The 56428-nt window shown below is 70.9% G+C and carries 52 protein-coding genes and 7 pseudogenes (1 of these 59 cut by a window edge); 25 read left to right on the top strand and 34 right to left on the bottom strand.

Annotated elements, in window-relative coordinates; genetic code table 11:
• The 11 genes and pseudogenes from tkt to I8N67_RS04010 form a co-directional block, all read left to right on the top strand.
• Window positions 1-1100, top strand: the 3' portion of a protein-coding gene (tkt, locus tag I8N67_RS04055; protein WP_200301168.1) for a transketolase. The gene continues 952 nt to the left of window position 1, outside the view; the window shows 1100 of its 2052 coding nt (coding positions 953-2052); the start codon falls outside the window, past its left edge; the stop codon is at window positions 1098-1100.
• A 19-nt stretch (window positions 1101-1119) separates the two neighbouring features.
• Window positions 1120-2277 carry a transaldolase gene (tal, locus tag I8N67_RS04050; protein WP_200301167.1) on the top strand — a complete coding sequence of 386 codons (1158 nt, stop codon included), beginning with the start codon at window positions 1120-1122 and terminating at the stop codon, window positions 2275-2277.
• Window positions 2274-3863, top strand: a complete 1590-nt coding sequence (gene zwf, locus I8N67_RS04045) for a glucose-6-phosphate dehydrogenase (RefSeq protein ID WP_200301166.1) — start codon at window positions 2274-2276, stop codon at window positions 3861-3863. The genes tal and zwf overlap by 4 nt, the downstream gene beginning before the upstream one ends.
• Complete coding sequence (opcA, locus tag I8N67_RS04040) at window positions 3860-4825, top strand: glucose-6-phosphate dehydrogenase assembly protein OpcA (protein ID WP_200301165.1); 966 nt, start codon at window positions 3860-3862, stop codon at window positions 4823-4825. The genes zwf and opcA overlap by 4 nt, the downstream gene beginning before the upstream one ends.
• A gap of 10 nt (window positions 4826-4835) precedes the next feature.
• Window positions 4836-5714: a phosphogluconate dehydrogenase (NAD(+)-dependent, decarboxylating) gene (gene gnd / locus I8N67_RS04035; RefSeq protein WP_200301258.1), complete on the top strand. Its 879-nt coding sequence runs from the start codon at window positions 4836-4838 to the stop codon at window positions 5712-5714.
• A 267-nt stretch (window positions 5715-5981) separates the two neighbouring features.
• Window positions 5982-6944, top strand: a complete 963-nt coding sequence (locus I8N67_RS44495; protein WP_372443626.1) for a catalase family protein — start codon at window positions 5982-5984, stop codon at window positions 6942-6944.
• On the top strand, window positions 6917-7153 hold the full coding sequence (locus tag I8N67_RS42250) for a hypothetical protein (RefSeq protein ID WP_234045010.1): 237 nt from the start codon (window positions 6917-6919) through the stop codon (window positions 7151-7153). The genes I8N67_RS44495 and I8N67_RS42250 overlap by 28 nt, the downstream gene beginning before the upstream one ends.
• Before the next feature lie 102 nt (window positions 7154-7255).
• The gene (locus I8N67_RS42245; protein ID WP_234045009.1) at window positions 7256-7477 is read left to right on the top strand and encodes a hypothetical protein; all 222 of its coding nucleotides are present in this window, start codon (window positions 7256-7258) and stop codon (window positions 7475-7477) included.
• A 41-nt stretch (window positions 7478-7518) separates the two neighbouring features.
• Complete coding sequence (locus I8N67_RS04020; RefSeq protein ID WP_200301164.1) at window positions 7519-8979, top strand: pentapeptide repeat-containing protein; 1461 nt, start codon at window positions 7519-7521, stop codon at window positions 8977-8979.
• Window positions 8980-9115: 136 nt separating this feature from the next.
• Window positions 9116-9463 (top strand): annotated as a pseudogene (locus I8N67_RS04015) (MFS transporter); the annotation flags it as partial.
• A gap of 25 nt (window positions 9464-9488) precedes the next feature.
• Complete coding sequence (locus tag I8N67_RS04010) at window positions 9489-10715, top strand: serine hydrolase domain-containing protein (protein WP_200301163.1); 1227 nt, start codon at window positions 9489-9491, stop codon at window positions 10713-10715.
• 6 nt (window positions 10716-10721) lie between these two features.
• Here I8N67_RS04010 and I8N67_RS04005 read toward each other — a convergent pair whose 3' ends face one another.
• The 4 genes from I8N67_RS04005 to ribA form a co-directional block, all read right to left on the bottom strand.
• Window positions 10722-11873 carry a saccharopine dehydrogenase family protein gene (locus I8N67_RS04005; RefSeq protein ID WP_200301162.1) on the bottom strand — a complete coding sequence of 384 codons (1152 nt, stop codon included), beginning with the start codon at window positions 11871-11873 and terminating at the stop codon, window positions 10722-10724.
• On the bottom strand, window positions 11866-12921 hold the full coding sequence (locus tag I8N67_RS04000) for a saccharopine dehydrogenase (RefSeq protein ID WP_200301161.1): 1056 nt from the start codon (window positions 12919-12921) through the stop codon (window positions 11866-11868). Before I8N67_RS04000 ends, I8N67_RS04005 begins: the two co-directional genes overlap by 8 nt.
• Window positions 12918-14063, bottom strand: coding sequence for an NAD(P)/FAD-dependent oxidoreductase (locus tag I8N67_RS03995; RefSeq protein WP_200301160.1), 1146 nt, complete (start codon window positions 14061-14063; stop codon window positions 12918-12920). The genes I8N67_RS04000 and I8N67_RS03995 overlap by 4 nt, the downstream gene beginning before the upstream one ends.
• A gap of 197 nt (window positions 14064-14260) precedes the next feature.
• Window positions 14261-14920, bottom strand: coding sequence for a GTP cyclohydrolase II (ribA, locus tag I8N67_RS03990; RefSeq protein ID WP_200301159.1), 660 nt, complete (start codon window positions 14918-14920; stop codon window positions 14261-14263).
• Between the two features lie 78 nt (window positions 14921-14998).
• Here ribA and I8N67_RS03985 point away from each other — a divergent pair, with 78 nt between their 5' ends.
• Window positions 14999-15754, top strand: coding sequence for a creatininase family protein (locus I8N67_RS03985; RefSeq protein WP_200301158.1), 756 nt, complete (start codon window positions 14999-15001; stop codon window positions 15752-15754).
• Between the two features lie 116 nt (window positions 15755-15870).
• Here the strand turns inward: I8N67_RS03985 and I8N67_RS42240 are convergent.
• The 5 genes and pseudogenes from I8N67_RS42240 to I8N67_RS03965 all read right to left on the bottom strand — a co-directional run.
• A pseudogene (locus I8N67_RS42240) lies at window positions 15871-16965 on the bottom strand (lysylphosphatidylglycerol synthase transmembrane domain-containing protein); the annotation flags it as partial.
• A gap of 161 nt (window positions 16966-17126) precedes the next feature.
• Window positions 17127-18065, bottom strand: coding sequence for a methyltransferase domain-containing protein (locus I8N67_RS03980; RefSeq protein WP_200301157.1), 939 nt, complete (start codon window positions 18063-18065; stop codon window positions 17127-17129).
• Window positions 18062-19285: a glycosyltransferase family 4 protein gene (locus I8N67_RS03975; RefSeq protein WP_200301156.1), complete on the bottom strand. Its 1224-nt coding sequence runs from the start codon at window positions 19283-19285 to the stop codon at window positions 18062-18064. Before I8N67_RS03975 ends, I8N67_RS03980 begins: the two co-directional genes overlap by 4 nt.
• The gene (locus I8N67_RS03970) at window positions 19282-19680 is read right to left on the bottom strand and encodes a 6-pyruvoyl trahydropterin synthase family protein (RefSeq protein ID WP_200301155.1); all 399 of its coding nucleotides are present in this window, start codon (window positions 19678-19680) and stop codon (window positions 19282-19284) included. Before I8N67_RS03970 ends, I8N67_RS03975 begins: the two co-directional genes overlap by 4 nt.
• Before the next feature lie 167 nt (window positions 19681-19847).
• Window positions 19848-20828: a zinc-dependent alcohol dehydrogenase gene (locus tag I8N67_RS03965; protein WP_200301154.1), complete on the bottom strand. Its 981-nt coding sequence runs from the start codon at window positions 20826-20828 to the stop codon at window positions 19848-19850.
• A gap of 111 nt (window positions 20829-20939) precedes the next feature.
• On the opposite strand from I8N67_RS03965, the gene I8N67_RS03960 reads away from it, so the two are divergent.
• A complete protein-coding gene (locus tag I8N67_RS03960; RefSeq protein ID WP_200301153.1) occupies window positions 20940-21803 on the top strand; it encodes a CDP-alcohol phosphatidyltransferase family protein in 864 nt (287 codons plus the stop codon).
• 94 nt (window positions 21804-21897) lie between these two features.
• Here the strand turns inward: I8N67_RS03960 and I8N67_RS03955 are convergent.
• Window positions 21898-22590, bottom strand: a pseudogene (locus I8N67_RS03955) (NADP-dependent oxidoreductase); the annotation flags it as partial.
• On the opposite strand from I8N67_RS03955, the gene I8N67_RS44975 reads away from it, so the two are divergent.
• Window positions 22480-22746 (top strand): helix-turn-helix domain-containing protein, encoded by a 267-nt coding sequence (locus I8N67_RS44975; protein ID WP_504740362.1) that lies wholly within the window; start codon window positions 22480-22482, stop codon window positions 22744-22746. The pseudogene I8N67_RS03955 and the gene I8N67_RS44975 sit on opposite strands and share 111 nt — an antisense overlap.
• A 134-nt stretch (window positions 22747-22880) precedes the next feature.
• Here the strand turns inward: I8N67_RS44975 and I8N67_RS03945 are convergent, their stop codons facing one another.
• Window positions 22881-23933 (bottom strand): LacI family DNA-binding transcriptional regulator, encoded by a 1053-nt coding sequence (locus I8N67_RS03945; protein WP_200301152.1) that lies wholly within the window; start codon window positions 23931-23933, stop codon window positions 22881-22883.
• Window positions 23934-24209: 276 nt separating this feature from the next.
• Between I8N67_RS03945 and I8N67_RS03940 the strand changes: the two genes are divergently transcribed.
• Window positions 24210-24971: an SDR family oxidoreductase gene (locus tag I8N67_RS03940; RefSeq protein ID WP_200301151.1), complete on the top strand. Its 762-nt coding sequence runs from the start codon at window positions 24210-24212 to the stop codon at window positions 24969-24971.
• Window positions 24972-25075: 104 nt separating this feature from the next.
• Entirely contained in the window at window positions 25076-26086 is a 1011-nt protein-coding gene (locus I8N67_RS03935; RefSeq protein ID WP_200301150.1) for a Gfo/Idh/MocA family protein, read from the top strand.
• Here the strand turns inward: I8N67_RS03935 and I8N67_RS03930 are convergent.
• Window positions 26083-26295 (bottom strand): hypothetical protein, encoded by a 213-nt coding sequence (locus I8N67_RS03930; protein WP_200301149.1) that lies wholly within the window; start codon window positions 26293-26295, stop codon window positions 26083-26085. The two genes, I8N67_RS03935 and I8N67_RS03930, sit on opposite strands and share 4 nt — an antisense overlap.
• A gap of 484 nt (window positions 26296-26779) precedes the next feature.
• On the opposite strand from I8N67_RS03930, the gene I8N67_RS42235 reads away from it, so the two are divergent.
• The gene (locus I8N67_RS42235; RefSeq protein ID WP_234045005.1) at window positions 26780-27091 is read left to right on the top strand and encodes a type I restriction enzyme HsdR N-terminal domain-containing protein; all 312 of its coding nucleotides are present in this window, start codon (window positions 26780-26782) and stop codon (window positions 27089-27091) included.
• Between the two features lies 1 nt (window position 27092).
• On the opposite strand, the gene I8N67_RS03920 is transcribed toward I8N67_RS42235, so the two are convergent.
• The 5 genes and pseudogenes from I8N67_RS03920 to I8N67_RS03905 form a co-directional block, all read right to left on the bottom strand.
• Complete coding sequence (locus I8N67_RS03920; protein WP_200301148.1) at window positions 27093-27242, bottom strand: hypothetical protein; 150 nt, start codon at window positions 27240-27242, stop codon at window positions 27093-27095.
• 46 nt (window positions 27243-27288) lie between these two features.
• A complete protein-coding gene (locus tag I8N67_RS03915) occupies window positions 27289-28449 on the bottom strand; it encodes an IS4 family transposase (protein ID WP_200301147.1) in 1161 nt (386 codons plus the stop codon).
• A gap of 29 nt (window positions 28450-28478) precedes the next feature.
• On the bottom strand, window positions 28479-28691 hold the full coding sequence (locus tag I8N67_RS03910) for a Scr1 family TA system antitoxin-like transcriptional regulator (RefSeq protein WP_200301146.1): 213 nt from the start codon (window positions 28689-28691) through the stop codon (window positions 28479-28481).
• 134 nt (window positions 28692-28825) lie between these two features.
• Window positions 28826-28951 (bottom strand): annotated as a pseudogene (locus I8N67_RS44490) (helix-turn-helix domain-containing protein); the annotation flags it as partial.
• Window positions 28948-29727: a helix-turn-helix domain-containing protein gene (locus tag I8N67_RS03905; protein WP_200301145.1), complete on the bottom strand. Its 780-nt coding sequence runs from the start codon at window positions 29725-29727 to the stop codon at window positions 28948-28950. The gene I8N67_RS03905 and the pseudogene I8N67_RS44490, both read right to left, overlap by 4 nt.
• A gap of 197 nt (window positions 29728-29924) precedes the next feature.
• On the opposite strand from I8N67_RS03905, the gene I8N67_RS03900 reads away from it, so the two are divergent.
• From I8N67_RS03900 to I8N67_RS44970, 3 genes are all read left to right on the top strand, one after another.
• Entirely contained in the window at window positions 29925-30428 is a 504-nt protein-coding gene (locus tag I8N67_RS03900) for a glycine-rich domain-containing protein (protein WP_234045004.1), read from the top strand.
• 74 nt (window positions 30429-30502) lie between these two features.
• Window positions 30503-31132: a class I SAM-dependent methyltransferase gene (locus I8N67_RS03895; RefSeq protein WP_200301144.1), complete on the top strand. Its 630-nt coding sequence runs from the start codon at window positions 30503-30505 to the stop codon at window positions 31130-31132.
• A 94-nt stretch (window positions 31133-31226) separates the two neighbouring features.
• The gene (locus tag I8N67_RS44970) at window positions 31227-31724 is read left to right on the top strand and encodes a hypothetical protein (protein WP_504740361.1); all 498 of its coding nucleotides are present in this window, start codon (window positions 31227-31229) and stop codon (window positions 31722-31724) included.
• Here I8N67_RS44970 and I8N67_RS03890 read toward each other — a convergent pair.
• Window positions 31620-31892 carry a GntR family transcriptional regulator gene (locus I8N67_RS03890; protein WP_234045003.1) on the bottom strand — a complete coding sequence of 91 codons (273 nt, stop codon included), beginning with the start codon at window positions 31890-31892 and terminating at the stop codon, window positions 31620-31622. The genes I8N67_RS44970 and I8N67_RS03890 overlap by 105 nt on opposite strands.
• Window positions 31893-32047: 155 nt before the next feature.
• Here I8N67_RS03890 and I8N67_RS03885 point away from each other — a divergent pair, with 155 nt between their 5' ends.
• The gene (locus I8N67_RS03885; protein WP_200301142.1) at window positions 32048-32395 is read left to right on the top strand and encodes a hypothetical protein; all 348 of its coding nucleotides are present in this window, start codon (window positions 32048-32050) and stop codon (window positions 32393-32395) included.
• On the top strand, window positions 32392-32619 hold the full coding sequence (locus I8N67_RS03880; RefSeq protein WP_200301272.1) for a hypothetical protein: 228 nt from the start codon (window positions 32392-32394) through the stop codon (window positions 32617-32619). Before I8N67_RS03885 ends, I8N67_RS03880 begins: the two co-directional genes overlap by 4 nt.
• Window positions 32620-32958: 339 nt before the next feature.
• Here I8N67_RS03880 and I8N67_RS03875 read toward each other — a convergent pair whose 3' ends face one another.
• Genes I8N67_RS03875 through I8N67_RS03865 form a run of 3 tightly spaced genes read right to left on the bottom strand, consistent with a single transcriptional unit; the run spans window position 32959 to window position 34561 of the window.
• Window positions 32959-33813: a DUF5753 domain-containing protein gene (locus I8N67_RS03875; RefSeq protein WP_200301141.1), complete on the bottom strand. Its 855-nt coding sequence runs from the start codon at window positions 33811-33813 to the stop codon at window positions 32959-32961.
• 6 nt (window positions 33814-33819) lie between these two features.
• Window positions 33820-34335, bottom strand: a complete 516-nt coding sequence (locus I8N67_RS03870) for a DUF6879 family protein (RefSeq protein ID WP_200301140.1) — start codon at window positions 34333-34335, stop codon at window positions 33820-33822.
• A complete protein-coding gene (locus I8N67_RS03865) occupies window positions 34310-34561 on the bottom strand; it encodes a hypothetical protein (protein ID WP_200301139.1) in 252 nt (83 codons plus the stop codon). The genes I8N67_RS03870 and I8N67_RS03865 overlap by 26 nt, the downstream gene beginning before the upstream one ends.
• A 355-nt stretch (window positions 34562-34916) precedes the next feature.
• On the opposite strand from I8N67_RS03865, the pseudogene I8N67_RS42230 reads away from it, so the two are divergent.
• Together I8N67_RS42230 and I8N67_RS03855 are read left to right on the top strand one after the other, a co-directional pair.
• A pseudogene (locus I8N67_RS42230) lies at window positions 34917-35414 on the top strand (glycine-rich domain-containing protein); the annotation flags it as partial.
• An 80-nt stretch (window positions 35415-35494) separates the two neighbouring features.
• Window positions 35495-36148 (top strand): class I SAM-dependent methyltransferase, encoded by a 654-nt coding sequence (locus I8N67_RS03855; protein ID WP_200301137.1) that lies wholly within the window; start codon window positions 35495-35497, stop codon window positions 36146-36148.
• A gap of 123 nt (window positions 36149-36271) precedes the next feature.
• Here the strand turns inward: I8N67_RS03855 and I8N67_RS03850 are convergent, their stop codons facing one another.
• From I8N67_RS03850 to I8N67_RS03795, 13 genes and pseudogenes are all read right to left on the bottom strand, one after another.
• Window positions 36272-37633, bottom strand: coding sequence for an endonuclease domain-containing protein (locus I8N67_RS03850; RefSeq protein ID WP_200301136.1), 1362 nt, complete (start codon window positions 37631-37633; stop codon window positions 36272-36274).
• A 253-nt stretch (window positions 37634-37886) separates the two neighbouring features.
• Window positions 37887-38393 (bottom strand): hypothetical protein, encoded by a 507-nt coding sequence (locus tag I8N67_RS03845; protein WP_200301135.1) that lies wholly within the window; start codon window positions 38391-38393, stop codon window positions 37887-37889.
• Window positions 38394-38861: 468 nt separating this feature from the next.
• On the bottom strand, window positions 38862-39173 hold the full coding sequence (locus I8N67_RS03840) for a hypothetical protein (RefSeq protein WP_200301134.1): 312 nt from the start codon (window positions 39171-39173) through the stop codon (window positions 38862-38864).
• Window positions 39174-39200: 27 nt separating this feature from the next.
• Window positions 39201-39806: a hypothetical protein gene (locus tag I8N67_RS03835; RefSeq protein WP_200301133.1), complete on the bottom strand. Its 606-nt coding sequence runs from the start codon at window positions 39804-39806 to the stop codon at window positions 39201-39203.
• Window positions 39807-39958: 152 nt separating this feature from the next.
• The gene (locus I8N67_RS03830) at window positions 39959-41287 is read right to left on the bottom strand and encodes a TIGR02679 family protein (protein WP_200301132.1); all 1329 of its coding nucleotides are present in this window, start codon (window positions 41285-41287) and stop codon (window positions 39959-39961) included.
• Window positions 41284-45411 (bottom strand): TIGR02680 family protein, encoded by a 4128-nt coding sequence (locus I8N67_RS03825; RefSeq protein WP_200301131.1) that lies wholly within the window; start codon window positions 45409-45411, stop codon window positions 41284-41286. The genes I8N67_RS03830 and I8N67_RS03825 overlap by 4 nt, the downstream gene beginning before the upstream one ends.
• Window positions 45408-46679, bottom strand: coding sequence for a TIGR02678 family protein (locus I8N67_RS03820; RefSeq protein WP_200301130.1), 1272 nt, complete (start codon window positions 46677-46679; stop codon window positions 45408-45410). Before I8N67_RS03820 ends, I8N67_RS03825 begins: the two co-directional genes overlap by 4 nt.
• The gene (locus I8N67_RS03815) at window positions 46676-48268 is read right to left on the bottom strand and encodes a TIGR02677 family protein (RefSeq protein ID WP_200301129.1); all 1593 of its coding nucleotides are present in this window, start codon (window positions 48266-48268) and stop codon (window positions 46676-46678) included. The genes I8N67_RS03820 and I8N67_RS03815 overlap by 4 nt, the downstream gene beginning before the upstream one ends.
• A gap of 226 nt (window positions 48269-48494) precedes the next feature.
• Complete coding sequence (locus I8N67_RS03810; protein ID WP_200301128.1) at window positions 48495-49376, bottom strand: NlpC/P60 family protein; 882 nt, start codon at window positions 49374-49376, stop codon at window positions 48495-48497.
• Window positions 49377-49651: 275 nt separating this feature from the next.
• Window positions 49652-52541, bottom strand: a pseudogene (locus tag I8N67_RS44485) (nSTAND1 domain-containing NTPase).
• Between the two features lie 123 nt (window positions 52542-52664).
• Window positions 52665-53099, bottom strand: a pseudogene (locus I8N67_RS44875) (helix-turn-helix domain-containing protein); the annotation flags it as partial.
• Between the two features lie 118 nt (window positions 53100-53217).
• Complete coding sequence (locus I8N67_RS03800) at window positions 53218-53667, bottom strand: peptidase inhibitor family I36 protein (protein ID WP_200301127.1); 450 nt, start codon at window positions 53665-53667, stop codon at window positions 53218-53220.
• A 104-nt stretch (window positions 53668-53771) separates the two neighbouring features.
• Window positions 53772-54695, bottom strand: coding sequence for a DUF2169 family type VI secretion system accessory protein (locus I8N67_RS03795; RefSeq protein ID WP_234045002.1), 924 nt, complete (start codon window positions 54693-54695; stop codon window positions 53772-53774).
• Window positions 54696-55031: 336 nt separating this feature from the next.
• Between I8N67_RS03795 and I8N67_RS03790 the strand changes: the two genes are divergently transcribed.
• Window positions 55032-56402, top strand: coding sequence for a glycoside hydrolase family 43 protein (locus tag I8N67_RS03790; RefSeq protein WP_200301126.1), 1371 nt, complete (start codon window positions 55032-55034; stop codon window positions 56400-56402).
• Window positions 56403-56428 lie beyond the last annotated feature (26 nt).

The raw sequence follows: 56428 nt of genomic DNA, 5'->3' as shown, positions 1-56428 counted from the left end.
CCTGGGACAAGCGGATCGACGAGTGGCGCGGCGCCTCCCCCGAACGGGCCCGGCTCTTCGACCGGGTGGTCGCGGGCCGGCTGCCCGAGGGCTGGGAGCAGGCGCTCCCCGCCTTCGAGGAGGGCACATCGGTGGCGACCCGTGCCGCGTCCGGCAAGGTGCTCCAGTCGCTCGGCGCGGTCATCCCCGAGCTGTGGGGCGGCTCGGCCGACCTGGCCGGCTCGAACAATACGACCATCGACAGCACCAGCTCGTTCCTCCCGGCCGACAACCCGCTCCCGGAGGCCGACCCGTACGGCCGCACCATCCACTTCGGCATCCGCGAGCACTCCATGGCCGCCGCGATGAACGGCATCGCGCTGCACGGCAACACCCGTATCTACGGCGGCACGTTCCTCGTGTTCTCCGACTACATGCGCAACGCCGTACGCCTCTCCGCGCTGATGCAGCTCCCGGTGACGTACGTGTGGACGCACGACTCCATCGGCCTCGGGGAGGACGGGCCGACCCACCAGCCGGTCGAACACCTGGCGTCCCTCCGGGCGATTCCGGGCCTGAACATCGTCCGCCCGGCCGACGCCAACGAGACGGCGATCGCCTGGGCCGAAATCCTCGAGCGGCACGCCACGAGCCCGGCCCCGCACGGACTGGCGCTCACCCGCCAGGGCGTGCCGACGTACGCGCCGAACCCCGCCGCCGCGAAGGGCGGTTACGTCCTTCGGGAGTCCTCGACCGGCACTCCGGACGTCATCCTGATCGCCACCGGCTCCGAGGTGGCGCTCGCCGTCGCCGCGCGGGAGCGGCTGGAGGCGGAGGGGGTCGGGACACGGGTGGTGTCGATGCCGTCGGTGGAGTGGTTCGAAGAGCAGCCGCGCGCGTACCGCGAACGCGTGCTTCCGCCGTCCGTGCGGGCCCGCGTGGCGGTCGAGGCCGGGATCGGTCTGACCTGGTACCGGTACGTCGGTGACCACGGCCGCATCGTCTCCCTGGAGCACTTCGGCGCCTCGGCGGACGGGCGGACCCTGTTCGCCGAGTACGGCTTCACCCCCGAGAACGTCGTCACCGCCGCGCGGGAATCACTCCGCTCCGTCCGCGGTTGATGCGAGCGCCTGAAGGAAGATGATCACTGTGACCACCGAAGCAACCGTGACGGCCACCGTCGCGGACCCCCTGCGGCGCCTCTGCGACCTGGGCGTCTCCATCTGGCTCGACGACCTCTCCCGCGAGCGCATCACCTCCGGCAGCCTCGCGAAACTCATCGAGAGCCGGCATGTCGTCGGCGTGACCACCAACCCGTCCATCTTCCAGGCCGCCATCGGCTCCACAGTGGGCTACGAGGAGCAGCTCGCCGACCTCGCCGTGCGCGGCGTGACGGTCGACGAGGCCGTACGGATGATGACGACGGCCGACGTACGCGCCGCCGCCGATCTCCTGCGTCCGGTGTACGACGCCACAGCGGGCCGGGACGGCCGGGTCTCCATCGAGGTGGACCCCCGGCTGGCCCACGACACGGCGGCGACCGTCGCCGAGGCCAAGCAGCTCGCCTGGCTCGTGGACCGCCCGAACGTGCTGATCAAGATCCCGGCGACGAAGGCCGGTCTCCCGGCGATCACCGAGGTCGTCGGCCTCGGCATCAGCGTCAACGTCACGCTGATCTTCTCCCTGGAGCGCTACGGCGACGTCATGCACGCCTACCTGGCGGGCCTGGAGAAGGCGCAGGCAGCGGGCCTCGACCTCGCCGCCGTCCACTCCGTCGCCTCCTTCTTCGTCTCCCGCGTCGACGCCGAGATCGACAAGCGGCTGACCCGCCTGGGCACGCCCGAGGCCCTCGCCCTCAAGGGCCGCGCCGCGCTCGCCAACGCCCGGCTCGCCCACGAGGCGTACGAGGAGGTCTTCACGGACAGCCGCTGGACCGCCCTCGCCGGGGCCCGGGCCAACAAGCAGCGCCCGCTGTGGGCGTCGACCGGCGTGAAGGACCCGGCGTACAAGGACACTTTGTATGTGGACGAGCTGGTCGCGCCCGGCACGGTCAACACGATGCCGGAGGCCACGCTCGACGCCGTCGCGGACCACGGCGCCGTCCGGGGCGACACGGTGACCGGCGGCTACGCGCAGGCCCGCGCCGACCTCGCGGCCGTGGAGGCGCTCGGTGTCTCCTACGACGAGGTCGTGCGGCTGCTGGAGGACGAGGGCGTCGCCAAGTTCGAGGCGGCGTGGCAGGACCTGCTGGACACGGTGACGAAGTCCTTGAACGGCAAGGGAGTTGATGGGGAATGACCACCGAGTCGCCTGCGGAGTCGGTCTCCGATCCGGCCTCCGAGTCGGCCGCCGAGCCGACCGCCGAGTGGACCAACCCGCTGCGTGAGGCGGGTGACCGCCGGCTCCCCCGGATCGCGGGCCCGTCCGGGCTCGTCATCTTCGGGGTGACCGGTGACCTGTCCCGCAAGAAGCTGATGCCGGCCGTGTACGACCTGGCCAACCGGGGTCTGCTGCCGCCGGGCTTCTCCCTCGTCGGCTTCGCGCGCCGGGACTGGGAGGACGAGGACTTCGCGCAGATCGTGCACGACGCGGTCCGCGAGCACGCGCGCACCGAGTTCCGTGAGGAGGTGTGGCAGCAGCTCGCCGAGGGGATGCGGTTCATCCCCGGTGACTTCGGCGACGACGAGGCGTTCGAGCGGCTCCGCGAGGCCGTCGAGGAGCTGGACTCCTCCCGTGGCACCGGCGGCAACTTCGCGTTCTATCTCTCCGTGCCGCCCAAGTTCTTCCCGAAGGTCGTCAAGCAGCTGAAGAAGCACGGGCTGGCCGCGCCGCCCGAGGGCTCCTGGCGGCGCGCGGTCATCGAGAAGCCGTTCGGGCACGATCTGGCCAGCGCCCGGGAGCTGAACGCGGTCGTGCACGAGGTGTTCGACCCGGAGCAGGTCTTCCGTATCGACCACTACCTGGGCAAGGAGACCGTCCAGAACATTCTGGCGCTGCGCTTCGCCAACCAGATGTACGAGCCCATCTGGAACCGGAGTTACGTCGACCATGTGCAGATCACCATGGCCGAGGACATCGGCATCGGCGGGCGCGCGGGGTACTACGACGGCATCGGTTCGGCCCGTGACGTCATCCAGAACCACCTCCTGCAGCTGATGGCGCTGACCGCCATGGAGGAGCCGGCGGCCTTCGACGCGGAGTCGCTGCTGACCGAGAAGCTCAAAGCCCTGAAGTCCGTGCGGCTGCCGGAGGATCTGGGCAGGCACACCGTGCGCGGCCAGTACGCGGCCGGCTGGCAGGGCGGCGAGCGGGTGCCGGGCTATCTGGAGGAGGAAGGCATCGATGGTTCCTCGGCCACGGACACCTACGCGGCGATCAAGCTGGGCATCGACAACCGCCGTTGGGCGGGTGTGCCGTTCTATCTGCGCACCGGCAAGCGGCTCGGCCGGCGGGTCACGGAGATCGCGGTCGTGTTCCAGCGCGCCCCGCACTCGCCGTTCGACTCCACGGCCACGGAGGAGCTGGGGCAGAACGCGATCGTCTTCCGGGTGCAGCCGGACGAGGGGATGACCGTGCGCTTCGGTTCGAAGGTGCCGGGTACCTCGATGGAGATCCGGGACGTCACGATGGACTTCGCGTACGGCGAGTCGTTCACCGAGTCCAGCCCGGAGGCGTACGAACGGCTGATCCTGGATGTGCTGCTCGGCGACGCCAACCTCTTCCCCCGCCATCAGGAGGTGGAGGAGTCCTGGAGGATCCTGGACCCGGTCGAGGAGTACTGGGCCGCGCACGGCCGGCCCGCACAGTACTCCTCGGGCAGCTGGGGTCCCGAGGAAGCCGACGAGATGCTCGCACGAGACGGACGGAGCTGGCGCAGGCCATGAAATTCGACCTGACTGACACCACGGCAAGCAAGATCAACAAGGCCCTGGTGCAGGGCCGCCGGGCCATCGGCACGCCGGCCGTGGGCATGGTCCTCACGATGGTGATCGTGACGGACGAGGAGAACGCCTACGACTCGATCAAGGCGGCCGAGGAGGCTTCGCACGAGCACCCCTCGCGCACCCTGGTCGTCATCAAGCGGCACGCCCGCACCCCGAAGGACCGCACCAAGTCGCATCTCGACGCGGAGGTGCGGGTCGGCGCCGACGCGGGCACCGGCGAGACGGTCGTGCTGCGGACGTACGGCGAGGTGTCCGACCACGCCGACTCCGTGGTCCTGCCGCTGCTGCTGCCGGACGCGCCGGTCGTCGTGTGGTGGCCGGTGGACTCGCCGGAGGTGCCCGCCAAGGACCCGCTGGGGGCCCTCGCGCAGCGCCGGATCACCGACATGTACGCCGTGGAGACGCCGCTCGCCGCCCTTGAGCAGCGCCGGGCCTCCTACACGCCCGGGGACACCGACCTCGCCTGGACCCGGCTGACGCCGTGGCGCTCGATGCTCGCGGCCGCCCTCGACCAGGCCAAGGAGACGATCACTTCGGCCGCCGTGGAGAGCGAGGCCGACAACCCGAGCGCCGAACTGCTGGCCCGCTGGCTGGAGGCGCGCCTCGGTGTTTCCGTCGAGCGTGTCCTGACCGCCGGGCCGGTCGTGACGGGGGTGCGCCTCGGCACCGAGAAGGGCGAGATCGTCATCGACCGCCCCGAGGGCCCGCTCGCCACGCTCACCCTGCCGGGCCAGCCCTCCCGCACCCTCGCCCTGAAGGTGCGCGCCACCTCCGAGCTGATCGCCGAGGAGCTGCGCCGCCTCGACGCCGACGAGATGTACGCCATCGCCCTGCGCGGCGGCGAGAGCAACGGCGCGCAAACCCTTCGAAACGTTCATGACGCCCGGAAAGAAGTGAACTGACATGACCGCGATGCAGCTGGGCCTGATCGGTCTCGGCAAGATGGGTGGCAACATGCGCGAGCGGATCCGCCGCGCCGGCCACACCGTCATCGGCTACGACCGCAACCCGGACGTCTCCGATGTGGGCAGCCTGGCCGAACTGGTCGAGCGCCTCGACGGGCCGCGCACGATCTGGGTGATGGTCCCCGCCGGCGGCGCCACCCAGTCCGTCGTCGACGAGCTGGCGGAGCTGCTCTCGCCCGGCGACACGGTCGTCGACGGCGGCAACTCCCGCTGGACGGACGACGAGAAGCACGCCGCCGAGCTGGGCGCGAAGGGCATCGGCTTCGTCGACGCGGGCGTCTCCGGTGGTGTGTGGGGCCTCCAGAACGGCTACGCCCTGATGGTCGGCGGCGACAAGGAACACGTCGAGCGGCTCCAGCCGATCTTCGAGGCCCTCAAGCCGGAGGGGCCGTACGGCTACGTCCACGCCGGGAAGGTCGGCGCCGGGCACTTCTCCAAGATGGTCCACAACGGCATCGAGTACGCCATGATGCAGGCGTACGCCGAGGGGTGGGAGCTGCTGGAGACCGTGGACTCCGTCACGGACGTCCGCGAGGTCTTCCGCTCCTGGCAGGACGGGACCGTCATCCGCTCCTGGCTGCTCGACCTCGCCGTCAACGCGCTCGACGAGGACGAACATCTGCGCCAGCTGCGCGGCTACGCCGAGGACTCGGGCGAGGGCCGGTGGACGGTCGAGGCCGCGATCGACCACGCGGTGCCGCTGCCGGCCATCACCGCGTCGCTGTTCTCCCGTTTCGCCTCCCGCCAGGACGACTCGCCCCAGATGAAGATGATCGCCGCGCTCCGCAATCAGTTCGGAGGGCATGCGGTCGAGTCCAAGAAGTAGGTTCTGACGGCCGGTCGAACATGTGCCGGAGCGTCGTGGCCGGTCGCGGTTCCCCGCGTCCCTTCTTTCAGGGGCGCGGGGAACCGCGCGAGCAACCACAGACCGCCCGCACCCGGCGACGCTCCTGAACCCCCCGACTGTTGGACCGACCGTTCGGACACTCGGCGTGAACTGTCGCGGTGGCCGAACCGCGTCGCCGGTAGCGTGCGGCATCTGTCCCGTATGCATCAATGCATCGCATACGCGTCCGCACGGGGGGAAACGCCGATGGCCGAGTCCGGGCAGCACGATCAACGGTACGAGCGGTACGACGGCGGCAGCCCCGAGGCGGAACAGCTCGTCTTCGAGCGGTTGGCGCGGGAGCTGATGGCCGTCCAGGTCAAGAACCGGCGGGCCGGCGGCGGGGAAATCGCGCGGGCGTTCCACGCGAAGGCCCCGCTGGGGGTGGAGAACGCGCGGCTGCGCTTCCACGACGACCTGCCGGTGGCGCTGCGGGTCGGTTTCGCACAGCCGGGCGCGGATTATCCGGCCGTGGTGCGGCTGTCCAACGCGAGCGGTATCCGGCAGGGCGACGGCTCGCCCGATCTGCGGGGCGCGGCGGTACGCGTACAGGTGTCGGACGGCGAGAGCCATGACCTGCTGGCCACCAGCTATCCGGTGTCGCACGCGAGCGACGCACGGGAGTTCGTGGCGTTCGCCAAGGCCATGGCGGGGGCCCGGAGTCCGCTGCGGAAGGCGTTCGGGCTGTTCGTGAAGCTGCCGCCGGCGGTGGGGCTGGGGACGGCCGCACGGATGCGGCGCAATGTGCAGGCGGCCACCCGACGGACCGTCAACTCGCTTGCCAATGAGATCTATTGGCACCACCCACCCTGGGCTCGGCGACCTCTTCCGGCGCCCGCTGCTGCGGACCGTGTGGCGGCGACGTACGCACCGGGTGAGCCGGGGGGCCCGGGTGTCCGCCGGGACCATGACCTACACGTCGCGCAACGCGGTGCAGCCCCTCTCCGAGCTGGAGGAGGCGGTGCTGACCCGGACAACGGCACGCCCATCATGTCCAAGCCCAACCTGACGATGGCGGGCCGCACCGCCGGGAGCCCGGACAACGCGCAGGACACCCACTTCTTCCTCGTCAACGACTCCGGCACTACTTCCTGCGCAGGCTGCCGCCGGCGCCGTACGAGCCGTTCGACGAAGAGACCCTGGTGTCGCGGGCCCGCGAGTCGAAGGTGAAGATCCTGGACCACCGCCTCGACGTCGCGCCGGGCAGGCGGGACTTCCCGGCGTACCCCGACTCCAACCGCTTCCTGTCCAACCTGCCCGGGACGACCCTGCTGTTCCCGGTGGTCGACCTCTCCCACCAGTACGTCAACGCCCTGATGTACCTGCTCACACAGCCGGACGGGGCCCGCCCCACCCTGGTGGACGACCGCAACTTCTAGCGCCCCGCCGGCGTCTACACCGACCGGGACGTCTTCGCCCGGATCTACCGGGAGGACTACGGGCAGCGCTATCTCACCGAGGCCAGTGAGTACGAGCAGCGGGTGATCGACTGCGCCCGCGACATCTGCGAGTACATCCTCCGCACGCACGGCCGCTTCCCCGCGCACACGGACGCGATCCATGTCCCCGGTGTGTGGCTCCAGGTCCATCACGTGGAGAACGAGTACTACGAGAAGTTCTTCACCAACGGGCTCACGGACGCGCACCGGGTGCACGCCGAACATGGGGTCACTGAGGGTCGGCGGGCCCGTTCCGATGGTTGATGGTTGACAGGTACAAGCGCTTCGGGTGAGAGTCCCGAGTGATGATGATCAACGATCTGACGGCGGCCGAGCGGCGGGTGTGGGAGGCCTTCCCGTCGGGCGTGGCCGTGGACTTCGGGACCGCCGACGACGAGGACGCCGCGAACGGCACCGAGTGGGGCCCGCAGCGGACCGTACGGGCCCGGGTGCTGCGGGCGTTACTGCTCACCGCTCCCCAGGAGGAGGGCGAGGTGGCCGCCCTCAAGATCGCGGGCGCCCGGATCACCGGCGGACTGGATCTGAAGTACGCGACCGTCGACAGCGTCGTACGGCTGAGCGACTGCCACTTCGACGAGGTGCCCGACTTCTCGGGCGCGCGGTTCACCTACCTCAATCTGACCAAGTCCGCCCTTCCCGGCCTGCGTTCGGCGCGAGTCCGGGTCGACGGCGGGCTGCGGCTGACGGAGTGCCGGTTCCGAGGGCCGGTGAAGCTCACCGGGGCGCAGATCTCCGGGACCCTGTTCATGGAACGCGCCGAGTTCACCGCGCCGGACGGCGAGCCGGCGCTGCGGCTCAACCAGGCGGAGATCGGGGAGGAGTTGTGCGCTCCCGGGCTGCGCGCGAACGGCGAGGTCCGGCTCGGCGGTGCCCATGTCGCCGGGTCCGTCGATCTGCGGCGGTCACGGTTGCACCGTCCCGGCGGCACCGCGCTCAGCGCGGAGACACTCGCCACCGAGTCCGATGTGGTGCTGCGGCACTCGGACGTACGCGGCCGGGTCGAGCTGCGCGGTGTCCGGGTGGGCGGTCAGTTGGACCTGGCGTACGCGCGGCTGTCGAATCCCGGCGGTATGGCGCTGCGGGTGAGCAGTTCCGTCATCAGCGAGCTGTGGCTGCGCGACGGACCTCCCTTGGAGGGCGTGCTCAATATGCGTCGCGCCCAGATAGAGGTGCTGGTCCTGGAGCCGGACATGCTGCCCGAGAAGGTCCTCCTGAACAGCCTGACCTACACCTCGCTCATCCCGCACGAGCCCGCCGAGCGGCGGCTGCCCATGCTGGAGCGGGACGGCGAGGCGTATCTGCCGTACTCCTACGAGCAGTTGACCGCCGCGTACCGCAGGATCGGCGACGACGACGCGGCCCGGCGGGTCCAGCTCGCCAAGCAGCGCCGCCATCGCGCCACCCTCGGCCTGCCCGGGCGGCTCTGGGGCTACGCCCAGGACGCCACCGTGGGCTACGGCTTCCGTCCGCTGCGCGCGGGCGTCTGGCTGCTGTCGCTGATGGCGGTGGGCTCGGTCACGTACGCGGTACGGCCGCCGAGCCCGCTCAAGGCGGACGAGGCCCCGGAGTTCAACCCGGTCTTCTACACCCTCGACCTGCTGCTCCCGATCATCGACTTCGGGCAGGAGCGGGCGTTCGCGCCCGAGGGCGTCGGGCAGTGGCTGTCGTACGTCCTCGTCATCACCGGCTGGATCCTGGCGACGACGGTCGTCACGGGTGTGACGCGTACGGTCAGCCGCCAGTGATTCCAACTCATCTTGGCGTGCGCGACGTTGGACGTGCTGGGCAGCGAGCCGCACGGGCGTTCCAGGCGCCGTAGCCCCGGTAACCGGCTCCCCGCTGGACGAGTTCGAAGAAGACGCGCCCGACGATCTGTGCCCCGGGTCGTCGACGGTGGCGATCGGCGGCGGGTTCCTGCTGGTGGGGGCCGGTTTCGGCGCGCTGATGGTCACCGCGACCGCCGTCGTCGTACGGCACGCTCCGCCGGAGTCGGCGGGGGTGGCGGGCGGGCTCCAGCAGACCGCGATGAACGTCGGTCCGGCGCTGGGGGTGGCGGCCGCGACCACGCTCATGCCCCTCGGCACGGGACCCGCGTTGCTGCTCCTGGCCGCCGTGGCCGCGCTGGGTGCGCCCCTTGCCGTACGAATGCCCCGACCCGCCCGCCCCGCGAGGGATGGAACGCCATCGGTACGGAACGATGAAGACAGCAAGGTTGAACGCGAGCCGTGACCCGGGCCACCGGAGGAGAACCACCATGGAACCACTGCGCCAAGAGATCGAGCCGCGCGAGGCCGGCCTCGACCCGAAGACCCTGGCCCGCCTGGACGAGTACCTCGCCCTCCAGGTCGACGACGGCCGTCTGCCCGGCTACCTGCTGTCCCTCGCCCGTCACGGCCGCGTCGCCCACCTCACCACGTACGGTCGGCGCGACCGCGAGGCCGGGCTGCCGGTGGAGACCGACACGCTGTGGCGGGTCTACTCCATGACGAAGCCCGTCACGTCGATCGCCGCGCTGATACTGATCGAGGAGGGGCGGCTGTCGCTGAGGGACCCGGTCGCGCGCCACCTCCCGGAGTTCGCCGAGCCTCGTGTGTACGTGTCCGGCGAGGGTGCGGACACCCTGACCCGGCCGGCCGAGCAGCCGATCCTCGTCCGCCACCTCATGACCCACACCTCGGGCCTGACCTTCGGCTTCTACTACGACCACCCCGTCGACGCGCTCTACCGCGACGCGGGCCTGGAGAACTCCGTACGGCCGGGTGCCACACTGGCCCGGACGTGCGCGGAGTACGCGAGCCTGCCGCTGCAGTTCGAGCCGGGTACGCGGTGGAACTACTCCGTCGCCACCAATGTCCTCGGCCGGATCATCGAGGTGGTGTCGGGGCAGGACCTCGACGAGTTCTTCGCCGAGCGGATCCTGGGCCCGCTGGGGATGACGGATGCGGGCTTCCAGGTCGCCCCCGAACAGGCGGACCGGCTGGCCGAGTTGTACGGCGAGCAGGAGGACGGTTCCATCGCGCCCGTCCCCGGCCTGCCCCTCCGGGGCCGCCCCCGCTTCCTCTCCGGCAGCGGCGGCATGGTCGCCACCGCCCGGGACTACCACCGCTTCGCCGAGTTCCTGCGTCGCCGCGGCGAACTCGACGGTGTGCGGCTCCTCTCCCCCGAGACCGTCGACATGATGGCCACCAACCAGCTGCCGGGGGGCGTCGACATCCACACCCATGGCAGCGCCTTCCATCGGCAGCCGGGCAATGTGGGCGTCGGCTTCGGCCTCGGCGTCTCCGTCGTCATCGACCCCTCCGTGACCGAATGCCCCTCCTCCCTGGGCACGTTCGGCTGGACGGGCGCCGCGACCACGACCTTCTGGGTGGATCCTCGCCGCGACCTGACGGTCCAGTTCATGACGCAGGTACGGCGGCGGTCGTCGTTCTCCGTCTATCCGGAGCTGAAGCGGCTGGTGCACGAGGCCGTGGTGGGCTGAGACCCCCTACGAGGTCCTCAGGGTGAACTCGACCCCGTCCTCGGCCAGTTCACCGAGCCACCGCTCCGACCGCTCCCCCGTCTCCGCCCCCCGGCTCAGCCCCGCCGGCAACGACCCGTCGAGGATGTGCCCGACTCCGAGGGCGAGGGGACGGGACACTAGGCGGGCCATGGCGCTCTCCTCGGCCGTACCGGTCAGGTCGAGGAGGTAGCGGCCGGACCAGCTCTCGCCCGAACCGGCGTGTACGTCGAGGGAGACTGCGAGGACCACGCGGTCGCGGTCGGACTCGGTGGTGGGGTAGCGGGCCGCCAACTCCTCGGCCAGCGCGGCGATGCGCCGGTCGTCGTCGCGTTCGAGTTCCGTGAAGACGGGGGCCCAGGCCGTGCGCCAGCCGCCGAGACGGAGGGTGCCCCGGACGAAGGTCCGCGGTTTCCAGGCGGCCGGGAGGCCGTACTGGGCGACGAAGGGGACGCTGTCGCGGTTGGGGTAGGCCTCGAAGGTCTCGCCGTCGATGACATGGGGACGGGTCGCCGTATAGGGGCGCGCGGCGGTCGTCTCCGCACCGTCCTCGATGTAACGGGCGGGTGCGCGCAGGGCGTTGAGGACTCCGGCCGGTGCCCAGCTGAAGCGGTACGTGAAGTCGTCGGGTTCGGCGGGGACGCCGCCGCAGTACGAGGTGAGGGTGTACGAGGCGGCGGTCCGCGGTCCGATCGCCTCGCTCGCCCTGGCGATCAGGCTGTGGGCGAAGAGGTGGTCGATGCCCGGGTCCAGGCCCGCCTCGGTGAGGACGGTGACGCCCGCGGCCTCGGCCGCCGGCACCCGTTCGAGGACCGCGTCCGAGACATAGCTGGAGCAGGCGAAGTGGGCCCGCGCCGCGACGCACGCCCCGAGCAGCGGGGCGTGGTCCGGGGCCGGGAGCATCGAGACGACCACGTCTCCTGGGCCGAGCTCGGCCGCGAGCGCCGCCAGGCTGTACGCGCGGGGCTCGGCGCGGCCCGTCAGGCCCCGTGCGGCCAGGGCCCGCTCGGCGCGCTCCTCTGTGCGGTGCCACAACCGGACGCGGTCGGCGGTGTCGCACAGCGCCGCCAGGCCGCTGCCCGTGGACAGACCGGCGCCGACCCAGTGGACGGTGCCGCTCGCGGGGACCACCTCAGTCATCGGGCAACTCCCTTTCGGTGAGGCCGAGTTCGCGACTCGCCTGCCGGAAACGGTCCAGGCAGCGGCTCCACGCCCCGCCCGTCTCGAAGTCCAGCAGTCGCGGCAGCAGCGCGGCCGAGAAATCGGTGCTCGCCTCCCGGGGCAGCAGGGAGGGCAGGTTGTCGATGGCGATGAGATCGAGCGGGGGGTGTTCGCGCAGCCGCCGTACGGGGTGGTCCCACTCCGTGGTCGTGTCGTAGACGGGCAGGACGTTCATGGGTGAGCCGACGTCGACGGTGACGTCGGCGAGGGTCCGCAGCCGGCGGTCCGGCTCGTCGAGGTCCTTGTCCGTCAGGAAGGGCGGGACCGGGCTTGTCGTCAGCACGGTGTTGACCATCAACTCGTGGGCCAGCAGGGCGGCCCGGTCCAGGTCGCGGGTCTCGGCCAGGTCCCAGCAGGTCGGTTCGACGCCGGCCTCGGCGAGCGCTGCCCGTGCGCCTCGGCCGCTGCGACCGAGGGCGCCGATCACCAGCGCACTCAAGTCGCCGCCGGAGGCGCGGAGTTCGGCCTCCATCGCCTCCTTGGTGGTGGGAACCAGCGGAGCGGCCAGTGCGCCCCGGTGGTGCAGCACCGCGAGGGCCGCGCCCAGGTAGCCGGCCCAGAAGCCGAAGGCGGCGAGCCTGCGGCCCCGGTCGTCCACGAGGTACTCCAGATCGAGCAGCGCACCGCCCCCGGCCGCGAACCTGCGCAGCAGGGCCCCGGCACCGGGCTGCCCCTTGTAGGCGTGCCCGAAGAAGATATGACGGTGAGTCAACTGAGCGGGCTCGTCCGGGAGTTCCTTGAGCCCGACGATCACCGCGTGCGGCGGCGCCGACACCCACCGGCCCGCGTCGGCGATCTGGCAGCCGGCCTCCTCGTACGCCTCCACGGGGAAGATCCGCTGCGGGGAGTCCTCGACGGTGATCCGTACTCCGCTCTCGACGAGCCGCCGTGCGTCGGACGGCACGATCGGGGTGCGGCGTTCGGTGGGGCGGGTCTCGTGGCGGAGCCACAAGGAGAGGTCGGTCATACGAGGTTGGCCTCCGGGCGCGGTGCGTCGACCGTGAAGCGGTCGACGTTCAAGGGGCTGATGTCGACGAAGGGTACGCGGCCCAGATACAGGTCACGGACCACCTCGCCGACCGCCGGGCCCTGGAGGAATCCATGGCCGGAGAAGCCGGTCGCGTAGAGGAAGCGCGAGCACGGACCGGCCTCGCCGATCAGCGCGTTGTGGTCCGGTGTGATCTCGTACAGGCCCGCCCAGCCGCCCGTTCTGCGCAGGTCGAGCAGGCCGGGTGCGCGGCGTTCCATGGCCTCGTACAGGCGGGGGATCCAGCGGTCGTGGGTGTCGGTGGCGAAGCCGGGCCGTTCGTCGGGGTCGGACATGCCGACGAGCAGGCCGGGGCCCTCGGAGTGGAAGTACAGGCTGCTGGTGAAGTCGATCGTCATGGGGAGGTTCGGCGGGAGGCCGGGGACGGCTTCCGTGACCGCGATCTGGCGGCGCAGCGGTTCCACCGGGAGGTCCACGCCGACCATGGCTCCGATGGACCTCGACCAGGCGCCGGCCGCGCACACGACCGTGTCGGTGACGATACGGCCCTTGCCGGTGACCACCGCGGTGATCGTGTCCCGCCAGGTCTCGATGCCCAGGACCTCGCAGTTGCGCAGCACGGTCGCCCCGTGGCGGCGGGCCCCGGCGGCATAGCCGTGGACGACGGACTCGGGGGTGCAGTGCCCGTCGTCGGGCGAGAACGCGGCGGCGAGCAGGCCCTCGGTGGAGATCGGCGGGGAGAGCCGCTGGGCCTCGGCGGGGTCGAGCATGCGGCTGGGCACGCCCAGGTCGTTCTGGAGCTGGACGCCCGCCTCGAACTGGGCGACCTCGTCGGGGGTCGAAAGGAGGAAGAGGTAGCCGACCTGGTGGAGTCCGATGTCGTGGTCCAGTTCCTGCTTGAAGCGGCCGAACGCCTCCAGGCTGCGGGCCCCGAGCTGGATGTTGAGTTCGTCGGAGAACTGTGCGCGGACACCGCCGGCGGCCCGGGCGGTCGACCCGGAGGCGAGTTCGTCGCGTTCGACGAGGACGACGTCGTCCACTCCGGCGGCCGCCAGGTGGTAGGCGATGCTCGTACCGATGACGCCTCCGCCGATGACGACGACCCGTGCGCTGCGGATCACGAACGCTCCCTTCGTCCGACCGTGGTCGGATTGCCCGACGGAGTCAGATCTTCCACCACAGGCGAACGTTCATGCGGGGCGCCGGAAGTCGAACCCGCGGCGGGCGCGGCGGCCGGGTTCGGAAGTCGCCTCCGGGACGGCCGCCGCGCGAACCCCGGTGCTCCGGAACTCACGGGCCGCGACGCGTGCTCGGGCACTCAGGAGGAGTGGACCACGGCGTCCAGGTGCGGCAGGTAGTGGTCGAGCCGCTCGCGCTTGGTGCGCAGGTAGGTGATGTTGTCCTCGCACGGCGTGATCAGCAGCGGCACCTGCTCGGCGACGCTGATGCCGTGGCGCAGCAGCGACTCCCGCTTGCGCGGGTTGTTCGACATCAGGCGGACCGACCGTACGCCGAGGTCGTGCAGCATCTCGGCGGCCACCCGGTAGTCGCGGGCGTCCACCGGCAGGCCGAGGGCGAGGTTCGCCTCGACGGTGTCCAGGCCCTCCGACTGGAGCTTCATCGCCTGGAGCTTGGCGAGCAGGCCTATGCCTCGCCCTTCGTGGCCGCGCAGGTAGACGAGGATGCCGCGGCCCTCCGCGACGATGGCCCGCAGCGCGCTGTCGAGCTGCTCGCCGCACTCGCAGTGCTGGGAGCCGAACGCGTCACCGGTCAGGCACTCCGAGTGCAGCCGGATGAGAATTCCCTCACCGCCGCTGATGTCGCCGTACACCAGCGCCACTTGTTCCTCGCCGCGGTCCTGGTCGAGATAACCTACGGCCTCGAAGTCGCCGTAGGTTGTGGGCAGTGGTGCATTCACCACACGGATGGCGCCGGAGGACTGGGCATTCGTGCCGAGTACACCAACATTTTCTGTCATGATCTGGTTCCTATCTGGTAAGCCCTGGCGTCATGCGAAAATGACGGAGCATCAACAGAGACGAAAGGCCGTGTAAAGATGAGCAGTTCGAGTCTTGTGCCGACGGACACCACCGCGGACGTACGCGCGCGCGGGGCGGGCGTCGGCCGGCAGGTGGCCGTGCTTCCCGTGGGCAGCTACGAGCAGCACGGCCCGTATCTGCCGCTGGCCACCGACACGCTCGTCGCCTGCGCCATAGCCCGGGAGATAGCCGCCGCGTATCCGGTGCACCTGCTGCCGCCCGTGACCATCGCCTGCTCGCACGAGCACGCGGCGTGGCCGGGCACGGTCAGCATCTCCGCGACGACCCTGCACGCGGTGGTCGGCGACATCGCCGCCTCCCTGCGCCGGTCGGGCGTCGAGGCACTGGTGGTGGTGAACGGACACGGCGGGAATTACGTCCTGGGCAATGTCGTTCAGGAATCCACCGCGGCGGGACATCGAATGGCCCTTTTCCCGGCGATGGAGGACTGGGACGCCGCACGCGAACGAGCGGGCGTACAGACCTCGTTGCTCAGTGATATGCATGCGGGAGAAATAGAGACCTCCATACTTCTGCATTGCCACCCCGAATTGGTCCGGCCCGGTCACGAGACCACCGATTTCCTTGCCGACGACCGCCGTCATCTCCTCTCCCTCGGTATGTCGGCCTACACCGATTCCGGTGTCATCGGCCGTCCGTCCCTCGCGTCCGCCGCGAAGGGCAAGGAGTTGCTGGCAGGGTTCGTCGACTCCTTCGAGGCGTACTTCTCCGTGGTCACCTCGGACGACCGGGGCGCCTCGGACACCGACTGACGGCGGGCCCGCAGGGAGCCGTACCAGCGTCCGACGAGTACGAGGACCCCCGGCAGGCTGGCCGCGAAGCTGAGCACCCCGTAGACGACGGCCACGGTCAGGCCCTGGGAGGCGCCCAGCCCCGCGGCGGCGAATGACCAGGCGGTGACGCCCTCCCGGGGGCCCCAGCCGCCGACGTTGAGCGGCACGCTCATCGCGATCAGGGCCAGCAGCGCGAGGGGCAGCAGCTCCAGCGGGGTCGCGGCGGAACCGGCCACGCGGGCGGAGAGCAGGAACATCGCCACGTAACCGGCCAGCACCGCCAGCGACGAGATCAGCACGGCGGGCCCGCTGTCGCGGTTCAGCAGCGCGGTGCGCGCCTCGGTGAGGACGGCCCGGACGCGGCGGCCCCGGCCGTTCGACGCGCTCGTCCCGCGCCCCATGCGGACCGCCGCCCAGATCGCCAGCGCGCCCAGGGTGGTGAGCGACAGCAGGACCGTCGCGTGGCGGGTCTGCTCCAGGACCGGGGAGGGCAGCACCAGCAGGACCGTTACTCCCACGACGGCCAGCACCAACTGGCCCGCGGTCCGCTCGATCACCACCGCCCGCACCCCGCGCCCCATGTCCCCGGAGCTCTGCCCCTGCCGTACCGCCCGGTGCACGTCGCCGAGGACACCGCCGGGCAGCGCCGCGTTGAGGAACAGCGCGCGGTAGTAGTCCGCGACGGCCGGCCCCAGCGGCAGCCTCAGCCCCAGCGCCCGCGTCACCGCGCACCAGCGCCAGGCACTGAACACCGTGGTCAGCACGCCGATCCCGACACCCGCCGCCAGCGTGCCGCCGTCGATGCGCCGCAGCCCGTCCAGGAACACCCCGGTGCCCGTCCGCCAGACGACGACGGCCAGGATGACCGTTCCGGCAAGGGTGCCGAAGTGGGTGCGCAGAGCGCGGATGAACCTGGCGGCGGCGCGGGGTCGGGGCTCGGCGGCCGGGGTCCGCGGCGCGGTGCCGCTCGGGGCCGTGTGGAGCGCCGCCGCGCGCGGGGCCTCGGGAGCCTCGGCGCGGTGGCCGCCGGACAGCTCCGTCTCCGTCGCCCCCGTCGGCTCCGCCGGTGCGTCCGGCGCGGCCGTACGGCTGTCCGGGCTGGGCGAGGATCCGCCGGAAACCGTGTCCGAGGGGGCCCCTTCCGGTTCGGTACCCGGCGCCCCGGCCGACCTCGGCGCGGCCGTAGCCATCGGCAGCGTTCGCGGGCCGGTGCCGGGCGTGAGGGTCCGTATCCGCGCCCGGGCCGAAGGCGCGCTCGCCCTGACCCGTGCCCGGACTCCCTTCGGCCGTACCCGTACGCGGTCGGCCGTCACCGGCGGATGGGCCTCGACCGCCTCCTGAACCGGGGCCGTCATGAGGCTCCGCCCATGGGGCGGGGCAGTGCCAGCAGGTCGCTGTGGTGGACGACGGCGCGGAGTTCGCCGGCCGCGCCCGCCCGGAGGCGGTCGCGGAGGTAGGCGTCGGCGCGCTCGGTGAGTTCGGGGCGCTGTTCGCAGGCGGCGCCGACCCAGCCGCGCAGCCACTCCTCGGTGAGGGCGGTGTGCCGGCCGTCGAGCTGCCAGGGGCTCGGGTGGACGCGGACCGTGGCGCCCTGCTGGGCGAAGGCCTCGCAGGCCACGGTGATCGCGTCCGGGCCGAGCAGATCGCCGGCGCGCTGGTGGGCGTTGAACGCCTCGCCGATCTCGGCGTCCATGGGGTGCGCCGGGACGAGGTCCACGCGGCCCACGACCGACAGGGTCAGCAGGGCGGGCACCCCGGCGCCCGCACAGGCCGCGGCGAGCGCCTCGATCTCCTCGCGGGTGAGGACGTCGAGCAGCGCGGACGCGGTGACCAGCGAGGCATCCGCCAGGTCGTCCTTCGTCAGCCGGCCGATGTCGCCGCGCCGCGTGGTGACCGTGACGGGGCTGCCGTCGGCGGCCGCGCGGGGCGCCCGCGCGGTGGCCAGGCGCAGCAGGTCGGGGTCCTGGTCGTGCAGCACCCACCGCTGGGCGCCGTCCAGCCGGGGCGCGAGCCAGCGGCCCATCGAGCCGGTGCCGCAGCCCAGGTCGTGGACGACCAGCCCGGTGGCCCGCCCGGGCAGGTTCGCCAGCCGGATGCGCAACGGGTCGAGCAGATCCACCGCGCGGGCGTCGGCGTCGGCGCTCTCACGCAGCTCCAGCCACCGCGGGGCGTACTGGTGCCCCTCGGCCGCCGGGGTGTCGCCACCGCGCCCCGCCATGCTCAGCGCCGCACCGGGAACGGACCCGGCCGTGCCTGCCGCCGCAGCGGTCATATCGGCAGAAGTGGTCATGCCGCCCTCCGAGGTTCGTGCCGCAGCCGGCCCAGTACATGGGCGAGGCTGCGGGCCGTGGTCGCCCACCCGTCCAGCGCGGCCCGGCGCCCGCGCGCCGCGGCCTTCAGCCGACGCCGTACGTCGGCCTCCCCGAACCAGCCGCGCAGCTCCGCCGCGATGGCCGCGGGGTTCTCCGGCGGGACGAGGATGCCGGGCACCCCGCCGTCGGGGGCACGGCCGACGGCCTCGGGGAGACCGCCGACGTCCGTGGCCAGTACGGGGATTCCGCGTGCGAGGGCTTCGGTGACCGCCATGCCGTAGGTCTCGGCGTACGAGGTGAGGACCATGAGGTCGGCGGCGGCGTAACTCGCGTCGAGTTCCGCGCCGGCCTGCGGTCCGGCGAGGTGGAACCGGTCCTCCAGGCCGAACTTGGCGATCAGCGAGCGGATGTGGTCGACGTACTCGGGCTCCTGGTCGAGGCCGCCCACCAGTACGCAGCTCCAGCGCAGTTCGGTGACGGTGGCGAGGGCCTCCACCAGCCGGTGCTGGCCCTTGCGCGGAGTGACCGCGGCCACGCACAGCAGCCGGGAGACGCCGTCGGTGCCGGAGGCGATGGGCGCGATGTCGGCGCCGGGGGCGGCGACATGGACCCGCTCGGGGGCGAGCCCGTGGTGCGAGACGAGCCGTCGTACCGCCCACTCGCTGGTGGCGATCACGGCGGACACGGCCCGCAGGGTGGTCCGCTCCTTGGCGTCGAGCTCGGCCGCGACGTCGGGCTCCAGGCCGGTCTCGTCGCCGAGCGGCAGGTGCACCAGCACCGCCAGGCAGAGCCGTTCGGCCTCGGGGAGGATGATCTCGGGCACTCCGCAGGCGACCAGGCCGTCGAGCAGGACGACCGTGCCGTCGGGGAATTCCCGCAGCGTACGGGCGAGTTCGGCGCGTGCCGCCGCGTCCGGGCGCGGCCAGCTGCCGTCGATCGAGTGCTTGTGCACCTGCCAGCCGAAGCCGGGCAGGTCGAGGCAGATCCGGCGGTCGTAGGCGTTGCCGCCGCTGGGCCGGGCCAGGTCGTCGACGCCGCCCGGCATCACGAAGTGCACCGAGCGCAGCGACATGGGCACGATCGCCGCGTGCTTCAGTGCCGCGTTCTGCACGGGCACATAGCCGAGCCTCACTTGCTCTCCCCCGTTGGCCTGGGTGGCGGCGGCGACGGCCGTCCGGTCGATGGTCACGTCGGTCACAGGGCACGCTCGTAACTCGCCCAGGCGATGTGCGACTCATGCAGGGTGACCTTGATATCGGCGATGCCCTTGGCGTTCTCGCCGAGGGCACCCTTGTGGATCCGCTCGGCGAGCCGGTCGGCGATCACCTTGGCGAGGAACTCGGTCGAGGTGTTGGTGTCGGCGAAGGCCGGCTCGTTGTCGAGGTTGCGGTAGTTCAACTCGCTCGCCACGGCACCGAGTTCCTGCGTGGCCAGTCCGATGTCTACGACGATGTTGTCGTCGTCCAGCTCGGCGCGCCGGAAGGTGGCGTCCACGAGGAACGTGGCGCCGTGCAGGCGCTGCGCGGGTCCGAAGACCTCCCCGCGGAAGCTGTGGGCGATCATGATGTGATCGCGAACGGTGATGCTGAACAACGGACGACCCTCCAGTGCGGTGCGTCTGCCCCCGGGCCGGGGCATGCCGTGTAGTACGGCTGCTCCCTACCCGTTGTTCAGCCGAGTTTTGCGGTTTCTTTGGAGGTCAGCGTTCCGTTCGGGCAGTTCAGGGGCGGGTGGGGCGGACGTGCTGACTCATCTGTGGGTCACTCGGCGGCGTACCGTACCCGATGACAGAGCCCCGGCAGCTCTCCGCTCGCGAGCTTCGGCATCACGTCCGGGAGTTCCTCGAAGGCGCACTCTCCGGTGACGAGCGCGTCGAACCGGTCGTCGGCGAGGAGTTCGAGTGCGAGGGCCAGCCGGTCGGCGTACGTACGGCCGGCGCGGGCGGCCGGGGAGACGGTCCCGACCTGGCTGCTGCGGAGGGTGAGGCGGCGGGAGTGGAAGGCCTCGCCGAGCGGCAGGGAGATCCGGCGGTCGCCGTACCAGCTCAGTTCGATCACCGTGCCCTCGGCGGCGAGGAGTTCGAGTGACCGTACGAGCCCTTGTTCGCTGGCGCTGGCGTGCACGACGAGGTCGCACTCCCCCAGCGCCTCTCCGGGCAGCGCGAAGTCGACACCGAGCGCGCGGGCCGTGTCGGCACGGGCCGGGTCGGCGTCGACGAGTTGGACCCGCACCCCGGGGTAGCGGGCCAGCAGCGCGGCGACCGAGCAGCCGACCATGCCGCCGCCCACGACGGCGATCCGGTCCCCGACGAGAGGCGCGGCGTCCCACAGCGCGTTGACGGCGGTCTCGACCGTCCCGGCCAGTACGGCACGCGCGGCGGGCACGGACTCGGGCACGACGGTCACGGCGCCCACCGGAACCACGTAGCGGCTCTGGTGCGGATACAGGCAGAAGACAGTGCTGCCGACGAGTCCTTCCGGCCCCTCTTCCACCACCCCGACGCTGAGATAGCCGTACTTCACCGGTGCGGGGAACTCGCCCTCCTGGAAGGGCGCCCGCATCGTCGCGTACTGGTTGTCGGGCACTCCACCTCGGAACACGAGGGTCTCGGTGCCCCGGCTGACACCTGAGTACAGCGCGCGGACGAGCACCTCGCCCTCGGCGGGTGCGGTGAGGGTCTCCTGACGGATCTCACCCTGCCCGGGAGAGCGGAGCCAGAAGGAACCAGCTGTCGGTTTCATGTGCGTCTCCGTGAACGGTCGAGCGGTTCGCCACGTACGCAGCGGTGGGAGTCGCGAACACGGTACGCGGCGATGATCGTTTCTGTCACACACACGTTCGGAAGGTTTGCGGTGGCCCTGATCAACACGTACGACGGCCGGCTGTTGCTCTCGGAGACGACCGTGGGCGCGGGTGCCCAGGTCCTGCTCCTCGCCTTCCTGGGCACGGCGATCGGACTGGGACCGGCGGGCTGGCTGACCGGGCTGGCCTTCGGGCTCGCCACGTGGGCCGTCCTCAACCGCGCCCTGCTCCGCACCCGGACCCGCCACTTCGGCCCCGCCAACCGGGTCACCCTCGGCCGGGCGATCCTCGTCGGCGCCGTCACGGCCCTGGTCGCCGACTCCTTCCAGAGCTCGCCGCCGGTCTCGCTCTTCGTCGGCCTGACCGCCGTGGCGCTGATCCTCGACGGCGTCGACGGCAAGGTGGCCCGCCGCACGGGCACGTCGACCGCGCTGGGCGCCCGCTTCGACATGGAGGTCGACGCGTTCCTGATCCTGGTGCTGAGCGTGTACGTCTCCATGTCGCTCGGCCCGTGGGTGATGCTGATCGGCCTCATGCGCTACGTCTTCGTCGCCGCCGCCAAGGTCATGCCGTGGCTGAACGGCTCCCTCCCGCCGAGCATGGCCCGCAAGACGGTCGCCGCGGTCCAGGGCGTCTTCCTGCTGGTGGCCGCGTCGGGGCTGCTGCCGTACGCGGCGAACTTCGGGGTGGTCGCGCTGGCGCTGGGCTCGCTGCTGTGGTCGTTCGGGCGGGACATCGTGTGGCTGTTCCGGACGCGGGACGTCCGGGACGGCGAGGGTGTCCGGGACGAGCGGACGGCCACGGCCACGGCGACCGTGAGCGAGACGGTGACCGTGGCTGTGGCTGTGGCCGCGGCGGCGCCCGCCCCTGCCCGCGCCGCCGACCGGCGTGCGGCCGAGCTCGTCCGGAGCTGACCGGCGCGGGGCCCGGCTCATGGGCCCCGGCGCACGAAGAAAGCACGCGCGGCGAATCGCACAAGGGGTGTCAGCGGACCGTACCCAAGGGGTGTCAGCGGACCGGGAGGACGATCTTCCCGGTCGTCCGGTCGGTCTCCCCGTGGGCGTGTGCCTTGCCCGCCTCCGCGAGCGGGAAGACCGCGTCGACCAAGGCGCGCAACTGCCCCTTCTCCACCAGCTCGGCGATGGCCCGCATACCCGCGTGGTCGGCCTCGACGAGCATCGGCTCCAGCCGTAGGCCCAGTTCGGCGGCCCGCTTCGCGTCGTCCTCGTATCCGTGCGGCAGGATCGTGACGAGGACGCCACCCTCGCGCAGGACGTCGAGCGAACGGCTGCGGACATCACCGGAGAGGGTGTCCAGGACCACGTCGACGTCGGCGACGGCCGCCGTGAAGTCCGTGGTCCGGTAGTCGATCAGCTCGTCGGCCCCCAGTTCGCGCAGCACCTCGTGCTTGCCCGCGCTAGCCGTACCGATGACGTACGCGCCCCGCGCCTTGGCGATCTGCACGGCGAGATGGCCGACTCCCCCGGCGGCGGCGTGGATCAGGACGCGCTGCCCCGGCCGCACGTCGGCGGTGTCGACGAGCGCCTGGTACGCGGTGAGCGCGGCCAGCGGCAGGGCACCGGCCTGGACGTGGTCGACGTTGGCCGGCTTGTGGGCGAAGGACCGGGCGGGCGCCGTGGCGTACTCCGCGTACGCGCCCGCGCGGTGCGGATACGGCAGCATCCCGAACAGCGGGTCACCCGCGCCCGGCACCTGCTGGAGTCCACCGATCTGCCGGTCGACGAGATCGCCGGCCGCGTGGGCTTCGCCACCGGCGCGTCACTGCGGCAGCATCTGCACGCGGCGATCGGGGTGCCGCCGTTGGCATATCGGCGTACGTTCCGGGCCGGAAGCTGACGTGTGTTCCGGGCAGGCAACTGACGTGTGTTCCGAGTCGGCGGCTGACGTGTGTTCCAGGCCGACGGCTGACCTACGTTCCAGGCCCGCAGCTGACCTACGTTCCGGGCAGGCAGCCGACCTACGGTTTCCGGTCACCCGGCGGCGGCCGCGGCGGTCGTTCCGGCGCCCGGCGGCATGTTGTACGGCGTGACCACCTGGATCGCCGACGGCAGGAGCGGGCCCTCGTCGGGCAGGGCGTGGTGGGCGCGCATGATCGTCTGGCAGACGCGGCGCACGTCCTGGCGAAGGTCGTGGTGGAGCACGGCGGAGAGCCGGTGTTCGCGCAGCAGCCGGGTGTTGTCGTGGTCCAGGTCATGGGCGACGAAGACGTGCGGCTCCCTGCCCAGCGCGGCGAAGGCGCCGAGGGTCGCGGTGTTGCCGCCGCCGATCGAGTAGACGGCGGCGATGCCCGGCTCCCGCTTCAGCGCGTCGAGGACGAGGTCGCGCTGGGTGGCGTCGAGGCCGTCGCTGTCGGTGACCTCGACGAGTGTCCGGCGCGGCTCGACGGCGCGCATCACGCTCCGAAAGCCCATCTCGCGCTCCTCCTCGTTGCGGTAGAAACTCCGGCTGATCGTCACCAGCACGGCACCGGGCCGGTCGCCGAGCCACTGCCGGATCAGATACGCGGCGGTCGCCCCGGCGGCCCGGTTGTCGATGCCGACGTACGCGCCGCGCGAGCTGCCCGGCAGATCGGTGACGAAGGTGACGACGGGGATGCCGGCCGCGACCAGCCGTTCGACGGCGGCGGTGACCTCCGGAACGTCGGGAGCCTTGAGGATCACGCCCTGGGAGCCGCGCCGGCCGATACGGTCGAGCACCCGGACCATCTCCGAGGCTGAACCGGTCTCCCGGAAATGGAACCGGGACCGTACGACCGCCGGGTGCAGGGACGGCAGTTCGGCCTCCAGTGCCTCCCGGACCGCCGTGGAGAACCGTTCCGGGGTCTGCATCACGATGTCGACCATGAACGTACGGCCGCCGATGCGCACCTGCGTCCGCTGCCGGTCCAGGTCCTTGACCGCCTGATGCACTTCGCGGGCGGTGCTCTCCCGGACGCCGCCCCGGCCGTTCAGGACCCGGTCGACCGTGGCCTCGCTCAGCCCGGCCTGACGGGCGATCTCACGGATCGTGTAGGGGTGTGCCATGCAGGTGCGTCCCGGATCTCGACGGTGGCTGGTTGAGGGGCTGGTCGTGGTGACTGCTCGATGGCGACTGGCCGTGGCGACTGGCCGTGGCGACTGTTGATGGTTTTTTGATGGTCCGCTGCGGGTTGTACGAGGGCTCTCGCGCCCCAAGACTGACAGAGGCGAAGGCGCGGTGAAAGGTCCTGCGACCATGTCTGCCGACGGACGCGGCGGGAGTGGCGGCCGTGGCGGACCGGGTGGCGCCGCTCGCCGCGGATCGAAAGGAAGCTCCCCCACATGGCACTACTGGAGGACAAGGTCGTCCTCGTCAACGGCGGCAGCCAGGGCGTCGGCGCGGGCATCGTCCGTGCGGCCCTGCGCGAGGGCGCGACCGTCGCGTTCACCGGCCGCCGCGCGGAGATCGGCGAGAAGTTCGCCGCGGACACCGGTGCCACGTTCGTACGGGCCGACCTGGCGGATCCGGCGCAGGTGCGTGGCGCCGTGGAGCAGGTGATCGCGGCCCACGGGCGGGTCGACAGCCTGGTCAACGCGGCCGGTCTGACCTCCCGGGGCTCGCTCCTCGACACCTCGCCCGAACTGTTCGACGCGCATATCGCGATCAACCTGCGCGCCCCGTTCTTCGCGATGCAGGCGGTGGTGGAGCACCTGGTGGCGCGTGCGGCGCCGGGCACGATCGTCAACATCGGCTCGACCTGCGCGCACGGCGGCCCGCCGCACCTGGCGCCGTACTCCGCAGCGAAGGCCGGTCTCGCGGGCCTGACCCGCAACGCCGCCCACGCCCACCGCTGGGACCGGATCCGGATCAACGACCTCAACATCGGCTGGACGGAGACCGAGGGCGAGGACGCGATCCAGCGGGAGTTCCACGGCGCGGGCGACGACTGGCGGGAGCGTGCCGCCGAGAGCCTGCCGATGGGCAAGCTCGGCCAGGCCGACGAGATCGCCGACTTCGTCGTCCTGCTGCTGTCCGGCCGCAGTGGTGTGGTGACCGGTTCGGTGATCGACTGGGACCAGAACGTCCTGGGCGCCTCCGACTGACTCCTCCGCCCCCTGACCTGCTTCTACTGACAGATCTGATCTCATCTCGTCACCTCTCGTCTCTCGTTACTCTCGTCACCCGCACTTTGAAAAGGACATTGGTCATGCGCATTGGCATCCTGGGGCTGGGCCGCATCGGCGCCTTCCACGCCGGGACTCTCGCCGGGCTCGACGTCGTGGAGCAGCTGGTGGTCTCCGACCCGGTGGCCGCGGCCGCCACCTCCGCCGCCGAGAAGTTCGGCGCCACGGTGGCCGACTCGCCCGAGGCGGTGTTCGCCTCCGGCATCGACGGAGTCGTGGTCACCGCGGCGACGGACGCCCACCCGGGGCTGATCCTGGCCGCGGTCGAGGCGGGCATCCCGGTGTTCTGCGAGAAGCCGGTGGCGAAGACGATCGAGGAGAGCCTCGACGTGCTGCGGGCCGTAGAGGCCGGCGACGTCGAGGTCCAGATCGGCTTCAACCGCCGCTTCGACGCGGGCTGTGTGACCGCCCGGCAGGCCTTCCTCAACGGCGAACTCGGCCGGCTGCACACCGTACGCTCGACGACCCTCGACCCGGCGCCGCCGCCGGCCGGCTACGTGGCGTCCTCCGGCGGCATCTTCCGGGACTGCGCGGTGCACGACTTCGACGTCGTCCGCTGGGTGACGGGCCGGGAGGTCGTGGAGGTCTACGCGACCGGCGGCAACCGCGGCGCGGACTACATCAAGGAGGCCGGCGACGTCGACACCGCATCCGCGCTGCTCACCTTCGACGACGGCACGATCGGCGTCATCTCCAACTCCCGCCACAACGCCCGCGGTTACGACGTCCGCCTGGAACTCCACGGCATGAAGGACAGCATCGCCGCCGGCCTCGACACCCAACTCCCCCTCCGCTCCGCCGAGCCGGGCGTCACCTTCCCCTCCGGCCCCCCGCACAACTTCTTCATGGACCGCTTCGCCCCCGCCTACCGCGCCGAACTCACCACCTTCACCGAGGTCGTCGCCGGCACCCGCACCTCCCCCTGCACCGTCGCCGACGCCATCGAGGCCAGCTGGATCGCCGAGGCAGCGACCCTCTCGGTGGCGGAACACCGGCCGGTACGACTGGACGAGGTCCGCAAGGCGGCCGCCTAGGCTCCCGCAGCATCGAACAGGCGGACGAGGTCCCGCACGGCCGCATCCGAGCCGAGCCGCACGCTGGGCGGCCCCAGCAGAAGATGCGCGAGGACCTCGCCGCCGTGTCCGTTCTTGTCGATGTCGAGCCATTTGTCGGACTTTTCCATGCCAAGACTGGTCATGATCAGCCCGTGATCCCGACGAATCTCGGCGCCGGTGTCGGCCACAGCGTCGAGAAGCGAGGCTCCAGGTCGCTCGCGCTCCAGGGTGAAGCAGCCCCGGTCAACGGGAACGCACCCGGGAAGCGGGTTCGTCCGCAACCCCTCGCACCGCGCATCACCTACCCCGTCGTCCTCGAACCTGCCGTACACCAGGCCGAATCAGTGGTAGCCAGGCGGAACAGAAGGCGACGGAGGCGTGTACTCCCACCCGGCATCCCCATCCAAGCGGCCAAAGGGGAATCTCCCTGGCCGGACGATATGGGAGATGTTCCTATGGGGCCTTGGCCGCGTGGAAGATCACTGCATGAGGTGATCACGCCGAAGGGAGGCGTTTTGGAACACTCTGCCGAAAACCTGGCGACATGGGATGGACAAGTGCCATCGGGTGCCGTCACCATCCTTGAGTCACACAACATTTGACGCACCGTCTTTCCCATGGCATGCCCCGGAGAGGAATGACCGGGGCACTTCTCATTCCGGGGGCAGGGACATGCCTGAGGACGAGTACGGCTGGTTACGCATCGCCGTGTCGGAGTTCGGCCGGCAGTGCCGCAGGAAACTGTCAGGTGGGGGCGGTCAGGAATCGTCCATACGTGGTCCGCTGGAAGCTCTGCTGCGGGCCGTCGGTGACCACCATCAGCACCGTGAAGTCACTTGGCACGACGAGTTCCGTCTCGCCGATCTCGGCGTACGCCCCGACTACGCGATACGCGCGAACGGCGAGATAACCGGGTACATCGAGTTGAAGAAGCCCGGTCTGTCGGTTGATCCGGACACGTTCGGCAAGGCCCAATGGACATGAGTTAAGCCGTGTCGGGTATCAGCTGGTGGAGCACGATGGTGCGGGTGACGCGGCGGGTGCCGGGGTCGGTTGAGCTGCGGGTCCGGTAGCTCAGGTGGGGGCGTTTCGTGGTGCGGGGCGCGGTGCGCGTGGGGCGGTCGCGGATCAGCATGTCGGGGAGGTCGGCTATGAGGAAGCGCAGCGCCTGGGCGAGGAGTTCAGGGGGAAAAGGCCGTCCGGACGGAGCTTTTGACGGCGTCCAGGACGGGCGGGAAGCTGATGCGGGCCGGGTCGACGCCCGCGATCACGGCGGTCTTCGTGATCAGCGTGCGCAGGGCCTGGTAGACGCAGAGCAGGGCCCACAGCTCCTGGCGTACGCCCTCGGGTCTGCGCGAGCGCAGGACGCCGCCGCTGGTGCGCAGGTCGACCTTGACCAGCTTGAACAGGACCCCCACCGACCAGCGTTCGGCGTAGTTGCGGGCCAGTTCGAGTGCCGGGGCCGCATCGGGGTCCAGCAGTGTGGTGATCAGGCAGAACACCTCGCTGATGCCGTCGTCGTCGGCCACGCTGTACTCGATGGCCCGCACCGTCACGCGCTCCGCGCGCTTGTCGCCGCGCAGTTCGGACAGATAGGTGCCATCGCTCAGGCGTTTGGTGACCGGCAGGGTGAAGGAGGCCGAGACGCGCCACAGCAGTTCGGCCCCGGTCCGGGCGGCGGCCGCATAGAGGTCGTAGGAGGGGAAGCCCCGGTCTGCCAGCAGCAGCATGCCCGGGGCCAGCCGGTCCAGCAGACGCTCGAACAGGGTCCGCTCGCCGACCGCGATGGAGTCGAAGGCCGCCCCGGCCAGGGCCAGGGTGCCGCACTCGGCCAGCGCCACCAGGCGGGCCTGCGGACGGCTGCCGCCGGCCGGTACACCGAAAGCGGCCTCGTTGTGCCGGCCCGAGGGCAGATCGAAGACCGTGCCGTCGAGCGCCATCAGCCGCAGCCCCCGCCAGAACGCATCCGGCATCCGCTCATCGGCCACCGGAGCCGCGACCTCGTCGAACAGGTTGCGCAGCGGCGCCTCGCCGAGGCGGTAGCGGGCCAGGGAGATCGCCCCATCGCTGGGCACCCGGTAGCCGTCCCAGCCGCCCCGCGACCACTGCAGACCGTCCAACAAGCCCCGCAGCGTGCGCACATACCCCTTGCCCGGCTCCAGCCACAACGCCATCGCCAGATACATCATCAACTTCGACGGCAGCGCACGCGTCCGAACCTCACGCGCCCCGGCCTCGTCCACCGCGGCCTGCACCGCCTCCTCCGGGAACACCGTCGCCAGCAGCCCGATCGACACGTCATCCGTCAGCCGCCCCGCGGCCCCACCCTCAACTCGCTCCACCCGAAGATCATCACATATGGATCGTTAACTCATGCCCATTGCGGCATGGGGGATGTCAACGCGGGCTCCCAGACGACGGCGGCGAACAGCGCCCCCGCTTCCTGAATCGCCCGCTGACGCTCCTGTCGGATCTTGACGATTTCCTCGATGTGCTCGTCAGGCACCACCAGCGGACCGGCTTCGATGAGAGCGCGGGTGTATGCCGGAGCTGCAAGATCCCAGGAATGAACACGTTTTGCCACGTACGGATGAGGGAGGCGTCCGCCTCAAGCGTCACGAAGCCGGCGAACTCGCTGGTGATCGTGGTCTGGTAGTCCACCCACCAGCCGCGCTTGTTGCTCTGGCGTGCCAAGTACTCAAGCTGGGCCCGTCGTTCGGTGTCCTCGACCTGGTAGAGATCCAGAAGGATGCGCACGTCCCCGACCCGTGGGGCTGACTGGCCGGATTCGAGACGGCTGATCTTGGACTGTTGTCCTGTGAGGGGAGCGCCCCGATCTCTCACTCCGGCGTGGTCGAATACCGCTCGATGCTCGCGCGGCCAGTCGACCGGTCGAGGAGGCGCAGCTCCCACGGGCCCGTGTTCACGTCGAAGTCCTTGCCGAACCCGACCCACTTGCCCGCCATACGTCGGCCCGTCGGCTCGACGAGTAGCTGAATCGCACCGTGATACCGGGCGCCCTGGTAGTACCCGTCGGCAGCCGTCTGCTCGATCCACGTACCAGTGACCACATTCCGATCAACGGTGAGGTCCAGAGACAACGGGCTGTCAGGGTTGGTTGACGCACCGGGCAGACTCTGTGCTGTCAGCCGGTTGCTGTGCTGGACGATCACGATGTGATGCTTGCAGTCGTACGATTCGTCACGGCTGGACGAGTAGAACTCGTACCGGGACAGCCAGATCCCTGCGTACTCACTCTGCGGCTCCGGCTCTGGTTCCAGGCTCGCGACAGCGTCAGCTGTGCCGGCTTCCCCAGCTTGCATGTCGTGGCCTCCTGTGCCGTCTGAGTGGACGCGTGCCATTGGGATGGCGAACCCCAGTGACTCAGGGGCGCGCCCGGTGAACCGCTTCAGTGCCCGCGCATACAACGGGCGGCATGTCCTGGTCTCCCCGGACTCCCAGCGTTGCACGAGTCGCTTGGAGGCGTCGTTCGGTTCCCCCAACGCCTCGCCTGCGTCACGTAAACCTCGGGCGAACTCGTCTTGGCTCAAGTTCATCGACTTGCGTACGGAGGTCAGCACGTCGTTGGGGACTCGCGCACGCTCGGCCGTAGTCGTCATGATCCGAGGGTAGCCATGCCACACCCCTAATGACACCGGTTTGACGCCCTCGGGGTGACGCCGACACGACGCCCGAGAGACGCCTCGAACGTCGCCGCAATGGGCATGGCCGATCCGGAACATGGTCGTCATGACCATCCGCACGGGTGGCATGACCTGAGCACCACGGACCCCCGACTACGTGGAGGCAAGCCAGCATGAGTACGGCAGTAGTGATCCGCGACCCGAAGGCGTACGTCACCCCCGACGTGTGGGAGCGGGAGGTGGCCCTCCTCCTCCGCAACCCGGAGAACACACGCGAACTCGCAGAGGCCAAGTTCGGACAGGCCATCGCCTACCTGGTCACGTGCGGCGAGAACCCGGACCTTCTCATGGGCCCGTCCAAGCCGGTGGACGAGGCATGGCACTCGTTCATGCTCGACTCGATCCCGTACCACCACTTCACCAGCCGGCACTTCGGCCGGTACATCCACCACGTTCCGGAGCTCCCGGGATCGACGGCCGGTGTCCAGTGCGTCAGCGACGACGAGGCGAAGCAGGACGGGCATGACCGCACGGGCGGCGGCGGCCCGCTCGTTCTGGAGCAGACGATCAAGGCCATCAAGGCGGCCGGGTTCGAGATCGACGCGGACCTGTGGGGCATGGCTGACTCGGCCGACTGCAACCAGTGCCACGCCGGATGCCACGATTCACCCAAGTAGCACCCGCTCGCGAGTGAGTTGGGGCCCGCTGCCGTACGTTGGGCGTGGGCCCCTCTCACCGGGAAGGATCACGCATGTCATTGGCTGAGTCCTGGGACAGGTACGCGGTCGAGAGCAAGCCACGAAGGACCGTCAACGCCAGGGGCGAGACGACCTGGCTGAACTGGACTCAGTACGCCGATCACGGACCGGACGAGAACGTTCTAGGGCCCGTGGCCGGACACCGGGTGCTGGAACTCGGCTCAGGCAGTGGCAGTAATCTCGCGCACCTGGTCACGCTTGGCGCAACAGGTCTAGGGGTGGACGTTGCTCCCAGCCGTGAAACGGTTGCGCGGGAGCGATGGGGCAGCCTGCCGGGCCTTGAGTTCCGTGCAGCGGAGGCGACTGAGTTCCTGAGCGAGACGGACGAGACGTTCGATGTCGTGCTGTCGATCTTCGGTGCCGTGTGGTTCGTCGATCCGGACACCCTGATCCCGCTGATCCGCTCGCATATGGCAGCGGGCGGAGTCCTGGCGTTCTCGCACCTGCCTCCAGGCAGCCAGGGCTCCCAGGCGACCAGATCCGGACTGCGGCACGACCGTACACCGGAGGAGTGGAGGCGCATCCTGACGGGGCACGGCTTCTCTGACGTAACCGTGTCTCTGATTGAGCCGCCAGAGGGCAGGGCCGCGGGCACGATGCTTGTCCGCGCGATGGCTCACTGATCCCGTTTGCCTTCCACGAGGCCCTGTATGACAGCGCCCCTGACGCCTTGCGTCAGGGGCCTGCCGGAATGTCTGTGCGCCTGCCTCAAGCGCTCTGCCGGCGGGCCGAGCACACCACGGCGCTGCGGCGGGCAAAGCCCAACGTCACCGGCAACTCACCCCGGACGCGACCCGCGTCCGACGCTGGATCGACGGCGGGAAGCCCCGCCCACCCCTATCCACCCTGCTGATGGAAGTCCTCTCCGAGGCTGCCGGCCGACCGCCCACTCCCGGTGATCTCGCCCTGACAGCCACGGGTCCGGTGCTGGATGGCATCAAGCCCCCGCTGCTGACCGAGGCAGCCGCCCGGGCCCTGGAGCGAACTCCACGCGGCTGCCGCCTTGGTGTCCCGCAGTCGCACCTGAACCAGGCGAGTTCCGTCCCGCCGAGGTCCACGTCGGCCCCTCCCGACGGTCTCGCCAGTGCGGACCGGGCCGGACACCGTACGTCAGTCGGCGGATTCGCCACGACCAGCCGCACTGGCGGGCGGCTGGTCGGCAACGAACGTGCCTCGCTGGGGAAGAGTGATCACCCATCCTTCGGAGCGCAGTAGCGCAACGGCCTGGCGCGCGGTGTCCCTGGCAACGCCGTAGTCAGCGACCATCCTCGACTCCGACGGGATCGGGTCCCTCGGTCGGAGCTCGCCGGACTCAATCTTGGCGCGGATAACTCGGGCCACCTGTTTGTAGATGGGTGTCGGATCGAAGCGATCAATTTCCATGACTAGGACGTTAGGTACGTCCCATATGCTGCTCATATGGGCGACGTGGCGGACGTCCTAGACGAGGTAGACAAGGTAGAGGTACCGTCCGAAGGCAAGGACCCCCGCGACGCTGCGAACGTCCGGGGGCATGGCCACCAGCCTCTGAGGAGCTGATGACAGTGAGCATTATCCACGCGTTCGTGCGATGGATCCTGGGCGTGTTCGCGCCCGGCACGGGAAAGCGCCGCGCGGACGGGCGCGCCGTCTGCCTGACCCCCGCGCGTATGCCGGAGGCGCCCCGCCCGCCTGCGCCGTGGCCTCCCCTGCGGCGGTCGCCGTACGGCCTCGAAGAGCCGTTGCCCGGCGAGGCGACGGCCGTGGTCCGACCGTATGTCGTTCTCGCTGAGCGGGAGTGTGAGCGGGCGCGGCAGCGGCAGCGTCGTGTCGCCATGGTTCTGGCGGCGGACTTCGGCATCGACCTTGACCTGCATGTGGTCGGCGCTGAGGCGGTGGCCCGGTGAGGGAGCAGAGCGAGCGCCCCGAGACCGCCCTGGGTGGGACGCGTGCGCCGGTGCGGATGTGTGTGCGCTGCTGTGCGATCACCGATACGCCGGTCGTCGTCTCCGAGGTGCACCAGGGCTCCGGTCCCGGCTTCACGGTGTACGCGTGCCGGGACTGCGTCCCGCGCGTGCTGGATGTGCTGTCGCTGCCGCCCGCATCCCGCCCCGGCGGTGGCGAGCGGTGATCGCCGGAACCCCTCCCGAACCGGGCAGGTCCCGCCTGACCATCAGCACCTACCGCCTCGATGACGACGGGCGCCGGGTCGGCGTGGCGGAGCCGACCGCGTACGCCCCCGGCACGGGCACGCTCCCGCCCGTGTCCCTCGCATGGCCCCCGTGCCGCTGCCCGCGTTGCCGGACCGGCCACGACGGTCCACGCGACCGGTAGCGGCGCCCGCAGGCGGCCCGCGGACGGCGCACACCCGCGAGGCGCGCCGCGGTCCCGTCCGGATGGCGGGCACGGGTCACGGCCGCGGCCCCCAGAGAGTGATTCTGGGGGCCGCGCGCTGCCACCAGAACCGGGGTCAGCTCAGGGCGTCGATGGCCTTCACGATCAGGGCCCGCGCATCAGCCCCGTACACGGCCAGTTCTGTGAGCCGGGCGAACGCCCGCAAGTACATGTCCAGTTCGCCCGGCGCCGTGACGGTCACCTTCGCGGCGAGCAACTCCACATGGATCCGCGACTCGTCGAAGACCGTGAACTGCTCCAACGGCCACATGACCGCCTCCCGCGCGGCCGTGGCCGGGATGATGCCGAGTGACATGGACGGCAGGGACATCGCGGCCAGCAGGTTGCCGAGCTGGCCGGCCATCACGTCCTGATCGCCGACCCGGTGATGGAGGACGTTCTCCTCGACCAGGGTCGCGAACCGGTGGTCTCCCTCGTGGATGACGCGCGCGCGGCGCATGCGGACCTCGACCGCGTCGGCCACGTCGTCCGGGGTACCGCGGAAGCCCGCGATCGTGCGCATCAGCGCCGTCGCGTAGCCGGGTGTCTGCAGATAGCCGGGCACCACGTGGGAGGCGTACACGCGGAAGTGACGGGTGCGCTCGTACAGCTTGGCCGAGGACTCCGCCAACTGTTTCATGCCCGTCCGCTGGAGCCGCTTCCACTGCAGGTACATGGAGTCGGCTTGGCGGTTGGCCGCGATGAGGTCGTCCGCCTGGTCGTGCGCTCCGCAGGCCGCACACCAGACGCGGATGTCGGCGTCGGCCGGGGCAGTGACAGCGTTCTCGATCCTCGACGACTTGGCGACGGACCAGCCCGCGAGACGGGCGAGTTCCTTGCCGGTGATGCCCGCGTCCAGGCGCAGCTCCCGCAGCCTGGCCGCGAGAGCCGCGCGTGCTTCCTGCATGCTGGACGTGGGGAATGTGGACATGGACGGCTACTTGACCTCGTACTGGTCGTGGGGGGTGGCCCGTTCCCAGATCCGTTCGTATGCGGTCGCGTGCTGGGAGACCGTGCTGGGCTCGTCGCGGAGTTCCTTGCCGACCCATTCGCCGTCGCCGGAGAAGTGGTGGACCCGTATCAGCCGCCCGTCGAACATCCACAGGTCGGTGCCCGGGACGAGCAGGTCCCACGCGCGGTGCCGGGGGAGCCAGCGCACCTCCTCGCCGGCTTCCACGTTGGCGCGGGTCTGGTAGTGCTCCCACGCGATGTAGTCGGTGACCGGCTCGGACACGATCCTGACGCGCCGCACGTGCACGCCGCGGGCGACCGCGTCCGCGATGTTCTGGTGGTAGGGACGCCACCAGGAACCCCGGTCGTCCCAGTCGACGCGTCGGCCGTCCTGCCAGGCTTCGAAGCGGGGATTGGTGAAGTAGGCGTCCCTCATCTCCAGATGGGCGGCCGACTGCCTGGTGCCGGCGAGGAGTTCAGCGAACTCCGGGATCGAGCTCATCGCACGCCTTCCTGATGACCGGGATCATGCGGGCCGGGATCCTGATGACAGTCTCGCCGGACGGGATGGGCGCCCTCGCCGGGGACAACGCGTCGCATGTCGCGGTCGTCTCGTCGTCGGCCTGGTAGCTCTGGATCAGCAGATCGTCCGTGTTGGTGTCCACCCAGACTGTGGGACATCCGTCCTCGTCTGTCTCGGGGTCGATCCCGACGAACTGAATGTTCATGGTGGCTGGCCCTCCCACGCTGGTTGGTTGCAGCGATTTACACCACGATCGTGGGCACGCGTCGCGTGGTCAAGAGCACATGCCGGTCATGACCTGCACCCTCCAACTGCCGTGTAATTCGGTGCAATTCCATGGCCTGGCCGATGGAGGGTCTCCTACGGTCGGACCGGACGACGGAATCCGGCGGCCTCGCGAGGGACCCCGGGCACAGCCGACCGTGAAGCGGCGGCCGGTGACCCTCCCGGCCTCGTGACACCCCTGAACTCCCACCCCGGCTCCCCAACCTGGGCAGGTCGAGCAGCCGGGGCGGGTCGCACCACACAGCACGGCAACGACACCCCAGAAGGGCAGGTCAATGACCGTCACACTCGAACAGCCCGCCAGGACGCTCACGCGGGACCCGAAGGAACTCCTCGACGCGGTCGCTCCGCACATCACCGAGTTGACCGTCAACGTGTTCGACTCCGGCGTGAGCCTGTGGGACCGCGAGGTCTCCCTGCTCCTGCGCGACCACACCATGGTCCGCGACATGGCCGAACGGATCCTCGGCAACGCCGTCATGTACGTCGTGGGCTCCATCGAGAACCCCGACGTCCACCTGGGCGTCGGCAAGCTCGTCGACATCGGCGTCCACCAGCTCATCCTCGACACACCCGTCTGGTGGGGCATCTGCCGCCTGGACAACGGCGGCCGGTTCAAGCACCACGCGCCATTCGTCGAGCGCCGCCGCGACGGCCTGTGCCTGCGCACCGGCGACCTCCTCCGCTCCCAGGGCTGGGCGATCGACGAGGAGCTGTGGGCCATCGACGGCACGGACTGCTCACCGTGCGACGACAAAGTCCCCGACAGCCACTGCCCCGGCTACAGTCGCCCCCGCCCTCACGGCTCCCCCGAGGGCGGGGGCTCCCGCATCCCGACGACCAGAGGAACGCTGTGCCCGTACCGCACGACATCGCCGCCGAGACCGAACTGTGGGACGCCTACGCCGAGTCCGCGTTCAAGGACGACGCCGAGCCGTCGTTCTGCTGGACCCAGTACGCCGGCCACGGCCCCGGCCCCGAACTCCTCGGCAGCCCGGAGACCGTGTTGGAGATCGGATGCGGCACCGGCCGCGCCCTCGCTCACCTCGCACGACAAGGCGTCAAGGCCACCGGGGTCGACCTGTCGCCGCGCATGGTCGCGCTCGCGGGCGAGAGGTGGGCGCCGCTCGGGGTGCGGATCGAGCCGGGAGAGATCGTCGATTGGCTCGCCGCCGACGAGGGGCGGTACGACGCCGTGTACTCCATCTTCGGCGCGGCCTGGTTCACCGACCCGTCCCGCCTCTTCCCCCTCGTCCACAACCACCTCGTCCCGGGCGGCGTCTTCGTGTTCTCCCAGCCGCCGGCCATCCCGGGCGCCTACGGGCCGCAGGGCATGTACAAGGGCGGGTTCGCGGGGAAGGCCATGTTCACGTACCGGTACAGCTACAAGCCCGCGGTGTGGGAGCGCCACCTGCTCCGGGCTGGTTTCACGTCCGCTGAGGCGACGGTGGTGGATGCCCCGAAAGCCGGGTACATCGGCACGCTCGTCGTCCGGGCCCGCGCCTGAGAGTCGCGTCACGGCCCCGGCCGGAACCCTCCGTAGCCGACCGGGGCCACCTCATGGCCCACGGAATGCCCCTGGCCGGTGACTACGGGGGGAGGTTGGGGCGTCAGGTCTCCCGATGCCCGCTCAGAACAGTGCCAGGCCCTCGCCGCTGGTGTCCGCGACGACTGGCCGGGGCTGGGCGGGGAGGCCGTCCACGCGGTCGGGACCGGCCGCGGCGGCCACGGCAGGGGCCGTCTCGGCCAACCAGACGCGAAACCGCTCGGCGGCTTCGCGGTAGGGGACTCGCGCCAGGACACAGTGCTCGCCGGAGGGGCAGCAGTCGACGGCGACAGTGAGCAGGCAGGAACGGGGCGCGTTCTGACTGCCCGTCCAGGACACGCGCAGGACACCGCACGGCGTGCGCCCGCGGGGGGCTCGGTGGGTCGGGCGCAGCGATCGGCAGGCTATGTGGGCGGTCCATGCGGCGAGGTGCGGCAGGGGCAGGGTGGTGCGGGCGCGGCAGCCGGGGCAGCGGTGCCAGTGGCGGAGCCAGTCGTCGGTGTCGGTGTGGAAGAGGCGTGTGTAGCGGTTCGCCACGCGGATGTCGTTGCTGTACAGGTGGTCGGGACGTTCCAGTGTGTTGCAGGACTGGCAGACGGGGGCGCGGACGTAGCCGTGTTCGTGGCAGTGGTCGAGCACGGTGGCGGGCACGGTGCGGCAGACGGCGCACACCCACCCGGCCACCCTGCGGGAGGTACCGGGCTTCCTGCTGAGCACCGAGTACAGCTGGCCTTCCAGCTCTGCGTTGTACGGGCGCGGTGAGGCGGTGGGACCCTCGGGGCTCGTCGTCTGCCGACCGTCGACGTCTCGCCGACCGTCGGCGTCTCGGGCCCGCTTGGGGTGGGAGGGCGGCTCGGTGGCGGCTGCGCCTGCCCGGCGGGTCCGCGCGGCTTGCACCCACTGCGCTTCGGCGTGCTCGGCCGCGTCGAGCAGCCTGACCACGGCGCGCGGCAGCCACCACGTGCGCTGTGTCCCGTCGCGGGTCTGCTCCACGAGTACCTGTCGCCAGTCGATCCCCGCCAGATGGTACGGCCGGCCCACTTCACGCCGTGCTGCCCGCTCGGGGCCGCCCGGCTCCAGCAGTTCCCCCGTGATGCGCCGGCGCCAACGCAGCGGCGTCTCCTCGTCGTGCTCCTGCCTCGGCGCCCCACGAAACGGACCGATGCGGACCAGGTCCTGCCGATCCATCCCCACCGCGTTCAGTTCCGCGGCCGCCCGGCGCACCTCACCCTCCGGGACACTCCACTGACCGCCGCTCGCCCTCACCGTCGCCACCACATGGCCGCCGAGCAGGACGTACCCCACCCGGGCATGGGCAGGAGAGCAGGTGAATGCCCCAGAAGCCGTCGGCACAGCACTGTCGGCCGTCAGATCGACCCACAGAGCGTCCGCGGCACCCAGGGTGATCAGGCCGTCCGTGCGACCGGGCATGACACGCTCCGACATACCGACAGGCTAACGGCGCCGACGCGGCAACGGGTCTCCAAGCGCCTCGGTCAGCCAGGCCGCCGCCCGCAACTCGGCGGCGACGTCGCGTCGTGCGACTTCCGATCACCTCGCATGACGGCAAGATCCCCGTACCGTCCAGCCGACAGTTGTGACACCGCCCCCACCCACCCTCCGGAGAGACCGTGTGGACGGTCGTGAAGCCGGAGCGCGGCCCCAGGGTAGAACAGCCGGCCGTCGCCGAAGGTCACCGTCAGTCAACAGCCCTGAGGTAGACCCGGCTCTCACTGGCGTCCAGCCTGTGCACCGCGATCGCCAGGGAGTTCAAGTCTCCGTCGCAGGGGGCGCAGATCTGTCCTTCCCGCACGTCCGGCAGGGATTCCGGTTCGGGGAGTCCCAGGTGGGAGAAGGGGGTCATGGGCTTCGCGACACTAGAGCGGGGCTCGTCGCGGGTCCTCAGCTCCCTCTCGGGATCAAGCTGTTCCACGAAGCCGTCCACTCCGGAGGCGGGGAGGGTGAAAACCAGCAGCAGCCCGTCGTCCTGGAACCCGTTCTGGTGTGCGGCACGCGCGTCGGTGGCCGTGGACGGGAAGTCGATGTTCATCAGCCGGCTGACCGTCGTCGGCGTGGCCTTGTCGTCCCACTCCGGCACCTCGCCCGTTCTGTCGGCCGCGCCGGACTCGGCCGCGGCCGAACAGGCAGCGAGGGCCGGGCCGGTCAGGCAGAGGGCCGCGACACCGAGGGCGTGAACGGCCCGCATCGCCCGGGTCTGGTGATGCGCTTGTACCTGCGTCCGGGTCGTCGGGCGTCCCCATTGCGTCGCGGGTGGCGTGAGCAACGCACGGAGAGTCGGTGCGAGCCTGCGGAAAGCCACCGTCCGGAGTGAGTGAACTCCGCGCCGCGTGCCTGGCCGAGCACCGATCTCCGTCACCAAGATTCTCCGGTGCGGATGGGCCCGTCCGCCGGGGGCCGGACCCACGAGATCGGTCCGATCGCCGTCGCAACGGAGTACGCGCCAGGCCCCCCGGTGGCGCTCACTGGCTCGCACCGCCACTCGACCTGACGTAGATCCTCGTACTGCCCGGTTCGAACTCATGGGCGTAGAGTGCCACAACGGCAATCCCTCCGGCCGCCGCCGTGAGTACCACGCCCAGGACGACGAGCATCCTGCGCACGCCCGTCGGCCGGCGTTTCCCCTCCGGTGGCGGAACTGCGGTGGTCGCTCGGCTCAACGTTTCGTCCTCTCCCTGCCCGGGTCCTGCCTCGTGCCTTCACGGCCGGGATCGTCCGGCGCGGGCAGCGGATCGTTGTTCGACGTCGCGGAACCGAGATCGTAGTGCTTCACGGGACTGCTGCCCTGCCTGTCGAACTCCTGGGCCAGACCGGTGGCGTGCAGCCGTGCCGGCTGGCCGTCCGGAATGCTGAGCGGGCCGATGGTGACGCCGTTGCCCTCGTCCCAGTTGTAGCGGTCCCAGGCGTTGACCTGGTAGTCGAGCCCGACTTTTGGCTCACCGTCGGCCCCGGGCACCACGGTCACCACGCCTGTGACGTTCCGGGCTGGCCGCCATTACGCCGGAACTCCTCCAGCGCCTTTTCCCGCCACGCGTCCTGTTTCCCGCGGATCGCCTCCTCGGCGTGGATACGGAGTCCCTCGTCGTCGTGCAGCATCTTGTCCACGGGCAGGCCCAGCGGTTCCCCCCGTGTTTTCGCGGTAGTGCTGCATGTGCCGGGAGGCATCGTTCATGCCCTGCCAGTCGGAGCCCGAGGCGAGCATCCTCATCTTGTCCTTGGTCATGAACTCGGTGAAGGTGGGTTCCTCCGCCCCATGCCGCCCCGAACCCCTGTCGGGCGCGATCTGCTTGACCGTGGGACTGAGCAGTCCGGCTGCCAGCAGGTCGTCCTTGCGCGCCTTCCAGAGCTCGGCGCGTGCCTCCGGGCTCAGCGACTGCCACAGCCTCCGCAGTTCGGCCCGCTGCCCGGCGGACGCGTCCTCGCCGAGCGAGGCGAGCTTCATCGCGCGCGGCAGCTGGTCCTCGTCGAGCGAGGTGTAGGTGGCGTGGCCGGCGTTGTGCGGATCGCCGCCGTGGGACTTCCGCAGGGCCCGGGTGACCGCGGCGTCGATCTCGGCGGCGTGGGCGACCAGACCGGTCAGGGTGTCGGCGTACCACTGCATCCTGTCCCGCCGTGGTCGTGGTCGGGGTCGGGGCTACGCTCACTGCGTCGTACCGACGAGTAGAACAGGTCTGACCATACAACGAACACATAAGCGATTAAATAGCTCCTCGTCAGAGCCGCACGTCATGCCTTCGAACCCGAGCCCCGGTGTCAGCGCGCCAGGTCGCCGAGCAGGTCGTCGAGTACCGCCTCCTCCTCGACCCGCACCCCCAGCGACTCCAGGGCCGAGGGCAGTTCCAGATCCCAGGGCGCGACGGCGGGCGTGCCCGTGAGGGGTGGTGCGGAGGCCATGACGGTCTCCGCCGACCGCCGGTAGTCGACGGCCGTGTAGCGCCACGGCTGCCACGGCACATGCCGGAGCAACCCCGCCGCGATACGCAGGCCTCCCCAGTCGAAGTCGCCGTGGTAGCGCAGCACGGTTCCTTGGGCGTGGGCCTGGCGCAGCAGGGTGAGCGCGGCGGCCGAGGGCTGGCCCTGGAGACAGACCAGGGGCAGGCAGTGGGGGCCGTACGCGTCGGCGGCGGCTGAGAGCACCGTGGGGTTCTCACAGATGTACAGCAGGGTTCCGGATGTCAGCACAATCTCCTGACGGGCCAGCTGACGGAGAGTCAGCACTGCTGGCTCGCCCGTCTTCGCCAGCAGGTCCAGCACCGGTGTCCCCCGCAGGTTCAGGGTGAGCACGGTCGAGGACACGTCGTCCCTGAGGAGACCGGCCGACGCCCACGCCTCCCTGCGCCATCCCGCACCCGCTCCGTCGGGGAAACCGGTCAGTGCCCGTACGCCGGACAGGACGACGGTGGTGAGAGGGTCCCCGTCGTCCAGCGCGTGCGCGCTGCCGAGCGTGCGGGCCGCGAACGCCGGGAGGGACACCGGGGGATCGCAGGGCAGGGCCCTCAGCACCCGGACCGTACGGCTGATCAGGTCCCGCGCGGCCTCGGGGCCGCGCGCGAGTCTGCGTACGAGACCGTCCCGGCGTGTTCGGGCCGCCCAGTCGGCCAGTTCGGGGGCGAGGGTGTCCAGCGGCTCGTACGCCTCCTGCCAGGCACGTACCTCGCGGTCGCGCGCCTCGCTCAGTGGTTCGACCTGCCCGGTGAGCGCGACCACGGCGGCGCCGAGTCCGTCGGGGCAGGCACCGGAGCGGCGCAGCATCGCGTCCACCGCGTCGAGCCGCACACCGATCGACCTGCCGTCGCCTGGTGGCCGCCCCAGGAGCCTGCCTGCGGCGGAACGCTGGGCGTCGCTCGGTGCGTTCAGGGTGACCGAGACCGGGCCGGTCAGCGGTTCCTGACGTGCCATGCGCCGCCGTACGCGCTCCAGCAGCCAGGCCAGTTCGGGGGTGCCGAGGAGGCGGCGGAGCCGGGGCAGGTCGATCCGGTCGGAGGGCTGATCGGACGGCGGATCGGAGAACTGGTCAGACGGCCGATGGGAGGACTGATCGGACGGCGGATCGGACGGCCGATCGGACGGCTGAGGGATCATGTCCACAACGATTCCTGACCGGCTTCCTCATCGAGCGCGGGTCCGGTTCCGCGCGCCACGCGCTCCCCGCCGGGCACTCCTGCGCTGCCGCGATCCGGTTCCTCTCCCCGGGACCGGCCCACCCCGTCCCATTCCCACCGGGTCACGAGCACGGCGGCCACCTCGTCGATCCGCGAGAGTTGGGCGATGGCGATCCCCGGCACCTGCGGGTAGCACGCCCACTCGCGTTCGCTGGTCATCACCACGTCCAGGTCGAAGGCGTGGAGCAGGCCGAGGCACTTGGCCCGTGAGTCGTCGTCCACGCCCGCGAAGGCCTCGTCGAGGGTGACGAGCCGGGGTGCGTGGGGATTGGCGGCGGTCGCGTAGTACGACGAGGCCGCCGCGAACAGCGGGACGGACACGGCGAGGACCCGCTCGCCGCCGGACGCCGGTCCGGTCGCGGGCACCCAGCGGCCGTGCTGGTGGCGCTCGATGCCGAACTCGTGCCAGGAGCGGTAGTCCAGGGCGACCGTCAGATGCTCCAGCCAGTTGCCCAGGGCGTCGTCGGACTGACGCTGTGCGATCTGCGCCTGGAGGAACTCGCCCACCGCGGCCCTGTCCTCCGGTGACCAGGCGTCCGCGGACTGCCGCAGCCGCTGTCGGGCCTGGCCCAGCCCCGGCGGTGCCTTGCGTGAGGACCGCCAGACCAGGCGTAGCTTCATGCCGGTCGAGGTGGGGCGGCGCTCCAGTTCCGTGTTCATGGCGAGCACCCGCCGCTCGGCCTCCCCGATGAGCTCCTGGAGGGTTCCCGCCACCTCCGTCAGCAGATGTGTCTCCAGGATCTCGCGCTCGCGTGCGGACAGGATCCGCTCAAGCTCGCGGACCTCTTCGGCCAGGGCCTCGGACAGCTCCGGTACCGCGCGTTCCCGCCCCTGGTAGACGATGTCGACGACCATGCCGTCCTCGACCATGCGCGCGGAGGCGCTGTGCCCGTTCCTGGAGAGTGCGTCCTGGAGCTTGCCGTACTCCGTGCTCAGGTGCCCCTGCACGCGTTCCCACGCGCTGGCGGAGTCGTCCGTGCCGGTGAGTGCGGCCTCGATGCCCCGGGCCAGGGCGATGGCGGGGGTGGCGGCCCAGGGCGCGCCATGCGGGTCGGGGGCCTCCGCTTGTGGGAGGGCGACCGCGAGCAGTCCCGTGGCGGCGAACCGCTGCAGGGCGCCGATCGCCGTCGCACGGGCCGCGGTCGCCTCGGTGATGTCCTCCTGAAGGCGTTCGATGCGTCCTTCCGCGTGGCTCATCCGCCGGTCGGCCGCCCTGAACGCCTCGTGCGCCGCCCGCTGCCGCTCCTCGCACCCACGCAGCGCCCGTGCCGTCTCGGTCAGCCGCCGTTCCAGTTCGGCCACGGCCGCGCCGACGGTGTCACGCAAGGTCGAGTGGTGCTCCTCGGCGGCCGTCGCCCTCGTGACGGCTTCCTCGGCGCGTTCCGCCAGTTTCACCACCCTCCGCGCCGCGCGCTCTGCCTCGGGCCGGGCGTCGGCGAGCGTCCGGACGGCCTCGTCGCGTACCCGAAGGGCGGGCCAGAGCGAGGCGAGGAAGAGCGCGTAGTCCGCCAGGCCTTGGCGTACGGCGGCCAGACCCGGCCCGTCCGACGGCAGGCCCAGGTCCGAGGCGGTCTCGGCGAGCTCGGCGCCCGACAGCTCGGCCAGGCGGGCCGCTTCGGCCAGTTCCCCGGCGAGCCGCTCCCGCCGTTCGCGGGCCGACCGGGCCGTGTCGGACGACATGGCGGCGAGGGCGTGCGCCTGGCGCAGTTCGTCGTCGTCCGGGAGCGCGGCGAGTTCGGCGTCCAGGACGCTGTGTCGGTTCGCTAGCGCCTCGAGTTCGGCCCGTGTGGACTCGGCCTCGCCCGACACGCCTTCGAGTTCGCCGCGGAGTACGGCGATCCGGGCGCGGCGGGCCTCTTCACGCGCCCCCTCCCCCAGATACTCCGCGGTGGGCTTGGACCAACCGCCCCTCAGCGCGCCCACCGTGAAGGTGCCGTCGGCGGCCACCCAGGTGTCGCCGCCCCCGCCGAGCCCGATCGCGTACAGCAGACGGAACACGACCGGGTCGTCCACCCGCGCGGCCTGCGGATCACCGTGATCGACCGCCGGGCGCAGGACGTTCGCGAGCGAGGGCCCGAGCAGGGGCGGCCCCGGCTTCAGCAGTACGTCGTGACCCGCCGCGTCCAGTGCGACGCCGTCCGGCAGAACCCAGGCGTCGAGCAGCCCGGATGCTTCCAACGCCGCTTCGACACCCGCCCGTTGGGCCGCCGGCACTTCGTCCCGGAAGTCGACCAACCGCCACAGGGGCGCGCCCGGCATCCGTTCCCTGGTCCCCGGGGTACGCGTGTGCGGAACGCCTGGCCCGCGCTCTCCGCCCGCCTGGAGTCCGGCCAACTCGCCTTCCAACGTGGTGCGCCGCATGGCCAGTTCCCGCTGACGCTGCGCGAGGGAAGCTGTCCGTGCGGCGAACTCTCGGCTCAGCGCTCGATGTGCCCGTGTCGCCTCGGCCCGCACCGGGTAAGGGCCGCTGAGGCGGCCGACCCAGTCCTGCAACCGGTCCAGCAGTCCGACCGCGTCAGCCACCGCCAACTCGGCGCAGGCGCCCAGGTGTTCCCGTACGCGGTCCAGCAGGGTCCGGCCGGCGGCCGACACCGCCTCCGCAGCCTCGGCCTGCCGCTCCGCGGCTCGGGTGACCTCCCCGTCCGCGTCGTCGAGGCGTCGCGTGGCCTCGCGGTGCTGCCGTGCCGCCTCTTCGGCCGACTGCACGAGGGCCTCGACGACCTCGACCGTGCGGCACCTGCGCGCCATGACGTCCTCGGCCGTGCGCCGCAGCTCGTGCTCGGGCGCGTTGTCCACGGCCGGCTCGCCGTCCGGGCCCATCCTGGCGGCCGCGGCCGCGGCCCTGCCCTCCGTGAGGTACTTCTCCACCTCCTTCACGGCGGCGGCCAGCTTCCCCTGTGCGGTCGAAACCCGCCGCAGGATCTCGGTATGCCGTACGGCGGCCTCTTCCCTGTCCTCCTCGGCCTGCCGCAACGCCCCGGCGGTCCGAGCCACCTCTCCGGCAGCGCGCTCCAGTTCGACGGCGCCTCGCATCTCGGGGCCCGCGCGCAGCGCCGTGTCCTGGGCCGTCAGCCGGACCGCGGTGTCCTCCAGCTCCGCGATCAGCTCGGCAGCGCTCTCCCGATCCACCTGGCCCGCGCCGCGATCCGTCTGGGCCTGGGCGAGGTCGCGGTGGAACTGCTCATAGCGGGCATGCTCGGTGCGCGGCAGCCGGGCGCGTCGACGCGCCGCGACCCGCGCGTAGCGCCGGTAGTGGTCGAGGAAGGCGGACGCCGCCCGTTCCGCCTCGGCGGCGGCGCGCAGCTCGTCCTTCTCCTCGTCCAACGACCGGAACGCCTCCGCCACATCCGCGATCACCGCCTGGTCCACCGGTGGCAGCGCTTCGGTGAGCGCCCGGGACAGCGCGACCTCGTTCGGCCGCTTCGACAACTGCGGCTGACGCAGCTGGATCAACAGGTCCACCAGGGCCGCGTACCGCTGCTCACCGAGCCCGAACAGCGCCTCGTCGACGGCCCTGCGGTACACCTTCGCCTGGTCGTACACCATGCCGTGACCGGCCACCGCCTCGGCGAGCCGGTCCCGGGACAGCGCCGCTCCGGTCGCGTCGAGCAGGCTCAGGTTCTCACCGACCCGCTGGTCGGTGACGGCGTACCAGTGCCGGGCGATACCGCGCCCTTCGACCGCCTTCAAACCGCAGGCCAGCGTACGGAAATGGCTCCGGCCCGACGCGTCACGGCGGCCGAACTCGATCCAGGTGTAGCCGAGGCGCTCCGGGTGCGGGTGTTCGCCGCCCAGCAGCAGATTCCACTCCATGCGCTTCTTGGCGTCGCCGTCGGGCTCCACACGGTGCGCGGAGAGGTCTCCGTCGAGCAGGAAGGGCAGGGTGAGGGCGAGAACCTTGGATTTGCCGGTGCCGTTGTTGCCGCGCAACAGCAGGCGGCCGTCACGGAACCAGAACTCCTCGACGTCGTAGTAGAAGAGGTCGACGAGTCCGATCCGCAGGGGCTGCCATCGCGCACGTGCCGGGGCGGGGAGGGCGGTCAACTGTCACGGTCCTTTCGGAGGCCGCCCGCGGAGGCGACCGTGGTCGTACGGCGTCGGGGACTCCGGGTCCCGGGTTCCAGGACGACGGTCTCGCCCACGGCGTAGCGGGCGAGCGCCGGGCGGGGCTCGACCCCGTCGGGTGTACGCGTCCGGGTCACGAGACCGAGGGCGGCGAGCTTGGTCACCGCGTGTTCGACCAGTTCGGGCTCGGCTCCCGGTTCCCTCGCCGTCTTCGACCAGAACGTGCCGTGCTCCGCCGCCAGTTCGCGTACGCGGCCGTGGAGGTCGGCGAGGCTCACCCAGGTGCCGGTGGACGCCAGGTGCTCGGCGAGCAGCAGGGTGATGTGGCCGTGGGTGCCCTGCTCCGGCATCCGTGCGTCGGTGAGGTCGTCGAGCGGGTCGACCATCGCGATGCCCTCGGCCCGCACTTCCGGTACCAGCCCGGTCAGTTCGGTGACGCGCGCCAGGATGAAGGCGCGCTGACGGGTGAGGTAGCCGAGTTCGGCTTCCGTCAGCTCGTCGTAGTACAGCACCGGATCGTCCAGCAGACGACGGGTCAGGTACTGGCGGATGGCACGGAATCTCAACTCGTCGCTGTCCAGTGCGGCTTCGGCGGTCATCTCGGTCAGCCGGTCCTCGAAGGCCTCGCCCTGGACGAGCGAGGGGCCCAGGCGTGCCGTGAGCAGTCCGGCGAGCACCCGGCGTTCCACGTCGTACAGGGCGTCGCCCGCTCCGCTGACGTAGGCCTCCTCGTCCCCCGCCACCCGCCGGAGCACCCCGAGGGCCAGCAACAGCCGTACCACCGCCGCGAGATCGGTGCGTTCATCGCGACGCTCCAGGGTGAACTCCACGCCCGCGGCGGCGAGGTGGGGGTCGGCGGCGTCCAGGACGACGTGCTCGGCGAGGCGGCCGAGAGCGATCTGCGACTCCCCGCGTTCCAGGGCGGCGAGCGCGAGGCACAGCAGGACGTAGCGCCGGCGGGTGAAGGGTGCGGTCGACCGTGCCGCCTCCCGGGCCGGATGCGTGGGATCGGTGAGCGTGCCGGGGATCTTGCGCAGCCGGGCCGACTCGGCGTCGACCTGGAGTGGCCAGCCGGTGTTGCGTTCGAACCATGCGCGCAGCTCGGAGGCGTGGCTGCGGACGAGCCGGAACTCGTCCGCGTGCGGGCCGTGGGCCAGCAGCAGCGGCGTCTTCAGCAGTGCGCGTGCCGCGCGGCGCAGCTCGGCGGTGCGCCGGTTGTCCAGGACCTCGGTCAGTGAAGCGCTCAAAGGTCGCCCCTCCCCCGGCTAGTGTCCGCGTCCGTGTCCGTGTCCGCGTCACCCACTAGATCGACGATCTCCACGAGGTGGTCGGGGCCGTGGAACACTCCGCCCGGAGTGTGGATCTCGGCTCTGCTCCCGTCCCCGAGGGCCGAGAGCCGGATCTCCATGGTGCCATCGTTGCTGGTGGCGACGGTGCTTGTCATCCCCGGCCGCCAGGTGGCGAGTGCGTCGCCGAGCAGTTGGAGGAAGAGCCCGAAGGAGAGGGTGTCGAGTTCACCGATCGACGACAGGCGTATCCGACCGTGCGTCGCCATTTTCGCTCGGGCCTCGGTGATCTCCCGCGACTGGCGCGCGGCGAGATCGGCAAGCATGGCACGCTGCTCCGTCCGGTCCTGGACCCGGCGGATCCGGCCGCGCCGCTCGTAGCTGCCCGTGCGCCGCAGTTGCGGGCTGATGTGCAGCGGTTCGGCGTCGGCCCACGGGGTGGCGGGGGTGACAGGGCGTACGTCGCGGGCGGTGAGCGTGTCGGCGTCGACGGTGAGGTGACGCGAGGAGTGCAGGCCGAAGGCGGCGCGCCACAGCCGGTGTCGCGCGTCGTCGTCAGGGGCCTCGGCGAACCAGCGGGCCAGGGTGCGGAAGTCGGCGGACCGGTCGGTGCGCCCGGCGCGGCGCTCGTTCAAAATCCGTACCACCGCGAGGAGTTGAGGAATCGCCCCCAGTGCGCGGACGCGCAGGACCCGTGCCTGGGACTGTCGTCCTTCGGTGGAGACGAACCAGGCGGCAAGGCCCGACCAGCGCGCGGCCCACCGTTCCAAGGCCTGGGCCTCGGCGCTCTCGGCCTCTTCGGGTGAGGCGTCCAGGGCCTCGCGGGCGGCGGCGATCCGCAGCAACGGCTCCACGGGGCCAAGCTGTTCCAGCTCCTTGATGAGCAGCGCGATGCGGCCGCCCAGGGTGATCAGGTCCTGGATGAAGCGTTCCAGGTACTGGATGAGCCGGTCCTTGTAGACGAGGAAGCCGTCCACGTCCACGTCGTGCAGGTCGATGGTGCGCTGCAGTGATCCCATGAAGGCGCGCGCGTTGTCGGCCAGCGCGACGAAGCGGCTGGTCAGGGCGTCGAGGGCGAGGTACACCTTGGCCGGGTCGGGCTCTTCTCGCGCGGCGAGCGCGATGAGCGCCCGCAGCTGCGTGACGATGTCGTGCAGCGCCACCGCCTGGAGGGCACCGCGCCGGCCGAGCGCCTGGTCGTACGCGGCCAGCGCCTCCTCGGCGGCCTCTCCCTCGTGGGTGAGCTGGTAGATGAACCGCTTGCGGTAGAAGTCCTCCACCGCGGTGACGCGCGCGGTGTCCGGGTCGGACCGGAGATTGCCCCAGCCGACCAGCTTGTCCAGAGCCCTGGTCACGGAGTCGGGCTCGGGCGGACGGTGCGCGACGGGGAGCGCGGCGTGCACGTCCTCGGGACGCAGGTGGACCGCGAACCGTTCCTTGGCGGCCAGGAAGACCTTCATCACCAGCCGGTAGAAATCGGAGTTGGGCACGGTGAGGTGCGTGAAGGGCCCGTATTCGGGCGACTGCGAGGTGTCTGGCGCGTTCGTCACCGCACCGTGTTCCTCCGGCCGGGCCTGTTCATGTGCGTCCCCTTCCTCGTACTTCTCGCGCTCCTCTCACAGAGTGTCCCCTACGGGCGTGACCGAAAGCTCCTCCAGAGGGGTTCCGTGGACCGGCGGGATCAGGGCGGAGGCATGCGGCCGAACGCAGGCGGCACTCGCGCCGATGACCGTCCCCCCGGCGGTCACCGGCGCGAGTGTGCTCACGGGGTGGGTGTCAGGCCTTGCACTCGGGGACTCCCTCCAGCCAGGCCGGTCCCTTGATGTAGATGTTGGTCATCCAGGCCTTGTAGTCCGGGAGGTAGGACCACACGTCGTTGGTGTAGCCGTCGGAGGTCACCAGCTCCGCGTGCTTCTGGCATTCGACGCGGATGGTCGTGGAACCGGGGAAGGCGTAGACGCGGGCCGCGGCGAGGCGGGGTTCGGTCTTGGTCCAGACGCTGGTGCCCCAGGTCTGGTGGATATGGCCGGTGACCTGGCCGGTGTTGACGCGGACGGCGCCGAAGTAGCTGCCGTTCAGGCGGACGTCGCTCACCATGAGCCTGGTGCCGGACTCCTTGGCCTCGACCATCTTGCCGGCCCCGAGGTAGATGGCGATGTGGTGCAGGTCCTTCGAGGTGCCCCACGCCAGCAGGTCGCCGGGAAGCAGCGGGGCGAGGCCCTGGGCTGCGGTGAAGCGCTCAGCGGCGCGGTGCGTGTAGTACTGCTGGCCGGCGACGCCGTTGAGGATGTCGGAGCCGGTGGCCTCGGCGTAGGCGTGGCGGACCAGGCCGGAGCAGTCGAAGCCGAACCGCTCGGGGTCGTGCGCGCTGTCGTCCGGGTCGGTGGGGTCGACCTGCCCGTAGGTGGGGCCGGGCTGGGCCCCGTGGCCGCCCGCCCATGTGTACCAGGTGCCGGCCGCGACCTCGGCGCAGGCGGCGGCGATCGCGCGTTCGGCGGCCGCGGAGGCGCCGGGCGCGAGGACGCCGCATTCGTCGGCGGCGGCAGCGGGCGCGGCGGCCGGTGCCGTCTGCGCCGCGGCGGCCGTGGACACCGGTGCCCAGAAGAGGAAGGCGAGCAATGCGATCAGTGTGCGGATGAGACCGGTCCGGCGGACCATGCCGGGACCCCCGTTTCCTGTTGACGTGGATATTGACGTCGGTGTGTGCTGATATATGTCGATGTGTGCGAATGTGTGTGATGTATGTCGATCGATGGACGTGGGCGAGCCTTGCCCAAGCCCTGGCGTAAGTGGTCGTCAATCGTCATCAGTGGTCGTGCAGCAGCCTGCTGGCCGTACCGCCGGCTCGTCGAGATCCGGCACGCACCCCCATCGGACGGGAAACGGGCAACACTTGGGAAACCCCCTCCCACCACGGCTGTCCACCCTCGCCGTCAGCCGCCCGCGCAGGCCGATCCGGCCGAGACGGGTATCCCCGGCAGGAGGCTCGCGCGTTCGTCGGGGCCCATCGCGGCGCGCAGCCGGCAGATCTCCGCCAGCCGGGCCCCGGCGTCGAGGTCCCACAGCCGTACCGTGCCGTCGGTGCTGCTGCTGGCCACCGTCCGCCCGTCGGGGGCGAAGTCCACGCCCCACACGGCGTTCGTGTGGCCGGTCAGGCTCGCCCACGGCCGCCGCGAGGCGACGTCCCACAGGCGCACCGTACGATCGTTGCCGCTGCTGGCGAGGGCCTGGCCGTCGGGGCTGAAGGCCACGCTCCGGACCGCGCCCGTGTGGCCGGTCAGGACGGCCTCGGAGCGACGGGCGCGGGCGTCCCACAGGCGTACGGTGCCGTCGTTGCCGCTGCTGGCGAGGGTGGCGCCGTCGGGGCTGAAGACGACACTCCGCACCGCGCCGGTGTGGCCTGTGAGTTCGGCCAGGGGGCGGCGCGAGGCGACGTCCCAGAGCCGTACGGCCAAGTCGTCGCCTGCGCTCGCCAGGGTGCGGCCGTCGGGGCTGAAGGCGACGTCGTTGGCGTAGTCCCCGTGGCCCTTGAGGACGGCGACGCGGCGGTGCGAGGCCACGTCCCACAGGCGGACCGTGCGGTCGGCGCCGGCCGAGGCGAGGGTCCGCCCGTCGGGCGCGAAGGCCACCGAGAAGACCTCCCCGGTGTGGCCGCTGAGCGTGGCCAGGGGTTTACGCTCGGGCACGTTCCACAGACGGATCGTGCCGTCGGAACCCGCCGAGGCCAGGGTCCGCCCGTCGGGCGCGAAGGCCACCGAGAGGACCGCCTCCCGGTGGCCCGTGAGCCGTTTCAGCAGTCGATGGGTCCGCGCGTCCCAGAGTCGTACGGTGTGGTCGGTGTCGGCGGTGGCCAGCAGTTTTCCGTCGGGACTGTAGGTGGCCTGCCAGACCTCCGTGAACGGACGTGCCGTCAGCACCTGTCCGCCGAGGTCCCACAGGACGACGGACTGGTCGAAGCCGGCGGTGGCCAGCAGGGCTCCGTCGGACGTGAGGGCCACGCCGAGCACGTAGTCGGTGTGGCCGGCGAGCACGGTGGTCTGCCGGCCGCCGCGCACGTCCCACAGCCGGGTCGTGCCGTCGCCGACCGCGCCGACCACCGCGGCGCCGTCGGGTGTGTAGGCGACGGCGTTGATGTCGTCGCTGCTTCCGGTGAACGTCGCGGTCGAATCGCCGCCGCGTACGTCCCACAGCCGTACGGTCCGGTCGATGCCGCCCGAGACGACCTGCCGCCCGTCCGGGGAGAACGCGACGCCCAGGACCTCGTCGGTGTGTCCCTTCAGTACGTCGAGCGGGCGCGCGCGGTCGGTGTCCCACAGGCGTACGGTCCGGTCGGCGCCGGCGGAGGCCAGCGTCCTGCCGTCGGGGGCGTACGCCAGCGCGTGGAGGGAGCCTTCGTGGTCAGTGAGCGAGGCGGTGCGCCGGGGCTCACGCCCGGTGTCCCAGAGCTGGACGGTTCCGTCGGTGTTCGCGACGGCGAGCACGCCGCCGCGCGGGTCGAACGCCACCGCCCGGGCGCCCCGTGTGCTCGCGGCCAGGACAGCCGTCCGGCGGCGGTCGGTGACGTCCCAGAGGCTCACCGGCCCGTCCGTCGAAGTGGCCGCGAGGGTACGGCCGTCGGGGCTGAAGGCGACCGAGCGCACGCGGCCGGGGACGGTGAAGGTGGCGATGGTCCGGTGGTCGTCGCCGGCCATGCTCCGCAGGGTGACCGTGCCGTCGGAGCTGGCCACCGCCAGCGTCCGGTCGTCCGGTCGTCCGGCGCGAAGGCCACCGTGTTGACCGGCCCCCGGTAGCCGCCGAGCCGGGCGGAGAAGGGCTGGGCCTGGGCGCTGAGGAGGGCCCCACGTGCCTCGGCCGTCGTGTCGGCCGAATAGGCCTCCTCGGCGAGCAGCATCGACGCCTCCGGCCGGCCCCCGGCGAGGGAGGCGGAGCGCACGGCGAGGGCCTGGGAGCGGGCGACCCGCTCCTGGTCGAGAGCGCCCTCCCGCTGCTGGTAGGCGAGGCCCCCGGCGGTCACGGCGAGTCCCAGCAGGACGACGAGCGTGGCGAGCATCGACTGGCGCAGCCGGACCTGTCGGCCGGCCTGCCTGCGGCGGCCGTCCTCCTCGGCCTGACTCGCCCGCACGAAGGCCTCCTCGCGAGGGCTGAGCCGGTGCCGGCCGTCCGACTCGTCGGCCCAGGACCGTACGGTGTCCAGCCGCGTGCCCCGGTAGAGGACGGACGGGTCGCGGCCCTCGCGTTCCCACTCGCCCGCCGCGTGGGCGAGTTGCTGGTGGAGCAGGAGTCCTCCCCCTCCGCAGCGGTCCGTGCGGTCGCCAGGGCGCTGAGCACCCGGACGAAGGAGCGCCGTTCCTCCTCGTCGGAGCAGAGGGTGAACAGCTCCTCGAACTGGTCCACGATCAGCACCGGGCGCGGCGGCGGTGGCCGTCGCTCCCCCGGCGCCGCCGAACCGGAACCGGATGGCTCGTCCGACATCTCGCGTACGGCGTCGAGCAGTGCGCCGGGGTCCTCCCGCAGCTCCTCCACGGTGACACCGAGGTCCCCGCCGACGGCTTTGGCGGTGCGCTCCAGCAGTTCGTCCAGCGGGCGCGAGGTGGGGGTGAGCAGCACGGCCGGCCATCGGTCGGCGCCCGGCATCGGGAAGTCGCCGCGTCTCAGTGCGGGGACGAGACCGGCGTTGAGCAGGGACGACTTGCCCGCGCCCGACGGGGCGACCAGCATCAGCGGTCCGCCGCCGACCCGTTCGAAGATCCGCTCCACCAGTGCGGCCGTCGCGCGTTCCCGGCCGAAGAACCATTCCGCGTCCTGGGGGGTGAAGGCCGACAGGCCGCGGTAGGGACAGGCGACGTCGGCCTGCCGCTCGGAAACCCCGGTGTCGCCATCACCGTTGCCGTCGCCATCGCCATCGCCATCGCGGGGCGGTGCCTGTTGCACCAGCCGCAGTAACTCGCCCTCGGCGCCCAGCACCTGGTCGCAGAGACGGGCGACATCGACGGTCGCACGCTTCGTACCGGTCTCGATCTTGCTGAGGTAGCCCTTGCTGTAGTGCGTCCGACGGGCCAGGTCGGTGAGCGACAGTCCGCGTTCCCGCCTCAGTCGCCTCAGTTGTGCGGGGAAGGAGTGCGTGGTCAGCGCGTTCCGGTCCCGTTCGTCGTGGTGGTCTGATGCATCCTCGAACTGCCGGTCCCCCAAGGTGTCCCCCAAGGCAGTGCTGGCCGTGAGACGGCGGATGCCCAGGTTACTGTCGGGGCGGTAAGGGCAGCCAAGCCTTTCACCCGGAGTGGCGAAAAGACGAGCGTCCGGCAACCGCGGGCGAACGCGGTTCCGGACGTCGGTTTGACATGTCAGCTCACCAAGGTCCCAAAGACACTGCTGTTCACCCACTCATGACGGTGAACTCACGCATCGCGCGGCTCCCCTCGCGGTGGTGTGTGACGTGCCCTTGAACCCGGGGGCGGCCCGGGGTGGTCAGTTCGCGGGCCGCCCATGCCGGTCGGACGGATCAGGTCAGGAAGGCCGCGCAGGCGCTCCTGTTCACCCACTGGTGCGAGGAGATGGTGTCGTTGGCACCGACACCGTTGTTGAACCGGTTGTCGGTCAGGTTGTCGGCGTACAGCTCGCCCGGCGCGAGGCAGGCGTGGCCGCCGCCGTAGCCGGAGTGCTCGTAGAACTTGACGTGGTCGAGGCTGCCGACGAAGCCGCGGTTCATGACGGACGTGGCCCTGTCCTGCGAGCCCACCCACCAGTCGCTGTTCCCCGCGGCGGTGATCAGCAGGGTGCCCGAGCAGTCCAGGTTCTCCCAGGCGTACATGTTGCCGTTGCGTGCGCCCCACTTGCTGTCACAGACGGGGCCGGCGACGGCACTGTCGGCCGCCTGCGAGGTCGTGGCGGGTACGACGACGCCCAGGGCGGTGAGCCCGAGGAGCGCTGCCGTGACGGTGAACTTGCGCATGATGTTTCCCCTCGTTTCCTTGATGGTGCGTGGCTGGTGGTGCGCCGGGCGAATCGCCCGGTGTGCCGCACCGGTGGTCGGTCTGCGTCCAGGACGCGAGATGGTCAGTCGCGTTCCCCAACGATGGGCACCGCCCGGTCGTAGGCCTGCCGGCCGAGGTTCCGGTAGGTGTCGACGTCCTTGCCGAACCGGTCGCGCAGGCGGTCCTGGTAGTACGTCTCCCGGGCCGATGCCACGGCCCGAAGGGACGTCTCGCGGGCACAGGTCGCGTCCGCGACGGCGGTCTTCCGCTCGGCGGCGAACGCCTCGTCGGCGCGGGCGTCTCCCAGCCGGCCGGTGTTGACCCGGATGGCGTCCCGGGCCGCCTGCGGGTCCTCGTAGGGTTGTCCCGCCTTCTTCATGCACCGGGACCAAGCCCGTACGGCAGTGGAGAGGCGGGGGTCTTTCATGAGGTCTTCGCCGTAGAGGGAGTTGAGTCCTGTGGCCACCTTGCCCGTGCGGAACCATTCCGCCGGATCGCCGTACAGCTTGCGCTCGGCCTCCTCCGTACAGCCGCCGAGGCGTTTGCGGATCTCCCCACCGCTCGGCAGTGACGCCATGAGCATGCGGGCGCTGTCGCCGCCGTCGAGCGCGGCGTCGAAGGCGGCACGTCGTGACGCGGAAAGGCTCTGACGGTAGGCGCCGATGGGGTTGCGCTCATGGACGCGCCGGCTCTTGGCCTCGATGGGTCCGCCGTACCCGTACGCGCGGGCCCAGCTCACGTCGTCCTGGACGTAACGCACCGGACGGCTCTCCCGGAGCGTCAGTGTGCGGTCCTCCCAGTAGTCGAAGCCGTGCCGTTTCATGCACCGCTTCGTCAGGCGCTGCTGGGCGTCGGCGACGCGCAACTCCTGCTGCCAGGTCAGCGCCCGGGGACGCGGCCGCTCGCTCTCCCGCCCCTGGCCCTCACCGTCACCGCCGGCACATCCGGTCGTGGCGGCCGCGGTGGCCGCGACGACCGCGCACAGAGTGATGAGCACGCGCCTCATGGCCAGCCTCCCCCTCAGCCTCACGCTTGGTCGTGGTCTTGCTGTGTGCTGTCGAATCCAGAGTTGCCCCGCTGCTCACCGGGGTCGACGGGTTTCCTGTTGCCCAGCTGTGAAGCGGTCGGGAAACCGGCCATGAGCTGGGGAACCACCGGACCGGAGGCAACTTCGGGGGCGTGCGCGACGGCTAACCGGAATCCTTCCTCGCAGAATCCCTGCGCGATCCATTGACGCGAACATGCACCCCTCTTATCTTCTGACCGAAGTTCCGCACAAGAGCCGAAATTTCGAACAACATCCACACGCCTCAGGGCAGTTCACGCAGAAATGGGACGAGCGTTGAACAGAACCCTCCGGGCGGTCCTCGCCCTCATCACCTCGGTGGCCGCCGTGCTGGGCCTCACCACCGCCCTCGGCGGCACGGCCGGAGCCGCGGCCCCGCCCGCCGGACAGGCGACGCGGTACACCATGACCGCGTTCACCAACAGCAGCGAGTCGAACATGTACGTCTACGACTCGCCGGACGCGACCGGATTCACCCTCCAGAAGGGCCCGGCGTACACCCCGCCGTCCGGTCTGATCCGCGACCCCAGCATCTTCAAGCACACGGACGGTTACTACTACCTCACCTACACCACCCGCACCTGGTCGGCGCTGTCCACCACCATCGGCTTCGCCCGCTCCACCGACCGCGTCAACTGGACCTTCCTGTACGACTACACGGTCCCGATCAGCGGTCTCCAGCGCGCCTGGGCCCCGGAGTGGTTCGTCGACACCAACGGCAGCGTCAACATCATCCTGTCGGCGTCCGTCGCGGCCGACGGCGAGTGGATCTTCAAGCCGTACAAGCTCACGGCGACGAACTCCGCGCTCACCGCCTGGTCCGCGCCGACCGTGCTGTCCGGCATCAGCCCGAACTACATCGACACCTTCATCGTCAAGGTCGGCTCCACGTACCACGCGTTCACCAAGAACGAGACGACGAAGTACATCGAGTACGCCACAGCCTCCAGCCTCACCGGCCCGTACACCTTCCAGAAGACGGGCAACTGGGCGGGCTTCGGCTCCGGCATGGAGGGCCCGGCGCTCGTCCAGCTCGACAACGGCGGCTGGCGGATCTACTACGACGCCTACGGTGCCGGCAAGTACTGGTACAGCGACAGCTACGACAACTTCGCCACCTGGTCGACCCCGACCGAACTGCCTGGCCTCACCGGCTTCGTACGCCATCTGACGGTCCTCAAGGAGGTCGTGTCCGGCGGCGTCACCCTGCCGACGAACACCACCCGCTCCCTCCAGTCCGTCAACTACACGAGCCGCTACGCCGTCGTACGGTCCGACAGCCTCGGGTACGTCGACGCGGTGACCTCCTCCAGCACCACCGCCGTCAAGCAGAGCGCGACCTTCACGATCGTGCCCGGCCTCGCGGACGCCAACTGCTACTCCTTCCGCGACTCCACGGGCCGCTATCTGCGGCACTGGGACTACCGGGTCCGCTTCGCCACGGACGACGGCACGACCGTCTTCGACAAGGACGCCACGTACTGCGCCCGCCCGGGCACGACGTCCACCTCCGTCCGCCTGGAGTCGTACAACTATCCGGGTCGCTACATCCGGCACTACAACTACGAGCTGCGCCTGGACGTCTACCAGGCCACGGACACCTTCCGAGCCGACAGCTCCTTCACAGCGGTGAGCCCCTGGGCCTGACCGCTGTCCAGCCCCGCCGGCGGACC

Source organism: Streptomyces adelaidensis (genome assembly GCF_016598475.1).
GTDB lineage: Bacteria > Actinomycetota > Actinomycetes > Streptomycetales > Streptomycetaceae > Streptomyces > Streptomyces adelaidensis.
This window is presented reverse-complemented; position numbering and strand designations above follow the sequence as displayed.

Coding starts and splice junctions, on each gene's coding strand:
- tal (WP_200301167.1), top strand. CDS start 1,120: ATGATCACTGTGACCACCGAAGCAACCGTGACGGCCACCGTCGCGGAC.
- zwf (WP_200301166.1), top strand. CDS start 2,274: ATGACCACCGAGTCGCCTGCGGAGTCGGTCTCCGATCCGGCCTCCGAG.
- opcA (WP_200301165.1), top strand. CDS start 3,860: ATGAAATTCGACCTGACTGACACCACGGCAAGCAAGATCAACAAGGCC.
- gnd (WP_200301258.1), top strand. CDS start 4,836: ATGCAGCTGGGCCTGATCGGTCTCGGCAAGATGGGTGGCAACATGCGC.
- I8N67_RS44495 (WP_372443626.1), top strand. CDS start 5,982: ATGGCCGAGTCCGGGCAGCACGATCAACGGTACGAGCGGTACGACGGC.
- I8N67_RS04020 (WP_200301164.1), top strand. CDS start 7,519: ATGATGATCAACGATCTGACGGCGGCCGAGCGGCGGGTGTGGGAGGCC.
- I8N67_RS04010 (WP_200301163.1), top strand. CDS start 9,489: ATGGAACCACTGCGCCAAGAGATCGAGCCGCGCGAGGCCGGCCTCGAC.
- I8N67_RS04005 (WP_200301162.1), bottom strand. CDS start 11,873: ATGACTGAGGTGGTCCCCGCGAGCGGCACCGTCCACTGGGTCGGCGCC.
- I8N67_RS04000 (WP_200301161.1), bottom strand. CDS start 12,921: ATGACCGACCTCTCCTTGTGGCTCCGCCACGAGACCCGCCCCACCGAA.
- ribA (WP_200301159.1), bottom strand. CDS start 14,920: ATGACAGAAAATGTTGGTGTACTCGGCACGAATGCCCAGTCCTCCGGC.
- I8N67_RS03985 (WP_200301158.1), top strand. CDS start 14,999: ATGAGCAGTTCGAGTCTTGTGCCGACGGACACCACCGCGGACGTACGC.
- I8N67_RS03980 (WP_200301157.1), bottom strand. CDS start 18,065: ATGACCACTTCTGCCGATATGACCGCTGCGGCGGCAGGCACGGCCGGG.
- I8N67_RS03965 (WP_200301154.1), bottom strand. CDS start 20,828: ATGAAACCGACAGCTGGTTCCTTCTGGCTCCGCTCTCCCGGGCAGGGT.
- I8N67_RS03945 (WP_200301152.1), bottom strand. CDS start 23,933: ATGGCACACCCCTACACGATCCGTGAGATCGCCCGTCAGGCCGGGCTG.
- I8N67_RS03940 (WP_200301151.1), top strand. CDS start 24,210: ATGGCACTACTGGAGGACAAGGTCGTCCTCGTCAACGGCGGCAGCCAG.
- I8N67_RS03935 (WP_200301150.1), top strand. CDS start 25,076: ATGCGCATTGGCATCCTGGGGCTGGGCCGCATCGGCGCCTTCCACGCC.
- I8N67_RS42235 (WP_234045005.1), top strand. CDS start 26,780: ATGCCTGAGGACGAGTACGGCTGGTTACGCATCGCCGTGTCGGAGTTC.
- I8N67_RS03920 (WP_200301148.1), bottom strand. CDS start 27,242: ATGCTGATCCGCGACCGCCCCACGCGCACCGCGCCCCGCACCACGAAA.
- I8N67_RS03905 (WP_200301145.1), bottom strand. CDS start 29,727: ATGACGACTACGGCCGAGCGTGCGCGAGTCCCCAACGACGTGCTGACC.
- I8N67_RS03900 (WP_234045004.1), top strand. CDS start 29,925: ATGAGTACGGCAGTAGTGATCCGCGACCCGAAGGCGTACGTCACCCCC.
- I8N67_RS03895 (WP_200301144.1), top strand. CDS start 30,503: ATGTCATTGGCTGAGTCCTGGGACAGGTACGCGGTCGAGAGCAAGCCA.
- I8N67_RS03890 (WP_234045003.1), bottom strand. CDS start 31,892: ATGGAAATTGATCGCTTCGATCCGACACCCATCTACAAACAGGTGGCC.
- I8N67_RS03885 (WP_200301142.1), top strand. CDS start 32,048: ATGACAGTGAGCATTATCCACGCGTTCGTGCGATGGATCCTGGGCGTG.
- I8N67_RS03875 (WP_200301141.1), bottom strand. CDS start 33,813: ATGTCCACATTCCCCACGTCCAGCATGCAGGAAGCACGCGCGGCTCTC.
- I8N67_RS03870 (WP_200301140.1), bottom strand. CDS start 34,335: ATGAGCTCGATCCCGGAGTTCGCTGAACTCCTCGCCGGCACCAGGCAG.
- I8N67_RS03865 (WP_200301139.1), bottom strand. CDS start 34,561: ATGAACATTCAGTTCGTCGGGATCGACCCCGAGACAGACGAGGACGGA.
- I8N67_RS03850 (WP_200301136.1), bottom strand. CDS start 37,633: ATGTCGGAGCGTGTCATGCCCGGTCGCACGGACGGCCTGATCACCCTG.
- I8N67_RS03845 (WP_200301135.1), bottom strand. CDS start 38,393: ATGCGGGCCGTTCACGCCCTCGGTGTCGCGGCCCTCTGCCTGACCGGC.
- I8N67_RS03835 (WP_200301133.1), bottom strand. CDS start 39,806: ATGCAGTGGTACGCCGACACCCTGACCGGTCTGGTCGCCCACGCCGCC.
- I8N67_RS03830 (WP_200301132.1), bottom strand. CDS start 41,287: ATGATCCCTCAGCCGTCCGATCGGCCGTCCGATCCGCCGTCCGATCAG.
- I8N67_RS03810 (WP_200301128.1), bottom strand. CDS start 49,376: ATGGTCCGCCGGACCGGTCTCATCCGCACACTGATCGCATTGCTCGCC.
- I8N67_RS03800 (WP_200301127.1), bottom strand. CDS start 53,667: ATGCGCAAGTTCACCGTCACGGCAGCGCTCCTCGGGCTCACCGCCCTG.
- I8N67_RS03795 (WP_234045002.1), bottom strand. CDS start 54,695: ATGAGGCGCGTGCTCATCACTCTGTGCGCGGTCGTCGCGGCCACCGCG.